Origin of the sequence: Streptomyces sp. NPDC056486, from assembly GCF_042795295.1 — a bacterium.
In the GTDB taxonomy this organism is placed as follows: Bacteria; Actinomycetota; Actinomycetes; order Streptomycetales; family Streptomycetaceae; genus Streptomyces.
The window spans coordinates 113,025-169,650 of sequence record NZ_JBHTSF010000002.1 but is presented as its reverse complement, the minus strand read 5'-3'; the positions used below and the strand labels follow the sequence as shown (position 1 = coordinate 169,650).

At 70.6% G+C, this 56,626-nt stretch carries 50 protein-coding genes and 2 pseudogenes (2 of these 52 only partly in view); 24 read left to right on the top strand and 28 right to left on the bottom strand.

The window, feature by feature from the left end:
- From ACFQ7F_RS02005 to ACFQ7F_RS01980, 6 genes are all read left to right on the top strand, one after another.
- Positions 1-584, top strand: the 3' portion of a protein-coding gene (locus ACFQ7F_RS02005) for an ABC transporter ATP-binding protein (protein WP_383264620.1). 298 nt of this gene lie to the left of the window's left edge; only the last 584 of its 882 coding nucleotides appear in the window; its start codon lies beyond the left edge, outside the window; it ends in the stop codon at positions 582-584.
- A gap of 62 nt (positions 585-646) precedes the next feature.
- Positions 647-2,341, top strand: a complete 1,695-nt coding sequence (locus tag ACFQ7F_RS02000; RefSeq protein ID WP_383264617.1) for an ABC transporter ATP-binding protein — start codon at positions 647-649, stop codon at positions 2,339-2,341.
- Complete coding sequence (locus tag ACFQ7F_RS01995; RefSeq protein ID WP_383264614.1) at positions 2,338-4,221, top strand: ABC transporter ATP-binding protein; 1,884 nt, start codon at positions 2,338-2,340, stop codon at positions 4,219-4,221. The genes ACFQ7F_RS02000 and ACFQ7F_RS01995 overlap by 4 nt, the downstream gene beginning before the upstream one ends.
- Complete coding sequence (locus tag ACFQ7F_RS01990) at positions 4,221-5,306, top strand: iron-siderophore ABC transporter substrate-binding protein (protein WP_383264611.1); 1,086 nt, start codon at positions 4,221-4,223, stop codon at positions 5,304-5,306. Before ACFQ7F_RS01995 ends, ACFQ7F_RS01990 begins: the two co-directional genes overlap by 1 nt.
- A gap of 15 nt (positions 5,307-5,321) precedes the next feature.
- Positions 5,322-5,858 (top strand): NUDIX hydrolase family protein, encoded by a 537-nt coding sequence (locus ACFQ7F_RS01985; RefSeq protein ID WP_383264609.1) that lies wholly within the window; start codon positions 5,322-5,324, stop codon positions 5,856-5,858.
- A gap of 121 nt (positions 5,859-5,979) precedes the next feature.
- Positions 5,980-7,038, top strand: a complete 1,059-nt coding sequence (locus ACFQ7F_RS01980; protein WP_383264607.1) for a YncE family protein — start codon at positions 5,980-5,982, stop codon at positions 7,036-7,038.
- 7 nt (positions 7,039-7,045) lie between these two features.
- Here ACFQ7F_RS01980 and ACFQ7F_RS01975 read toward each other — a convergent pair whose 3' ends face one another.
- The gene (locus ACFQ7F_RS01975) at positions 7,046-8,380 is read right to left on the bottom strand and encodes a YhgE/Pip domain-containing protein (RefSeq protein ID WP_383264604.1); all 1,335 of its coding nucleotides are present in this window, start codon (positions 8,378-8,380) and stop codon (positions 7,046-7,048) included.
- 106 nt (positions 8,381-8,486) lie between these two features.
- Complete coding sequence (locus tag ACFQ7F_RS01970; RefSeq protein WP_383264602.1) at positions 8,487-9,218, bottom strand: FadR/GntR family transcriptional regulator; 732 nt, start codon at positions 9,216-9,218, stop codon at positions 8,487-8,489.
- 224 nt (positions 9,219-9,442) lie between these two features.
- Between ACFQ7F_RS01970 and ACFQ7F_RS01965 the strand changes: the two genes are divergently transcribed.
- From ACFQ7F_RS01965 to ACFQ7F_RS01955, 3 genes are read left to right on the top strand one after another with little or no spacing between them, the layout of a single operon-like run.
- Positions 9,443-10,696 carry an SLC13 family permease gene (locus ACFQ7F_RS01965; protein ID WP_383264600.1) on the top strand — a complete coding sequence of 418 codons (1,254 nt, stop codon included), beginning with the start codon at positions 9,443-9,445 and terminating at the stop codon, positions 10,694-10,696.
- A gap of 56 nt (positions 10,697-10,752) precedes the next feature.
- Positions 10,753-12,204 (top strand): acyl-CoA synthetase, encoded by a 1,452-nt coding sequence (locus tag ACFQ7F_RS01960; RefSeq protein ID WP_383264597.1) that lies wholly within the window; start codon positions 10,753-10,755, stop codon positions 12,202-12,204.
- Positions 12,197-13,594, top strand: a complete 1,398-nt coding sequence (locus ACFQ7F_RS01955) for a carboxyl transferase domain-containing protein (RefSeq protein WP_383264594.1) — start codon at positions 12,197-12,199, stop codon at positions 13,592-13,594. Before ACFQ7F_RS01960 ends, ACFQ7F_RS01955 begins: the two co-directional genes overlap by 8 nt.
- Here the strand turns inward: ACFQ7F_RS01955 and ACFQ7F_RS01950 are convergent.
- Positions 13,561-13,977 carry a hypothetical protein gene (locus ACFQ7F_RS01950; RefSeq protein ID WP_383264592.1) on the bottom strand — a complete coding sequence of 139 codons (417 nt, stop codon included), beginning with the start codon at positions 13,975-13,977 and terminating at the stop codon, positions 13,561-13,563. The two genes, ACFQ7F_RS01955 and ACFQ7F_RS01950, sit on opposite strands and share 34 nt — an antisense overlap.
- A 27-nt stretch (positions 13,978-14,004) precedes the next feature.
- Positions 14,005-14,421 carry an STAS domain-containing protein gene (locus ACFQ7F_RS01945; RefSeq protein WP_383264589.1) on the bottom strand — a complete coding sequence of 139 codons (417 nt, stop codon included), beginning with the start codon at positions 14,419-14,421 and terminating at the stop codon, positions 14,005-14,007.
- Positions 14,422-14,622: 201 nt separating this feature from the next.
- Between ACFQ7F_RS01945 and ACFQ7F_RS01940 the strand changes: the two genes are divergently transcribed.
- The gene (locus ACFQ7F_RS01940) at positions 14,623-15,672 is read left to right on the top strand and encodes an NAD-dependent epimerase/dehydratase family protein (RefSeq protein ID WP_383264586.1); all 1,050 of its coding nucleotides are present in this window, start codon (positions 14,623-14,625) and stop codon (positions 15,670-15,672) included.
- A 33-nt stretch (positions 15,673-15,705) separates the two neighbouring features.
- On the opposite strand, the gene ACFQ7F_RS01935 is transcribed toward ACFQ7F_RS01940, so the two are convergent.
- Both ACFQ7F_RS01935 and ACFQ7F_RS01930 read right to left on the bottom strand, forming a co-directional pair.
- Positions 15,706-16,818, bottom strand: coding sequence for a sensor histidine kinase (locus ACFQ7F_RS01935; RefSeq protein WP_383264584.1), 1,113 nt, complete (start codon positions 16,816-16,818; stop codon positions 15,706-15,708).
- A gap of 5 nt (positions 16,819-16,823) precedes the next feature.
- Entirely contained in the window at positions 16,824-17,579 is a 756-nt protein-coding gene (locus tag ACFQ7F_RS01930; protein ID WP_383264581.1) for a response regulator transcription factor, read from the bottom strand.
- Positions 17,580-17,703: 124 nt separating this feature from the next.
- On the opposite strand from ACFQ7F_RS01930, the gene ACFQ7F_RS01925 reads away from it, so the two are divergent.
- Genes ACFQ7F_RS01925 through ACFQ7F_RS01915 form a run of 3 tightly spaced genes read left to right on the top strand, consistent with a single transcriptional unit; the run spans position 17,704 to position 19,855 of the window.
- Positions 17,704-18,501 carry a glycosyltransferase family 2 protein gene (locus ACFQ7F_RS01925; protein WP_383264578.1) on the top strand — a complete coding sequence of 266 codons (798 nt, stop codon included), beginning with the start codon at positions 17,704-17,706 and terminating at the stop codon, positions 18,499-18,501.
- A complete protein-coding gene (locus ACFQ7F_RS01920; protein WP_383264575.1) occupies positions 18,498-19,166 on the top strand; it encodes a DUF2064 domain-containing protein in 669 nt (222 codons plus the stop codon). Before ACFQ7F_RS01925 ends, ACFQ7F_RS01920 begins: the two co-directional genes overlap by 4 nt.
- A complete protein-coding gene (locus ACFQ7F_RS01915) occupies positions 19,163-19,855 on the top strand; it encodes a class I SAM-dependent methyltransferase (RefSeq protein ID WP_383264572.1) in 693 nt (230 codons plus the stop codon). The genes ACFQ7F_RS01920 and ACFQ7F_RS01915 overlap by 4 nt, the downstream gene beginning before the upstream one ends.
- On the opposite strand, the gene ACFQ7F_RS01910 is transcribed toward ACFQ7F_RS01915, so the two are convergent.
- Both ACFQ7F_RS01910 and ACFQ7F_RS01905 read right to left on the bottom strand, forming a co-directional pair.
- Positions 19,798-20,295: a hypothetical protein gene (locus ACFQ7F_RS01910; RefSeq protein ID WP_383264570.1), complete on the bottom strand. Its 498-nt coding sequence runs from the start codon at positions 20,293-20,295 to the stop codon at positions 19,798-19,800. The genes ACFQ7F_RS01915 and ACFQ7F_RS01910 overlap by 58 nt on opposite strands.
- Positions 20,295-21,566: a molybdopterin-dependent oxidoreductase gene (locus ACFQ7F_RS01905; RefSeq protein ID WP_383264567.1), complete on the bottom strand. Its 1,272-nt coding sequence runs from the start codon at positions 21,564-21,566 to the stop codon at positions 20,295-20,297. The genes ACFQ7F_RS01910 and ACFQ7F_RS01905 overlap by 1 nt, the downstream gene beginning before the upstream one ends.
- 113 nt (positions 21,567-21,679) lie before the next feature.
- Here ACFQ7F_RS01905 and ACFQ7F_RS01900 point away from each other — a divergent pair, with 113 nt between their 5' ends.
- Positions 21,680-23,056 (top strand): hypothetical protein, encoded by a 1,377-nt coding sequence (locus tag ACFQ7F_RS01900; RefSeq protein WP_383264564.1) that lies wholly within the window; start codon positions 21,680-21,682, stop codon positions 23,054-23,056.
- Positions 23,057-23,059: 3 nt separating this feature from the next.
- Here ACFQ7F_RS01900 and ACFQ7F_RS01895 read toward each other — a convergent pair whose 3' ends face one another.
- From ACFQ7F_RS01895 to ACFQ7F_RS01885, 3 genes are all read right to left on the bottom strand, one after another.
- Positions 23,060-23,530 carry an MSMEG_6728 family protein gene (locus tag ACFQ7F_RS01895; RefSeq protein WP_383264561.1) on the bottom strand — a complete coding sequence of 157 codons (471 nt, stop codon included), beginning with the start codon at positions 23,528-23,530 and terminating at the stop codon, positions 23,060-23,062.
- A gap of 52 nt (positions 23,531-23,582) precedes the next feature.
- On the bottom strand, positions 23,583-24,839 hold the full coding sequence (locus ACFQ7F_RS01890; protein ID WP_383264558.1) for a glycosyltransferase family 4 protein: 1,257 nt from the start codon (positions 24,837-24,839) through the stop codon (positions 23,583-23,585).
- A gap of 291 nt (positions 24,840-25,130) precedes the next feature.
- Positions 25,131-26,249 carry an FAD-dependent oxidoreductase gene (locus tag ACFQ7F_RS01885; protein WP_383264555.1) on the bottom strand — a complete coding sequence of 373 codons (1,119 nt, stop codon included), beginning with the start codon at positions 26,247-26,249 and terminating at the stop codon, positions 25,131-25,133.
- A 104-nt stretch (positions 26,250-26,353) separates the two neighbouring features.
- Between ACFQ7F_RS01885 and ACFQ7F_RS01880 the strand changes: the two genes are divergently transcribed.
- From ACFQ7F_RS01880 to ACFQ7F_RS01870, 3 genes are all read left to right on the top strand, one after another.
- On the top strand, positions 26,354-27,034 hold the full coding sequence (locus tag ACFQ7F_RS01880; protein WP_383264552.1) for a TetR/AcrR family transcriptional regulator: 681 nt from the start codon (positions 26,354-26,356) through the stop codon (positions 27,032-27,034).
- Positions 27,035-27,128: 94 nt separating this feature from the next.
- Positions 27,129-28,292, top strand: coding sequence for a hypothetical protein (locus ACFQ7F_RS01875; protein ID WP_383264549.1), 1,164 nt, complete (start codon positions 27,129-27,131; stop codon positions 28,290-28,292).
- Positions 28,292-29,443 carry a hypothetical protein gene (locus ACFQ7F_RS01870; protein ID WP_383264546.1) on the top strand — a complete coding sequence of 384 codons (1,152 nt, stop codon included), beginning with the start codon at positions 28,292-28,294 and terminating at the stop codon, positions 29,441-29,443. Before ACFQ7F_RS01875 ends, ACFQ7F_RS01870 begins: the two co-directional genes overlap by 1 nt.
- A gap of 172 nt (positions 29,444-29,615) precedes the next feature.
- Here the strand turns inward: ACFQ7F_RS01870 and ACFQ7F_RS01865 are convergent, their stop codons facing one another.
- From ACFQ7F_RS01865 to ACFQ7F_RS01825, 9 genes are all read right to left on the bottom strand, one after another.
- A complete protein-coding gene (locus ACFQ7F_RS01865; RefSeq protein ID WP_383264544.1) occupies positions 29,616-31,265 on the bottom strand; it encodes a thiamine pyrophosphate-binding protein in 1,650 nt (549 codons plus the stop codon).
- Positions 31,262-32,098, bottom strand: a complete 837-nt coding sequence (locus ACFQ7F_RS01860) for a cyclase family protein (RefSeq protein ID WP_383264541.1) — start codon at positions 32,096-32,098, stop codon at positions 31,262-31,264. Before ACFQ7F_RS01860 ends, ACFQ7F_RS01865 begins: the two co-directional genes overlap by 4 nt.
- Positions 32,099-32,230: 132 nt before the next feature.
- Entirely contained in the window at positions 32,231-33,037 is an 807-nt protein-coding gene (locus ACFQ7F_RS01855) for an SDR family NAD(P)-dependent oxidoreductase (protein ID WP_383264844.1), read from the bottom strand.
- A 5-nt stretch (positions 33,038-33,042) separates the two neighbouring features.
- The gene (locus ACFQ7F_RS01850) at positions 33,043-34,542 is read right to left on the bottom strand and encodes an aldehyde dehydrogenase family protein (RefSeq protein WP_383264539.1); all 1,500 of its coding nucleotides are present in this window, start codon (positions 34,540-34,542) and stop codon (positions 33,043-33,045) included.
- Positions 34,539-35,432 (bottom strand): ATP-binding cassette domain-containing protein, encoded by an 894-nt coding sequence (locus ACFQ7F_RS01845; protein WP_383264536.1) that lies wholly within the window; start codon positions 35,430-35,432, stop codon positions 34,539-34,541. Before ACFQ7F_RS01845 ends, ACFQ7F_RS01850 begins: the two co-directional genes overlap by 4 nt.
- The gene (locus tag ACFQ7F_RS01840; RefSeq protein WP_383264533.1) at positions 35,425-36,528 is read right to left on the bottom strand and encodes an ABC transporter ATP-binding protein; all 1,104 of its coding nucleotides are present in this window, start codon (positions 36,526-36,528) and stop codon (positions 35,425-35,427) included. Before ACFQ7F_RS01840 ends, ACFQ7F_RS01845 begins: the two co-directional genes overlap by 8 nt.
- Entirely contained in the window at positions 36,525-37,403 is an 879-nt protein-coding gene (locus tag ACFQ7F_RS01835) for an ABC transporter permease (protein WP_383264530.1), read from the bottom strand. Before ACFQ7F_RS01835 ends, ACFQ7F_RS01840 begins: the two co-directional genes overlap by 4 nt.
- Positions 37,403-38,350 carry an ABC transporter permease gene (locus ACFQ7F_RS01830; protein WP_383264527.1) on the bottom strand — a complete coding sequence of 316 codons (948 nt, stop codon included), beginning with the start codon at positions 38,348-38,350 and terminating at the stop codon, positions 37,403-37,405. Before ACFQ7F_RS01830 ends, ACFQ7F_RS01835 begins: the two co-directional genes overlap by 1 nt.
- A gap of 16 nt (positions 38,351-38,366) precedes the next feature.
- Entirely contained in the window at positions 38,367-39,887 is a 1,521-nt protein-coding gene (locus tag ACFQ7F_RS01825) for an ABC transporter substrate-binding protein (protein ID WP_383264524.1), read from the bottom strand.
- A gap of 252 nt (positions 39,888-40,139) precedes the next feature.
- Here ACFQ7F_RS01825 and ACFQ7F_RS01820 point away from each other — a divergent pair, with 252 nt between their 5' ends.
- From ACFQ7F_RS01820 to ACFQ7F_RS01810, 3 genes are all read left to right on the top strand, one after another.
- Complete coding sequence (locus ACFQ7F_RS01820) at positions 40,140-41,603, top strand: amidase (protein WP_383264521.1); 1,464 nt, start codon at positions 40,140-40,142, stop codon at positions 41,601-41,603.
- A complete protein-coding gene (locus tag ACFQ7F_RS01815; protein WP_383264518.1) occupies positions 41,600-42,367 on the top strand; it encodes a FadR/GntR family transcriptional regulator in 768 nt (255 codons plus the stop codon). The genes ACFQ7F_RS01820 and ACFQ7F_RS01815 overlap by 4 nt, the downstream gene beginning before the upstream one ends.
- 98 nt (positions 42,368-42,465) lie before the next feature.
- Positions 42,466-42,978 (top strand): carboxymuconolactone decarboxylase family protein, encoded by a 513-nt coding sequence (locus ACFQ7F_RS01810; protein ID WP_383264516.1) that lies wholly within the window; start codon positions 42,466-42,468, stop codon positions 42,976-42,978.
- 31 nt (positions 42,979-43,009) lie between these two features.
- Here the strand turns inward: ACFQ7F_RS01810 and proP are convergent, their stop codons facing one another.
- Positions 43,010-44,554 carry a glycine betaine/L-proline transporter ProP gene (proP, locus tag ACFQ7F_RS01805; RefSeq protein WP_383264513.1) on the bottom strand — a complete coding sequence of 515 codons (1,545 nt, stop codon included), beginning with the start codon at positions 44,552-44,554 and terminating at the stop codon, positions 43,010-43,012.
- A gap of 221 nt (positions 44,555-44,775) precedes the next feature.
- Positions 44,776-45,729: a LysR family transcriptional regulator gene (locus ACFQ7F_RS01800; protein ID WP_383264510.1), complete on the bottom strand. Its 954-nt coding sequence runs from the start codon at positions 45,727-45,729 to the stop codon at positions 44,776-44,778.
- A 63-nt stretch (positions 45,730-45,792) separates the two neighbouring features.
- On the opposite strand from ACFQ7F_RS01800, the gene ACFQ7F_RS01795 reads away from it, so the two are divergent.
- Positions 45,793-45,951 carry a helix-turn-helix domain-containing protein gene (locus tag ACFQ7F_RS01795; RefSeq protein WP_383264507.1) on the top strand — a complete coding sequence of 53 codons (159 nt, stop codon included), beginning with the start codon at positions 45,793-45,795 and terminating at the stop codon, positions 45,949-45,951.
- An 18-nt stretch (positions 45,952-45,969) separates the two neighbouring features.
- Here the strand turns inward: ACFQ7F_RS01795 and ACFQ7F_RS01790 are convergent, their stop codons facing one another.
- Positions 45,970-46,665, bottom strand: coding sequence for a hypothetical protein (locus ACFQ7F_RS01790; protein WP_383264504.1), 696 nt, complete (start codon positions 46,663-46,665; stop codon positions 45,970-45,972).
- A gap of 201 nt (positions 46,666-46,866) precedes the next feature.
- On the opposite strand from ACFQ7F_RS01790, the gene ACFQ7F_RS01785 reads away from it, so the two are divergent.
- Positions 46,867-48,447, top strand: a complete 1,581-nt coding sequence (locus tag ACFQ7F_RS01785) for a sulfite oxidase (protein WP_383264501.1) — start codon at positions 46,867-46,869, stop codon at positions 48,445-48,447.
- A 295-nt stretch (positions 48,448-48,742) separates the two neighbouring features.
- Positions 48,743-50,065: pseudogene (locus tag ACFQ7F_RS01780) on the top strand (phosphatase PAP2 family protein); the annotation flags it as partial.
- A 43-nt stretch (positions 50,066-50,108) separates the two neighbouring features.
- On the opposite strand, the gene ACFQ7F_RS01775 reads toward ACFQ7F_RS01780, so the two are convergent.
- Entirely contained in the window at positions 50,109-51,098 is a 990-nt protein-coding gene (locus ACFQ7F_RS01775; RefSeq protein ID WP_383264498.1) for an XRE family transcriptional regulator, read from the bottom strand.
- Positions 51,099-51,437: 339 nt separating this feature from the next.
- Between ACFQ7F_RS01775 and ACFQ7F_RS01770 the strand changes: the two genes are divergently transcribed.
- Positions 51,438-52,352 (top strand): hypothetical protein, encoded by a 915-nt coding sequence (locus tag ACFQ7F_RS01770; protein ID WP_383264495.1) that lies wholly within the window; start codon positions 51,438-51,440, stop codon positions 52,350-52,352.
- An 80-nt stretch (positions 52,353-52,432) separates the two neighbouring features.
- Here the strand turns inward: ACFQ7F_RS01770 and ACFQ7F_RS01765 are convergent, their stop codons facing one another.
- From ACFQ7F_RS01765 to ACFQ7F_RS01750, 4 genes and pseudogenes are all read right to left on the bottom strand, one after another.
- Entirely contained in the window at positions 52,433-54,982 is a 2,550-nt protein-coding gene (locus ACFQ7F_RS01765; protein ID WP_383264492.1) for an ABC transporter permease, read from the bottom strand.
- Positions 54,982-55,776 carry an ABC transporter ATP-binding protein gene (locus ACFQ7F_RS01760; protein WP_383264489.1) on the bottom strand — a complete coding sequence of 265 codons (795 nt, stop codon included), beginning with the start codon at positions 55,774-55,776 and terminating at the stop codon, positions 54,982-54,984. The genes ACFQ7F_RS01765 and ACFQ7F_RS01760 overlap by 1 nt, the downstream gene beginning before the upstream one ends.
- A gap of 271 nt (positions 55,777-56,047) precedes the next feature.
- A pseudogene (locus ACFQ7F_RS01755) lies at positions 56,048-56,149 on the bottom strand (daunorubicin/doxorubicin resistance ABC transporter ATP-binding protein DrrA); the annotation flags it as partial.
- Positions 56,150-56,377: 228 nt separating this feature from the next.
- Positions 56,378-56,626, bottom strand: the final stretch of a protein-coding gene (locus ACFQ7F_RS01750; protein ID WP_383264486.1) for a CARDB domain-containing protein. Its footprint extends 2,736 nt past the window's final position; the window shows 249 of its 2,985 coding nt (coding positions 2,737-2,985); its start codon lies off the right edge, out of view; it ends in the stop codon at positions 56,378-56,380.

The window sequence follows — 56,626 nt, the reverse complement described above, 5'->3', positions numbered from 1 at the left end:
GCCGCGAGCTGGCCCAGCGCCTTGGCATCCTGCCGCAGAGCCCGGTCGCGCCGGAGGGCCTCACCGTCATCGACCTGGTCAACCGCGGCCGCTCACCGCACCAGACCTGGTGGCGGCAGTGGTCGAAGTCCGACGAGCGCACCGTCCACGACGCGCTGGCCGCGACCGGCATGAGCGACCTCGCGGACCGTCCCGTCGACGAACTCTCCGGCGGCCAGCGCCAACGCGCCTGGATCGCCATGGCGGTCGCCCAGGGCACTCCCGTACTGCTCCTCGACGAGCCGACGACGTATCTCGACCTGGCGCACCAGATCGACGTGCTCGACCTGATCACCGACCTCAACCGCCGCGAGAACCGCACCGTCGTGATGGTGCTGCACGACCTCAACCAGGCCTGCCGCTACGCCGACCATGTCGTCGCCATGAAGTCGGGGCGGATCGCGGCGGAAGGCACCCCGAGCGAGGTCATCACCGCCGACATCGTGCGGGACGTCTTCGAGCTGCGGTGCCGCATCACACCGGACCCGGTCAGCGGCACGCCCCTGGTCATTCCCATGGGGCGCCACCACGGGGAATCAACTTAGGGTACCCTCACTTAGATTTTCATTACCTGGATCTTCATTGTCCGGCCCTGGAGAGGTGGCGGGTGAGTTCTTCAAGTCCGTCGGGGCGGGACGTCCTGAGAGAGTCCGTACGGGGGCAGCGGCGCGACGTCGCCCGCGGCGCGGTCCTTGGTTCCGGCCACCAGATAGGTGAGGCGCTGGTCCCCGTCCTCATCGGCGTCGCGATCGACCAGGCCGTCACCGACTCCGACACCGGCGCCCTGCTCGTCTGTCTCGGCGTCCTGGCAGTGGGCTATGTGGCGCTCGCGCTGAGCTTCCGCTTCGGCGCGATGGCCGGTGAGCGGGCCGCGGCCCAGGCCGAACACACCTTGCGCATCTCCCTCGTACGACGCGTGCTCGACCCCGGCGGCGGAGCCGAGGACGGCCGGCTGCCCGGAGCCCTCGCCAACATCGCGACCGAGGACGCCAAGCGGGTCGGCGCCGTCAACATGGCGCTCATGGCCGGGATCTCGGCACTGACGGGCATCCTCACCTGTGCCGTCGTCCTGCTGCGCATGTCCCTGACGCTCGGCCTCGTCGTGCTGCTCGGCACACCGGTGCTTCTCTGGCTCGGGCATCTGCTGAGCAAGCCCCTGGAGAGCCGCAGCGAGGCCGAGCAGGAGCGCGCGGCGCACGCGTCGGCCGTCGCCGCCGACCTGGTGACGGGCCTGCGGATACTCAAGGGCATCGGCGGTGAGTCGGCCGCCATCGCCCGCTACCGCACCACGAGCCGCGACTCCCTCGGGGCCACCCTGAAGGCCGCACGCGCGCAGGCCTTCCAGAGCGGCGTGGTGCTCGCCCTCACCGGGTGCCTGATCGCCGCCGTCGCCCTGGTCGGCGGCAGGCTTGCCACCCAGGGCAGCATCAGTCTCGGTGAGTTGGTGTCGGCGGTCGGGCTCGCGCTCTTCCTCCTCGGCCCCCTCGAGGTGCTCGCCTGGGTCAACGCCGAACTCGCCCAGGGCCGGGCATCGGCCACCCGGATCGCGGAGGTCGTCGCCACCCCGCCCACCATCACCGCCGGAGACCGCAGCCTGCCCCAGCCGGTGCGCGGCGCGGTCAAGCTCGACGGCGTACGGCACGGCGGCCTTCGCGGAGTGGACCTGGACATCGCGCCCGGCGAGCTGCTCGGGGTGGTCGCGACCGACCCCGCGCACGCCACCGACCTGCTGCGCTGCCTGGCCCGGCAGACCGATCCCGATGCCGGGAGCGTGCAGCTGGACGGCATAGCACTGCGGGACCTCGACCCGGCCGAGCTGCGCACGGCGATGCTGGTCGCCGCGCACGACGCCGACCTCTTCGAAGGCACCGTCCGCGAGAACGTCACGGCCGCCGCACCCGGCACAGCCGACCCGGAACAGGCGATGGCGGCCGCCGGAGTGGCGCAGGTCGCCCAGACGCTGCCGGACGGCGAGCACACGCCGGTCGGCGAACGCGGCCACTCGCTCTCGGGCGGACAGCGTCAACGCGTCGCCCTCGCGAGGGCGCTGGCCGCCGACCGGCCCGTGCTCGTGGTGCACGATCCGACCACCGCGGTCGACGCGGTGACCGAGGCGCGTATCGCCGCCGGTCTCCGCGAGATCCGCAAGGGCCGCACCACGGTCCTGGTGACCACGAGCCCCGCACTGCTCTCGGTCACCGACCGGGTGGTGCTCCTGGACGAAGGCCGGGTCACCGACACGGCTCCGCACGCCGACCTGATCCAGCGTCATGAGGCCTATTGCACGGCGGTGTTGGCATGAACGAGACCTCTACCGACATGAGCGGGACCTCGTCCGAGCAGTACCCGGAAACCCGCGAACTGCTCCCCACCGCCACCGCGCCCCGCACCCGCGCCGCGGTCCGCGACCTGGTGCGCCCGCACCGCGGCCTGGCGTTCGGCGGCTTCGCGGTGATGATCGCGGCGACCGGCATCGGCCTGCTCGTCCAGCCGATCCTGGGCCGCATCGTGGACCTGGTGGCCGATCAGCACCCGCCGGGACACCTCACGCTCCCGGTCGTCCTGCTGATCCTGGTCGCCCTCGCGCACGGCGGAACCACCGCGCTCGGCCTCTCGCTCGTCTCGCGGCTCGGCGAGACCGTGCTCGCGCAGCTGCGCGAGCGGTTCGTGGAGAAGGCCCTGCGGCTACCCCTTGAACAGGTGGAGAAGGCCGGGGCCGGAGACCTCACCGCCCGGGTGACCCGCGACGTCTCGGTGGTCGGCGAGGCGGTGCGCGACGCCCTGCCCGAACTGGCCCGTTCCCTGCTCGCCATCGTCCTGACCCTTGCCGCGATGGCGGCCCTCGACTGGCGCTTCTTCCTCGCGGCCCTCCTCGCGGTGCCCGTCCAGGCGTCCACCGCCCGCTGGTACGTCCGTCACGCCGTTCCGCTCTACGCCCAGCAGCGCATCGCCACCGGAGCACAGCAGCAGCAGTTGCTCGACACCATCGCCGGCGCGGGCACCGTGCGGGGCTTTCGCATCGAGGAGGAACACACCGAGCGGGTGACCCGGCGTTCGTCGACCGCGGTCCAGTTGAAGATGCGCGGCATACGCCTGGTGCTCGACTTCTACAACCGCCTGCACGTCGCCGAGTACACCGGCCTCGCCGCGGTGCTCGTCACCGGCTTCCTCCTCGTCCGCGCGGACTCCGTGTCCATCGGCACCGCGACCGCAGCCGCGCTCTATTTCCACAGCCTGTTCGCGCCGGTCAACTCCGCACTCGTACTCCTGGACGACGCGCAGTCGGCGACCGCCTCGCTCGCCCGCCTCGTCGGGGTCGCCGACGAGCCGACCCACGAACCGACCCACGAACCGGCGCAGGTACCGGAGAACCCGGACGGGGAACCCGGTGCGGCACCGGACGGCACCGTCACCGTGACCGGCATCGACCACGCGTACATACCCGGCAGGGCCGTCCTGCAGAACGTGGACCTCACGCTCCGGGCCGGGGAACGAGTGGCGCTCGTCGGCCCCAGCGGCGCGGGCAAGACCACCCTCGCCAAGCTCATCGCGGGGGTGCACCGGCCGACGTCGGGCTCCGTGCACCTGAGCGGATCCCGGGCCCGGGGCGAGGGCCTGCCGGTCGCCCTGGTCACCCAGGAGACGCATGTCTTCGCCGGGCCGCTCGCGGACGATCTGCGCCTGGCCCGTGCCGAAGCCACCGACGACGAGCTGCGCACGGCGCTGACCGATGTCGACGCCCTCGACTGGGTCGAGGCCCTGCCCGACGGTCTGGACACCGTCGTGGGCGACGGAGGCCACCGCCTCACTTCCGCACAGGTCCAGCAACTGGCCCTGGCCCGCCTCATGCTGGCCGATCCGCCGGTGGCCGTGCTCGACGAGGCGACGGCCGAGGCCGGCAGCACCGGCGCCCGCCTCCTGGAGAAGGCCGCGAGCCGGGCGATCGAGGGACGCACCGCGCTCGTCGTCGCGCACCGCCTCACCCAGGCCGCGACCGCGGACCGGATCGTCGTCATGGAGGGCGGCCGGATCGTGGAGAGCGGCACCCACGACGAACTGCGCGAAGGATCCGGGCCCTACGCCACCCTCTGGCAGGCCTGGTCCGGCACCCGTACCGCGACCGACAAGCCCCCCACGCACCAGGCAGGACCCGACACCACCACCGTGAAGGACGACGACTGATGCTCGGCTCTCCCAGACGCGCTCCCGGACGTGCTCCCGGCCGCACCCGCCTCGCCACGGCCCTCGCCGCCGCCCTCCTCCTGTTCACCGCCACCGCCTGCGGCTCCAGCGACGACTCCGACACCGGCTCGGAGGGGGCCGCGTCCAAGAACGGCGCCTTCCCGGTGAGCATCGCGCACAAGTACGGCAGCACCACCGTCAAGGCCGAGCCCGAGCGGATCGTCACCGTCGGCCTCACCGACCAGGACGCCGTGCTCGCCCTGGGCAAGGTGCCCGTCGGCACCACCGAGTGGCTCGGCGGCTACAAGGGCGCCGTAGGCCCCTGGGCCGCCGACGCTCTCGGCAGCGCCGAGGCGCCGACCGTCCTGAAGGACACCGGCACAGGACCGCAGACCGAGAAGATCGCCGCGCTCCGCCCGGACCTGATCCTCGCCGTCTACGGAGGTCTGACCAAGGAGCAGTACGCGACCCTGTCGAAGTTCGCCCCGGTGGTGGCCCAGCCGAAGCAGTACAACGACTTCGGGGTTCCGTGGCAGCGGCAGACCGAGACCATCGGCAAGGCGCTCGGCCAGGAGAACAAGGCCAAGAAGCTGGTGACGGGCGTGGAGGCCGACTTCAAGTCCGCGGCCAAGGAGAATCCGGCGTTCGCCGGGTCCAGCGCCGTGATGGCGACCCCGTACGAGGGAATCTTCGCCTTCGGCAGCCAGGACCCCCGCTCCCGGGTCCTCACCGGCCTCGGCTTCACTCTGCCGAGCGACCTGGACAAGGTCATCGGTGACGAGTTCGGCGCCAACATCAGCAAGGAGCGCACCGATCTGCTCGACACCGACGCGATCGTGTGGATCGCCTCCGACCCGGCGAAGGACGAGGCCAAGCTCCACAAGAACGCCCTCTACGCCGACCTCGACGTGGCCAAGGAGGACCGCGAGGTCTACGTCGGGGAGTCGAGCGACTACGGAAACTCCGTCTCTTTCGTGTCGGTCCTCAGCCTGCCGTACATGCTGGATCGCCTGGTGCCCCAACTGGCATCGGCCGTCGACGGCGACACCGCGACGAAGGTGAAGCAGCACGCCGACAGCCAGTGAACGTATGATCAGCCGATGTCTGACACGACCGAAACCACGCCCGGCTGGCTGAACTCCGACGAGCTCGAGGATGCGCGTGCGCGCATGCCGATCCTGTACGTGGAGGCGGTGCCGGTGCGCGTCGACGACAGCGGCGAAGTCACCAGCATCGGACTGCTGTTGGGCATGGGGCGGGACGGAGCGGTCAATCGCTCCCTCGTCTCCGGCCGGGTCCTGCACCACGAGCGGGTCCGGGACGCCCTTCTGCGCCACCTGGAGAAGGACCTCGGCCCGGTGGCACTCCCCCGCGTCCCGGCCTCCCTGCAGCCCTTCACCGTCGCCGAGTACTTCCCGACGCACGGCGTCACTCCGTTCCACGACCCCCGCCAGCACGCGGTGTCCCTCGCCTACATCGTCCCGGTGGCGGGCGACTGCCGTCCCCGGCAGGACGCTCTCGACCTGGTCTGGTTCAGTCCGCAGGAGGCCTTGTCGGCGGGGGTCCAGAACGAGATGCCCGGCGGCCACGGCGTCCTCCTCAAGCAGGCCCTCGCGCATGCCGGTTGCCTGTCCTGAACGCCCGTCGCTTTCCTGAACAGGGGGACCAGGGGACTGACGGATTAGGTAAGGCTCAGCTAAGTTGATCGGCGAGAGTGCCTTCCTCCGAAGGCACATCCGCCAAGGAGATCGACGCAGCATGAGCTCAACCACCCGCCGGACCCGCCGTTCCACCGCGATCGCCGTGTCGCTCGCCGCAGGAAGCGCCCTTGTCCCGACCGGCACCGCGGGCGCCGACACGGCGAGGACCGGCTCGCCCACCGTCACGGCGCCGGTCGGGCAGGGCCTGTACCAGTCCGCGTACTCCGAGCGGAACGACGCGCTCTGGGTCACGTCCTCCGTCGGCCAGCCGCCCGCCACCGTCACCGACTCCCGGCTGCTGCGAGTCGACCCGGACACTCTGAAGGTGGAGAAGGCCTACAAGGCGCCGGTCACGGACGCGGCCACCGGTGCCGTCGAGTCGGTCTACGGAGTGGCCGTCGACGACGAGCACAACACCGTCTGGACGACGAACACCCGCGACAACTCCGTAGCCGTCTACAGCCAGCGCACCGGCAAGCGCCTGGCCACGCTGCCCGGCGTGAACCACTCCCGCGAGATAGTCGTCGACGAGCGGCACGACACGGTGTGGGCGAGCGCCTTCGCCGACGGAGCCCTCGTCGCTTTCGACTCCGCCACGTTCAAGGAGAAGAAGCGCGTCACCGTCCCCGGAACCGGTCCGACGGGCCTCACCCTGAACAAGCGCACCGGCACGGTGTACGCCGCCGACTACCACGGCGACCAGATCATCGAGGTCTCCCCCGGCGCCGGGAGCCCGCGTCTCGTCCCGGCCGGTGAAGGGCCGCTCTCGATCGCCCTCTCCAAGAACGGCCGCACCGCCTACACCGCCGACCAGACCTCGGGCACCGTCACGGTCGTCGACCTGCGCAAGGGTGCGGTCACCCGGTCCGTGGCCACCGGCGGAGGCACCAAGTCCGTCGCCGTCGACCGGCGTTCGGGCCATGTCCTCGCCGTCAACCGCACGACCGCCACCGTCACGATCGTCGACCCGCACAAGGGAGCCGTCGTGAAGTCCGTGACCACCGGCGCGAACCCCAATCACGTGCAGGTGGCCCAAGGACACGCGTACGTGGTCGACAAGTCGGCATCCGGGCCCGCGGGCGAAGACCTGCTCACCCGCGTACGGCTCGGCCGCTGACGCACGTTCAGGGTGAGGGCTGCGGGGTCATGCGGTGCAGCCCCTTGCGGTCGTAGTAGCGGGTCATCGCGAACCCGAAGGCCACGGCCACCAGGCTGCCGACCGCGATCATGATCCAGGCGCGGCCGAGTCCGGCGTCGCCGCGGGCGTCGAAGAAGAGGATGGCGCGGACGCCGCCGCTGAGCTGGCGCATGGGCTCGAAGATGCCCAGGAAGCGGTAGAAGCCGGGGACCGCCTCCAGCGGGATGGTGGCCCCGGAGGAGGGCAGGCCAAGGACGATGAAGACGAACATGGAGACGAGCTGGCCGATCCCGCCGAAGGCCGCGTTGATGGCCTGGACCCCCAGGCCGACCGCGAGGCTCGCGCAGTAGGAGAAGATCCACAGCAGCGGCAGGTGGGTGGCGTCCATGCCCAGGATCGTGATGGTGGCCAGCATGATCAGGGTGGTGGTCAGGACTGTGATACCTGCGGTCATGGCCATCTTCAGGAGCAGTGTCTGGGTGCGGCTGATCGGCACGGTCGGGCGGCGGGTGTGCCAGGGGCCGATCTCACTGTCGGCGTAGCCGAGGGCCGTGTCGACGCCCATGCCGATGAGGTTGGCGCCGAGGAACCCGGCCAGGACGAGCAGCAGGGTGTAGTAGAAGGCGCTCAGGCCCAAGCCGCTGTTCTCGCCGATGGGGTGGCCGACCTGGGTGGTGATGCCGACGGGGTCGGCCAGGAGCAGGCCCGCGGTGGAGCCCGCCTTCTTGTCGGCGCCCGCCGCCTTCAGCTGCTCGCCGATGGCCTGCGACGACTGCTGTGCGGCCGCTGTGGTGATCTTGCTCGCCAGGGAGGAACCGAGGCTGCCCATACCGGGGTTGGTGAGCACCGTCATCGTCGGCCGCTCCGTCGCGCGCGTGGTGGTGAGCGCGGCGACGGAGTCACTGAAGTTCGCGGGGATGAGCAGGGCGCCGTAGATCTTGCCGGAGTCCAGCTCGTCCTGGGCCTCGGCCCGCGTCAACTGGCGCCAGTCGGCCTTGTCGCTCGATGTGTCGGAGAGGACGGTCCGCGCGACCTGCGTCCCCAGGTTCTGCTTCTGCCCGGGCGGGGGCTCTCCCTGGTCCGCGTTGACGACGGCGAGGGGCAGGTCGCGCAGGTCGCGGTTCGGACTGATGATGCCGCCCATGTAGAGCAGGGAGAGCAGCAGGGCGAGCAGCCCGGTCAGAACGGTGGGCACCAGCCACAACTTGGGACGGCGCAGGAGCACGGAGGCGCGGGCCTTGGTGCCTGTGTGACGGGGAGCGTCGTGACGAGGGGCGTCGTGACGGGGGTCGTCGTGACGGGGAGCGTTGTCGTCATCCATGGTGCCCAGCTTCGGGGCCGCGTGCGACGCCCGGCACGAACAACACGTTCAGGAGCGAAGGAAAGGGCAAATAGGGCCTGTTTCCGTTGGGAAGTTACCGCGGGTATTACGCCTCGGTGTGGTCCGGGGTGCTCGCCTCGTCGTCCGGGTTCCAGTCGAGGAGGCGCACTTTGGCGACCGTCCGCACATGCCTGCGCATCGCGGCCGCCGCCGCCCGGCCACGGCCGGCCTCGATCGCGTCAAGGATCGCGTGATGCTGGGCGAGGGAACGTGCGGGGCGCCGCACCTGGCGCAGTGACTCGTTGCGGCTCTCGGTGATCTGCTCGGCGATGGAGTTCATGAACTCGGCGAGCAGCACGCTGTGCGCGGCCCCGGTCACGGCGGCGTGGAAGAGCCGGTCGCCCTCGACGCCGTGCTCACCCGCCTCGATCTCCCGCGCCATCGTGTCGAGGGCGCCCCGCATCGCCCGCAGGTCCTCGTCCGTACGCCGCTCGGCGGCCAGTTCGGCGAGCTTGGTCTCCAGGGCCTCGCGCGCCTCGAGTACGTCGGGCAGCCGCCGCTTGCGCTCCACGAGCCGCTCCACGGGCTCGGCGTCCAGGCTGTCCTTGACCAGATAAGTGCCGCCGCCGTGCCGCACCTCGACCAGACCCTGCACTTCGAGTACGACGATGGCCTGCTTGACGGAGGCGCGGGACACGCCGAGGCGCTGGGCCAGTTCACGCTCGGGGGGCAACCGGTCACCGGAGTGCAGGCCGCCTTCGCCCACGTAGGCACGGAGCCGGTCGAGCACCTGCTCGTACAGCCTCGTCCTGCCCATGGGGCGCAGCGCGTCAGACATCCCAACCCCCCATTTCGGTCCCCATGCCGAATTTCGGTCCCCTTGCCGATGGGTCCGCAGCCTAACAGCGGCCGACCCAGTGGACGAGTGGCCAAGTGGTCCAGCCAATTTCCGTCCGATCCCTTGACGGCCGAAACCGATACCCCGACGCTGAGTTCCGCCAACGGCCAAATTGGCTCAGCCACTTGGCCACTGAGGGACGGCCCCAGGGACGGGAGCCCACGATGTCCGCCGAACTCATCTCCATCCTCGTACTCGTGGTGGTCTTCGTGATCGCCACCACCCGCTCCATCAACATGGGCGCGCTCGCCTTCGCCGCCGCCTTCGCGGTCGGCGAGCTGGCCGCCGATCTCGACGCGGACGGGATCTTCGCCGGTTTCCCCGGCGATCTCTTCGTCGTCCTGGTCGGCGTGACCTATCTGTTCGCGATCGCGCGCGCCAACGGCACCACGGACTGGCTGGTCCACGCGTCCATCCGCCTTGTACGCGGGCGGATCGCGCTGATCCCCTGGGTGATGTTCGTGATCACCGGCGCGCTCACCGCCATCGGCGCGGTCAGTCCGGCCGCCGTGGCGATCGTCGCGCCGATCGCCCTGAGCTTCGCCGCCCGGTACGGAATCAGCCCTCTCCTGATGGGCGCCATGGTGGTGCACGGGGCCCAGGGCGGCGGCTTCTCGCCCATCAGCATCTACGGCTCCATCGTCAACGGCATCGTGGAGCGCGAGAACCTGCCGGGCAACGAGATCGCGCTCTTCCTCGCCTCGCTCGTCGTCAATCTCCTCATCGCCGGGGTCGTCTTCGTCCTCTTCGGCGGGCTGAAGCTGGGCGGTCGCGACATGGACGACGAGTCCAAGTCGGCCGCGCGCGAGGATGGTTCGGGGCTCGATCCGGCCAAGATCGCCACCCTCGCCGCGCTTGTCGCCCTCGTCGTCGCCGTACTCGGTTTCGACCTCGACGCCGGTCTGAGCGCCATCACCCTGGCCGTGATCCTGAGCGCGTTCTGGCCCGACTCGAGCCGCAAGGCCGTCGGCGAGATCGCCTGGTCGAGCGTGCTCCTCATCTGCGGTGTGCTCACCTACGTCGGCGTACTGGAGGAGATGGGCACCATCGACTGGGCCGGTGAGGGCGTGTCCGACATCGGCGTACCGCTCCTGGCCGCTCTGCTGCTCTGCTACATCGGAGCGATCGTCTCCGCGTTCGCCTCCTCCGTCGGGATCATGGGCGCCCTGATTCCGCTCGCCGTGCCGTTCCTCGCCCAGGGCGAGATCGGCGCGATCGGCATGATCGCGGCGCTCTCCGTCTCCGCCACCGTCGTGGACGTCAGCCCCTTCTCGACCAATGGCGCGCTGGTGCTCGCAGCCGCCCCGGACGTCGACCGGGAGCGCTTCTTCCGGCAGCTGATGGTGTACGGGGGGATCGTGGTGGCGGTGGTACCCGCTGCGGTGTGGCTCGCCCTCGTGGTGCCAGGATTCGGATAGGACGAACCTCCATGGCCCTCGAAGGACCATCGACGACAACCAAGGAGATACGCAGCGTGAGTTCTGCCCATCCGCCCCTCTTCCCGACCCTCGTCGCGGGCCCCGACCTGCCCGCCCTGCGTTTCGGCGAGCGCTCGCTGACGTACGCCGAACTCGCCGCGACGGCCGGTTCGCTCGCCGCCTCGATCGGCTCGGCGCGCCGGGTCGCGCTGTGGGCGACACCGACTCTCGAAACCGCCGTCGGTGTGGTGGCCGCGCTGCTCGCCGGTGTGCCCGTGGTGCCGCTGAACCCAAAGATCGGCGAGCGCGAGCTGGGGCACATCGTGGCGGACAGCGCCCCCACGGTGGTGCTCGCGGCGCCGGGTGACGAACTCCCCGTACCTCTGCGGGCGTTGGAGCGTACGGACATCACGCTCACCGGCCCCGCGACGGCGTCGGAGCTGCCCGCCGAACCCGGACCCGAATCCCCCGCCCTGGTCGTCTACACCTCGGGCACCACAGGCCCTCCCAAGGGCGCGGTGCTGCCCCGCCGGGCCCTCACCGCCACCCTGGACGCGCTTGAGGACGCCTGGCAGTGGACGTCCGACGACGTCCTTGTGCACGGACTTCCGCTGTTCCATGTGCACGGTCTCATCCTCGGCATCCTGGGGCCGCTGCGCCGGGGCGGTTCGGTACGGCACCTGGGCCGGTTCTCCATCGAGGGGGTGCAGCGCGAACTGGCTGACGGGGCGACGATGCTGTTCGGCGTGCCCACCATGTACCACCGCATCGCGGAGGCGCTGCCAACCGACCCGGGTCTGGCCAAGGCCCTGTCCGGCGCGCGGCTCCTGGTCTCCGGCTCTGCCGCGCTGCCCGTGCACGACCACGAGCGGATCGCTGCGGCGACGGGACGCCGGGTGGTCGAGCGGTACGGCATGACGGAGACGCTGATGAACACGAGCGTGCGGGCCGACGGCGAACCGCGCGCCGGAACCGTCGGGGTGCCGTTGGGCGGTGTGGAGTTGCGGCTCGTGGACGAGTCGGGCGCCGAGACCTCGGACCCGCTGGAGGTCGGCGAGATCGAGGTGCGCGGCCCGAATCTGTTCACCGAGTATCTGAACCGGCCGGACGCCACCGCCGCGGCCTTCACCGCCGACGGCTGGTTCCGTACCGGCGACATGGCGCTGCGCGACGACGACGGCTATGTGCGCATCGTCGGCCGCAAGGCCACCGACCTCATCAAGAGCGGCGGCTACAAGATCGGCGCGGGCGAGATCGAGAACGCCCTGCTCGAGTACCCGGGCGTACGCGAGGCCGCCGTGACCGGCGAACCGGACGACGACCTGGGCGAGCGCATCGTCGCCTGGATCGTGCCGAGCGACCCGGAGCAGCCCCCGGCGGAAAAGGACTTGGCGGACCATGTGGCCGCCCAGCTCGCCCCGCACAAGCGTCCTCGGATCGTGCGCTATCTTCCGGAGCTCCCCCGCAACGACATGGGGAAGATCATGAAGCGATCCCTTCATGGCTGAGTCCACGCCCGGCGGTCAGGCGGCCGTTCGCCTGACCGCCCGCGCGGCCGTCGCCGCCGTGGCCGATCAGGACAGTTTCCGTGAACTACCCGCACCTGAGGGGGAGTTCATCGACGCGACGGCAGGGCAGGACGGCCCGATCGACTGGGAGGGGTACGCCGAGTCCCGCGCCCGTGCCGAGGAACGTACCGGCGAACGCGAGTCGGTGGTCTGCGGCACCGCCACCGCGGGCGGCACCCGAGCAGTGATCATCTCCTTCGAGTTCGGCTTCCTGGGCGGCTCCCTCGGCGAACGCACGGGCGACCGCATCGAGGCCGCACACCGCCACGCCCGTACCCACCGGCTGCCCGTCGTCTCACTGATCGCGACGGGGGGCAGCCGTATGCAGGAGGGCATGCGGGCCCTGGTCCAACTGCAGCGCGTGGCGCGGCAGTCCGCGCTCACCGGCGCGGCGGGCCTCCCCCGGATCGCGGTCCTTCGCGATCCGACCACGGGCGGCGGCTGGGCCACCCTGGGGGCAGGCGCCGACCTGATCCTGGCCCTGCCCGGCAGCCAGGTCGGCTTCGCCGGGTCCCGGGTGCGTCCCGCGGACACTGATCCGGCGGCGTACACCGCCGAGGCCCAGTTGGCGGCCGGGGCGATCGATGAGGTCGTGCACCCCGAGGAACTGCGCGAAGCGCTGTCCCTGCGCCTCGGGCTGCTGTCCGCTCCCGCTCCGGGTGCGGCCGAACCCCCCGGTTCACTCGGTCGCACCGACCTGCCTGCCACCGGCTGGGAGGCCGTGCGTCGCGCCCGCTCCCCCGAACGCCCGCGCGCCGCGGCCTACTTGGACGCCTACTTCACCGATCGCGCACCCCTGCGCGGCGACCGGTGCGGGGGCGTGGACCCGGGCATGCTCTGCGGCTTCGGGTCGCGCGCTGGGCGGACGGTGGCCTACGCGGCGCAGGGCGGGACAGCGACGACACCCGCCGGGTACCGCACCGCGGCCCGGCTCGTCCGGCTCGCGGGGCGGCTCGGCATTCCCGTCCTTACGCTCGTCGACACCCCGGGGGCGGCGAACGGAGCGGAGGCCGAACGGGCGGGCGCGGGCGCGGCGATCGCGGACCTGTTCGCCGCCGTCGCCACCGCGTCGGTGCCGGTCACCTCGCTGGTCATCGGCGAGGGCGGCTCCGGCGGCGCACTCGCCCTCGCGGCAGCCGACAACCTCTGGGTGACACCGGACAGTTACTTCTCGGTGATCGCCCCGGAGCCGGCCGCGGCGATCCTCAAACGGGGGCACGAGGAGATCCGGTCGACGGCCGAGCAGCTGCGCCTTCGCCCGCAGGACCTGGTCGAACTCGGCCTGGCCAGAGGCATTCAGGGCCCGGGGTCCATCTCCTCGACGACCTGAGCGGCCATGCGCAGACAGATCTCGGGGAGTTCCGGGGCGCTTCGGATCCAGTCCTCGGTGTCGATACCGGCGACGACGCCCGCCGTCCACAAGGTGGCGAGGAGACGGGTCGCCAGGTCACGCTCCGCGCCCCTGGCCTCGGGAGCCGCACGGCGGACGGCGACGATCGCCCGCTCGATCAGGGACGGCTCGAGCAGCCAGCGTATTCCCGCTCCCGCCTCCACGAGGAAGCCGGAATAGATCGCCATGAAGATGTGCGCGGTGTCGGTCTCCTGCTCCAGACCGACCCGTGCCTGCTCGGTGAACTGGGTAATCAGACCCAGGTGGTCGCCCAGATGACTCGACGGGGTCCCTCGGCTTCGCCGGCGTTCGCCATTGGTCATGTCCGCACCGTCCGTCCGCCCCTGGCGTCAGGATGTCCTGCCTATCTCCGGCCGGCCCCGGCCTTCGCCTTCGCCTCGGCCGGAGATCTTGCCACCGGCCAGCGCCTGCTCCACGGTGTCGTGGATCGCCAGCACGTCGTTCAGACCCACGATGCGCAGCACCGCGCGAACCACTCTGCGCGAGGCCACCAACCTGAGCGGAACCCCGCCCGCGTCCACCCGCTGCCGGAAGTCCTCAAGGACGGCCACCCCGGCCATGGTCAGAAACGGGGCCGCCGCCCAGTCCACGACCACCGCCGACACTCCGTCCCGCGAGGCGCGGTCAAGGAGGGCCCGGCACACCGCACGCAACTCCCACCGGAGCGGTTCGGCATTGCCGATGTCGACTTCCGGGGGCATCTGTACAACCAGACACCCCTGCCTGACGGATGTGTGAAGCGCCATCCGGACCACCCCCATACGGCGTCTCGACTTCAGAAGGGGTCATTTCGAGGCACAGCAGCAGTATGCCAATCCGGCCTCCGGAGTTCAGCCCACTCGGCCCAACGCTGCACGATGCATCCACCGCCGCGCGGTTCTTACGGACCCGTGACGAAGCCCCGTCGGTGATCGTCACCCCGCGTCGGCACGCCTAGCGTGGGCGGCATGCGCGTACTTGTCACCGGCGGCGCCGGGTTCATCGGATCGCACGTGGTCGAAGCCCTCTCGGAGCGTGGGCACGAAGTGGCGGTGTTCGACGCCCTGCTGCCCTCCGCCCATGCCGAACCGCCTCGGCCGCACGAAGGTCAGCGGTGGACCGTCGCCGATGTCCGGGACCGGGACGCGGTGCGGGACGCGCTGCGCGGGGTGGACGCGGTCTGCCATCAGGCGGCGATGGTGGGGCTCGGCAAGGACTTCGCGGACGCCCCGGAGTACGTCGGCTGCAACGACCTGGGCACGGCCGTCCTGCTCGCCGAGATGGCCGGTGCCGGGGTGCGGGATCTGGTGCTCGCCGGGTCGATGGTGGTGTACGGGGAGGGGCGGTACGAGTGTGCGCGGCACGGGGTCGTCCGGCCGGGTCCGCGCGCGGCGGCCGATCTGGACGCCGGGCGCTTCGAGCCGCTCTGCCCGGACTGCGGAGCCGAGTTGACCCCTGGCCTGGTGGGCGAGGACGCGCCCGCCGATCCGCGCAATGTGTACGCGTCGACCAAGCTGGCGCAGGAACATCTGGCCGCCGCGTGGGCCCGGGCGAGCGGTGGCCGCGCGGTGTCGTTGCGCTACCACAACGTGTACGGCCCCGGCATGCCCCGCGACACCCCGTACGCCGGTGTGGCCTCGTTCTTCCGTTCCTCGCTCGAGCGGGGCGAGGCACCTCAGGTCTTCGAGGACGGCCGTCAGCGGCGGGACTTCGTGCACGTACGCGATGTGGCGGCGGCCAATGTGATGGCGCTCGAGGCGGTGGGCGAGCGGGAGGCGGGGGCGTTCACGGCGTACAACACCGGCAGCGGTGAGCCGCACACCGTCGGGGAGATGGCGGGCGAGCTTGCGCGGGCGTTCGGCGGTCCGGTCCCGGCGGTGACCGGTGAGTACCGGCTCGGGGACGTACGGCATGTCACGGCGGACTCGGGGCGGCTGCGGTCGGACCTTGGGTGGCGTGCGGATGTGGGCTTCGCCGAGGGGATGGCGTCCTTCGCGAAGGCGCCGCTGCGCGGGTAGCCCCGCTGAAGGTTTCGCGACGGATGACGGGGGCTACGACCGTGCCGCCGGGAGCGTGACCTCGAAGCAGCAGCCGCCCGCCACATTGCGTACGGCCGCCCTGCCGTGGTGCGCCTCGACGATGCCGCGCACGATCGCGAGGCCGAGGCCCGCGCCCGCCGGGGGTGTGCGGGACTGACTGCCGCGCCAGCCGGTGTCGAAGACGCGGGACAGATCCTCCTCGGGGATGCCGCCGCAGCCGTCGGTCACGGAAAGGACCACGCCGTCCGGGGAGCGCGACGCCGCCACCGCGACGGTTCCGTCGGCCGGTGTACGGCGGATCGCGTTGATCAGGAGATTGCCAAGGACGCGGCTCATCTCCTTGCTGTCGACCTCGACAGGGACGGCCTCGACGCTGTCGCCGACGAGACGCACCCGGTACTCGCGGGCGAGGGGATCGACGCCCGCGAGCGCGTCGCCCACCAGGTCGTAGACGGAGATGCGGGACATCGACAGAGCCAGCGCCCCCGCGTGGATACGGGAGAGTTCGAAGAGGTCTCCGACCATGGAGTTGAGGCGTTCGACCTCGGTGCGGATCTGGCGCAGATAGCGGTCGGGGTCGGCCGCCACGCCGTCCTCGAGCGCCTCGGACATGGCCCGCAGTCCGGCCAGCGGGGTGCGCAGGTCGTGGGAGATCCAGGCGACCAGTTCGCGCCGGGAGCTTTCCAGGGCCCGCTCGCGCTCGCGGGACTCGGCGAGTTTGGCACTGGTCGACTGCAACTCCCTGGTCAGTGCGGCCAGTTCGGCGCTCACGGGTTCGGGCGGGGCGGCGAAGCTGCCGCCGTCACCGAAGGAACGGGCCGCCAGGGTCAGGGCATTGCTGCGGGCGACCACCCAGCGGCCCAGCAGCAGCGCGGTGGCGAGCGAGACCACGGCGGCCATCGCCACCACGATGGTCACCACGGTCAGGTCGTGCGGCGACAGGAACATCTCCCAGGCCACCGCGAGTGTCCCCGCCAGCATCGCGAGCACCGCGACGGCCGCCACGACGGTCATCGACACCACGAGGGAGCGGTGCCTCAGCAGGCGCAGCGTCAGAGCGCCGAGGAGTCCGGCGCTCGCGGCACCCAGGAAGGCGAAGAGGGCGATGACCAGGATGTCCTTCATGAGGGTCAGCCTTCCGCTCGGGGTGGTACGTCCAGGCGGTATCCCAGACCCCACACCGTCTGGATCAGCCGCGGTCTTGCCGGGTCGTCCTCGACCTTGCCGCGGAGCCTGCGGATGTGGACGGTGACCGTGGACAGGTCACCGAACTCCCAGCCCCACACTTCCCGCATCAGCTCCTCACGGCCGAACGCCTGCCCCGGGTGGCGAAGCAGGAAGGCGAGAAGGTCGAACTCGCGCAGGGTGAGGGCGAGTTCGTCCCCGCCTTTCGTCGCGCGGCGCGCCGCCGGGTCCACCCACAGGCCTGCGGCCCGCAGCGTGGCGACGGCCTCGGGAGCGCGGGCGGCGCGGCTGCGGCGCAGCACCGATTCCACCCGCAGGACCAGTTCGCGCGGGCTGAAGGGCTTGGTGACGTAGTCGTCGGCCCCTATCTCCAGGCCCAGGATCCGGTCATCCTCATCGCCACGGGCGGTGAGCATGATGACGGGCACAGGGCCCGTGACGCGCAGGCGGCGGCACACCTCGAGACCGTCCATGCCGGGCAGCATCAGATCGAGGACGACCAGGTCGGGCCGGAACACCCCGGCGCGCTCCAGGGCCCCGGGGCCGTCCCCGGCGCGGTCGACCGTGTAGCCGCCGCGCTCCAGGTAGCCCGCGACGACCTCGGCGACGGTCGGATCGTCATCCACGACGAGCACCCGGGGCGCGGGTGCGGTCGGCGTGGCGGCCCCGGTGGGAGCGCGGTCCTGCGGTGGTGGCTGCATACCGCCAGCGTCGCACCTGCCGCACGGAGACCGGCCGGTCAGGCGTGCTCCCGGTTGCCGACGTCCCCGTTTCGTAAGAACCTCAAGTCCAATATGTCCGGTTCGGATTCATAGGGTGAGTCACATGACCCCCTCCCCCTCCGTAGAACCCGAGGCGCACGACGGGCCCGGTGCGCACGACCCGCACACCGTTCGGGTCGATGTCGTCCTGCCCTGTCTCGACGAAGCCGCCGCGCTGCCCTGGGTCCTTGAACGCGTTCCCGACGACTGGCGGGCCGTCGTCGTCGACAACGGCTCCACCGACGGTTCGCCGGACATCGCCCGCGCTCTGGGCGCCACCGTCGTGCATGAGCCGCGGCGCGGCTTCGGGGCCGCCTGCCACGCGGGCCTCACGGCCTCCGACGCGGACATCGTGTGCTTCTGCGACTGCGACGCCTCCCTGGATCCGGGGCTCCTTCGGACCTTCGTACGCAGGGTGACGGACGGCGAAGCCGATCTGGTCGTCGGACGGCGTCGGCCCCAGGGACGCGGCGCCTGGCCGCCGCACGCGCGCGCGGGCAACCTGGCCCTTGCCCGGATGCTGCGGCGGCGTACCGGCGTACGCCTGCACGATCTGGGTCCGATGCGGGCGGCGCGGCGCGAGGCGCTGCTCGGGCTCGGCCTGACCGACCGGCGCAGCGGATACCCGCTGCAGATGGTCGTGCGCGCGGCCGACGCCGGCTGGCGGATCGAGGAGCGGGACGTGCCGTATCTGCCGCGCGCCGGGAAGTCGAAGGTCACGGGGACGTGGCTCGGGACGTGGCATGCGGTGCGCGACATGCGGGCCGTGCTCGCGGAGCCACCGCGGGCAGTCCCCGTCGGCTCCGTGGGCCCTGTCGATCCTGTCGGCCCCACGGGGCGGGCGTCGGGCGGTGCCGCGTGACCGCGTACGGGTCGACGACCCTGCTCGTCATCGCCAAGGAGCCCCTGCCCGGACGGGTGAAGACCCGCCTCACTCCGCCCTACTCCCCCGAGGAGGCCGCCGATCTTGCCGCGGCCTCGCTGGCCGACACCCTCGGCTCCGTCCTGGCGGCGCCCGCCCGCCGACGCGTGCTGGTGCTCGACGGGCAGCCTGGCCCCTGGCTGCCTTCCGGCATCGAGGTGGTGCCCCAGTGCGCGGGCGGTCTGGACGAACGGCTCGCCGCCGCGTTCGCCGGCTGCTCGGGGCCGACCCTTCTGGTCGGCATGGACACCCCCCAGATCACCCCCGGCCTGCTCGCCCCCGCGCTCGGCCCCGACGCCTGGCAGGACTGCGACGCCTGGTTCGGCCCCGCCGTCGACGGCGGCTTCTGGGCGCTGGGCCTTGCCGAGCCCGATCCGGAGCTGCTGCGCGGCGTCCCCATGTCGAGGCCCGACACCGGCGCCCTGCAACGCGCCCGGCTCACCGGCGCCGGGCTGAGGGTGCGCGAGCTGCCCCGGCTGCGTGACGTCGACACGGCCGACGACGCGGGGAAGGTCGCAGGGGCCGCGCCGGACAGCCGATTCGCCGCCGCGCTCGCCCGCCTCGCGACGGCAGCCGGGCACGCGGGCGCGGGCGGCGGCCGATGAGCACCGCGCTGCCGGACACGGCCCTCCGCGGGACCGGCCGAGCGGCTACCCCTTGGCGTGCGGATCCGTACACCAACGCCCTGCGCAACGGCCACGGCCCCTTGTTCCTGCGCCGCAGTGACGGCTGGCTGCTGCCCCTGGACGTCGAACGCTGGTGTGCGAGTGCCGACGCGGCGGACCTCTCCGCGTTGCGCCGCTGCGAGGGCAGTGTCCTCGACATCGGCTGCGGCCCGGGCCGCCTGGTCGCCGGGGCCGCGGAGCGAGGCCACCGCGTCCTGGGGGTCGACGTCAGCCAGGCGGCCGTCGACCACACGGTCCGGCTCGGTGGCGCCGCGCTGCTCCGCTCCGTCTTCGACGCGCTTCCGGGCGAGGGCCGCTGGGGGACCGCCCTGCTCATCGACGGCAATGTGGGGATCGGCGGCGACCCCACCGCACTGCTCAAGCGCGTTGCCCAACTCCTCTCACCTGCCGGCCTGTTGATCGCCGAAACCGTCCATCTGGATGTCGACGAACGCGTGGAGGTGCACGTCGACGACGGGCACGGCGCGCCGGGCGAGCTGTTCCCCTGGGCCCGTCTCGGCACCCCCGCCCTGCTGCGTCATGCCCGTCCGCTCGGCTGGCACCCGGCCGATCAGTGGACCGCCGACGGCCGTTCCTTCCTGGCGCTGCGCCGCGCGCGCCACGCCTGAAGCACCCGGCACAGAGCGGCTCCGGCGAAGAGCGCGGCCGTGACGATCAGCCAGCGGGCGAGGAAGACACCTGCCGGGAGCCCGGTGGCGGACTCGTAACGCCCCACCTGCCCGGTGACGAGCGGGAACCACACAAGGAGCAGCAGCCCGGACAGGAAAGCCGGTACGCGCACGAAGTTGATCCACCCCGCGCTCCACCCCTCGCGGGCACGCCGCCCCGCGGCGGCCCGCAGCGCCCGGTCGACGAGTGCGTACGCGGGCACGAACAGCAGATCGTGCACCAGCGCGGCACCGACGAACCAGACGGCGATCATCAGCCGATCGCCGTCCAGGAGGCGCACCCCCGCGTACCCGGCGAGCGTGAACGAGGCGAGCAGCACGAGGAGTTGCAGCGGCCCCTCGCCGTACCACCGCCGCAATCGGCGTGTCGGACCGGTCATCACAGCTCCCCGAAGGTCAGACGGGACACCCACTTGGTGTTGAGCACGCCGGGCGCGGCCGGGACGATGATCCGTGCCGGGTAGCCGTGGTCCGGCGACAGGTCCTGGTCGTTCACGTACAGCGCGAGGAGAGACCGCGGGTCGCGGACCTGGTTGTCGCGCAACGCGGCCTTGCGGAAGGCCCCGTGCCGCTGCAAGGACTCCACAAGCACACCCGGCGGGTCCTCGTCGAACCCGGCAAGCGCGGCGAGGTCACGCAGCCGCACGCCGCGCCACCGCTGATCCGACGTCGACCAGCCCTCGACGCAGGCAATGGGCAACGCGGCATTGTGCAGCGGGAGTTGGAGCAGGTCGCTCCGGGACAGGCTGACATCGTGCCGTGGTCCGCTGACTACCAGCCGCCACAGCTCGCCCGTGTCCCGCGGCTCGACGCCCACCTTCGCGGCCGTCTTGTTGATCTGAAAGCCGTTCGGTCCGTTCCCCGGATCGCCGCCGCCGTGCGGCGCGAACAGCGCGGTGCGGCGCAGGGGTCCGTCCACCGTCTGCCCCGCCGTCGTCACGAACAGCAGGGCGGAACCCGCGCCGACCATGCCGAGCGCTCCCCGCCGCGACAGGGTCGGCTCCGCGGCGCGGGGCGCCACGAGTCCCCCTTCGTCGGCCGGCTCGGGACGCGGATCACGCAGCCGTGCGCGCCATCCCGGTTCCCGCAGAACGCGTACGGCCTGGGGCAGGCGCAGCACGACATGGGCGAGGAACGCGGCGACGAACACCCAGGCGCCGTAGAAGTGCAGTGGATAGAACGAGCCGGGAAAGAGGTACTCCAGCTGAACGTTGAGGACACCGGTGATGAACTCGAAGAGGGCGCCGCCGACGAGCAGGAGCAGTGAGACCCGCTCCAGGGCGTGCCCGATCGACCGCGCCGGAGGCAGCGTGAAGAGCTTCGGGATCACCGACCACAGCTTCGCGAGAAGGACCGGGATCAGCGTGATGCCGACCGTGACGTGCAGGCCCTGGTTGAGGCGGTAGAGCCAGTGCGGGTCGGTCGGCCAGGCGAAGAGATAGAAGCCGAGGAGGCCCTTGTCGGGTGTCTTGTCGTTGACGGGTGACAGGTTCGGGTTGTACGCGGCGTACGACAGCAGGCCGGTCACGAACAGCACAGTGACACCGGCCAGCAGAACGACGCCGAGCACCGAGGTGAGCCAGGGTCCGCGCAGCGGGCTGCGCCAGAAACCGGGGTCGGCAGGAGAGGTCACACGTGGTGCGGGGGGCATGAATCGACCGTATGCCGGACCGGGTCCGCCGACGGGCTCACGACTCATGACGAAACGCTGACGTCGTCCCGCGGAGCCCCGTCAACCGCTCCACCTGCGCCTACCGTGCAGACGTGAGCACCACAGAGCGCACCGGGACCGCCGGGAGCACCGGCCGCAACCGTGACCTGGCCGCGGCCGGCATCGCGGCGCTACTCGTCGCCGCGGCCGTCGTCGTCGGCACCTCGATCGAGCACGCGGACGGCACACTGCACCTCAACTGGCCGCCCCTGTACGCCCGATGGGACCCGCACATCGGACCGGGCACGCCCGCCGCGCTCGCGGTCGCCGTCGCGGTGATCGCGTACGCCCCCGCCCTCACCGCCCGTCTCTCCTGGCGGCCCCTGCTCCTCACCGCCTGGGCCGCCTCCATGGCCTGGATCTGGTCGCTCACACTGATCGACGGCTTCCACCGGGGCGTGACACAGCGGCTCACCACCAAGTACGAATACCTCCAGGTCATCGACCGCTTCGAGGACATCCCGGCGACCTTGCGGGACTTCACCCGGCACATTCTGATCGACTCCCCCGACCACTGGCCCGCCCATACGGCGGGCCATCCGCCGGGTGCCACCCTCACGTTCGTCCTCCTCGACCGCGTCGGCCTGGGCGGGGGTGCCTGGGCCGGGGCCTTCTGCATCACCGTGGGCAGCACCGCCGTGGTGGCCGTCCTGATCACCCTGCGCACGCTGGCCGACGAGGCGACCGCTCGCCGGGCTGCGCCCTTCCTCGTCCTCGCACCGGCCGCGATCTGGGTCGGCGCCTCCGCGGACGGCTACTTCGCCGCCGTCACGGCCTGGACGATCGCGCTGCTCGCGCTCGCGGCGACGCGCGCGGTCCGCTCCCCCGCCGCCGCGGCCCTCGGATCGGGCCTGCTGTTCGGCTTCGTCTGCTACCTCTCGTACGGCCTGGTCCTCTTCGCCCTCGTCGCCGCCGCCGTCCCGCTGATCACGCGCACCCCGCGCCCGCTCCCGCTCCTGCTCGCCGGGGCAGCCGTCACCCCGCTCGCCTTCACCCTCGCGGGCTTCAGCTGGTGGGAGGCGTACCACCTGCTCGTCGAGCGCTACTACCAAGGGGCGGGCGGCATCAGACCGTACGGCTACTTCGTGTGGGCCAACCTCGCCTGCACGGTGCTGGTCATCGGCCTCGCGACGGTGGCGGCCCTGCGCAGGGCCGCGGCCGACGCCCCCGGCACGATCAGCCGTCTGCGCACCGGCCGAACCACACCCGCCGACCGTCTGACCACCCTCGTCCTGACGGCCCTCCTCGCCCTCCTTGCCGCCGACCTCTCCGGAATGAGCAAGGCGGAAACGGAACGCATCTGGCTGCCGTTCGCCACGTTCCTCCTTGCGGCCACGGCACTCCTTCCGACGGCGGGCAGGCGCTACTGGCTCACCGCACAGGCCGTACTCGCGCTCGCGATCAACCACTTGCTGTTCACCGGGTGGTGAGCCCTACGCAGCGCTCCGGTCGGAGGGCGGCCAGACGTAGGGCAGGTCGTCGGGGACGTCAGGGAAGAACGGGGTGTAGAACTCCGGCGCCTTGCGCACCAGTGCCGACCGGTGGCTGCGGTGGAAGGCGGGGTCCCCCAGCCAGGGTGGCAGCTCACCGGCGACGGCGAGCTGCTCCTGCGCACGGACATCGGCGCCGGGACGGTGCCGGGTGAAGTCGGTGACGAGCGTGGTGGCACAGGTGTCGGCGCGCCCCTCCGCCACCCACATCGCGCACACGTCGAGGCCGTAGCGGACCAGCGCCTCCTCGTAGCCGATCCACATGCGCACCGCGGGATGGTTCCGCCATCCGTAGCCGGGCACGGTCAGGCCGCGCAGCACCTGAAGGGCCTCGACGCGCTGCTTGCCCAGACGTGCCTGGTCCAGGACCGCGGCGGATCGCGTGAAGTCGGAGTACGGGAGAAAGGTCTGCACGCAGAATGCCTACCGCGGGCGGTCCGTTCCCAGACGGGCGGTACGGGTGGACTCAGCCGACGGTGGCCGGCGTGCGGTCGGGGCGACGGCGGATTCTCTCGACGCGGCGGACAAGGCCCCGGGCGCGGGCGGCCAGACGTGCCCGGGTTCGCTGCCAGGCCCGCCGGTGACGGGTCGCGGCCAGTTCGGTGAGCAGGAGTTCGTAGCGGCGCACGATGCGTTCGGCGTCGAAGCGGTGGGCGCTCTCCACGGCTGCCACGCCCAGGGCCCGGCGGCGCGGCCCGTCGTCGATCAGTTCCAGGAGGACGTCGGCCAGGGCCTTGGCGTCTCCGGGGGGTACGAGGCGTCCGTCGATCCCGTCCCGGATGATCTCGGCGGGGCCCAGGGGGCAGTCGGTGCTGACCACCGCCACGCCGCAGCGCATCGCTTCGACCAGGGTCATGCCGAAGGATTCGGCGTCGGAGGCGGAGGCGACGATCGACGCCCGGGCGAATTCCGCCTCGATCGGAGCCATCGGCCCCATCAGCGCGACGTGCTCGCCCAGGCCCCGGCTGTGGATGAGCTCCTGAAGGGGTTCCTTCTCCTTGCCACCGCCGTAGATACGCAGGAGCCAGTCGGGACGCTTGGGAGCAACGTCGGCGAATGCCTCGATGAGCAGGTCGAACCGTTTGCCGCGGACCAGACGCCCGGCCGCGGCCACGACCTTGGCCGTGTGGTCGGCGGGGACGACGGCCGGGTCGGGAACGATGTTGGGGATGGACAGGACGCGGACGCCCGGCAGCGTCAACCGTGCGCGATAGGTCGCCGCGTCGGCCTCGGTGGTGGTGACCACGGCGTCGAGTGTGCGGTAGTGACGGGCGAGTACCCGGCGCAGCGTCTTGCTGTGCGCGTCGTGCCGCAGATGCTCCTGAGCGATGCGCAGGGCGCGGCGCGGCGCGAAGAGAGCCAGGTAGACGTTGAGTCCTGGCCGCGTACCGATGATCACGTCGGCGTCGCAGGCCGCCAGGTAGTCGCGCGCCCGCAGGTCGTGCAGCCGGGTGTACTGGTGGTGGCGCCGGTCGGCCACGGGGAAGTCGCAGGCTGGTTCGGCGTATGCCGGGTGCTGTTCGTCGGTTCTGCCGACCCGGGTGTCGACCAGCGGCACAAGCCTCACCCGCGGGTCCACGGTGAAGCGCGGCGTCTCCCGGTGCCGCATCAGCGAGGCGATCTCGACGTCGTGGACGTCCGCGAGCGCCGACGCGAGGTTGAGCGTGGTGCGGATGGTGCCGCCGATGGCATAGGCGTTGTGCAGCAGGAACGCGATCTTCATGCCGGAACTTTCCCCCGTCGGCGGCGCCCGGCGGACCACTGGCGACGGCGACACGCTGACGGAGAGGGTAAAGGTATTCCGGCTGCCTGCTCACTGACCGTCTGCTTGCTCACTGACCGTCTGCTTGCTGCGACTCCACCGCCCTCCCCGGCATCAGGACGGCAAGGGTGCTGCGCGCTTCGCACCGCAGCGTCCGGCGCCGCCCCGTTCGGCCCGCCCAACTCACGACCCTGGACGGGCGTTGATGCGTTTCCTCACCACCGTGCCCATGCCTTCAACCGTCCACCAGGGTTACTCACCTCCGGTGAACATGTCGATCAGGCTGTGCGGTGCGCCGTCGCCGAAGAGGAGATCGAAGAGTTCGACGCCGTCGACGGCGGCCGCGGCGCTGCGGGGGAACAGCGCCTGCTCGTACGCGGTGAGCGCGGTCTCGACGTCGTCGGGGTGCTCGGCGAGCGCCTTGCCGAGTTGGGCGCCGTCGTACATGGCCAGGTTGGCGCCTTCTCCGTTCGGGGCGGAGAGGTGGGCGGCGTCGCCGAGCAGGGTCACCCCGGGCACGCGGTCCCACCGGTGCTCGACGGGCAGGGCATGGAGGGTGCGCAGTACGGGTGCGGTCTCACCGTCGGTGATGAGTGCGGTGAGTTCCGGCGCCCAGCCGTCGAACTCCTGCGCGATCCGCGCGGCGGCCGCGGCTGAATCGGTGAAATCGATGTCGGCGAACCACTCCTGCGGCTTGGAGAGCGCCACATAGGTGTGGAGGGTTCCGCCGCTCTCCCGGTGGGCCTGGATCCCCTTACCCGGCGCGAGCGCGAACAGCGACCCGCCGCCGACCGCCTTCGCGGTGGCCGGGTGCCGGATGTCGCCGTCGAACAGGTAGGTCTCGACGAACGATCTGCCGATGTACTCGGGTTTCGCGTCGGAGAGCAGCGGCCGGACCCGCGACCACGCACCGTCGGCGCCTACCAGCAGGCCCGTGTCGACCGTGGCACCGTCGGCGAAGGTCACCTCGTGGCGACCCCCGCCGATGGCACGGACCCCGCTGACCTTGTGGCCCCACCGGACGGTGCCGTCGGGCAGCGATTCGAGCAGGATCCGTCGCAGCTCACCGCGCAGCACCTCGGGACGCCCCCGTTCTCTGTCGTCGTCGAACAGGACGGCCCCGTCCGACGCCAGGACCCGTGTCGCCTCGCGGCCCTCCAGGACTAGGCCGCGGAACTCGTCCATCAGGTCTGCCTCCCGGAGCGCGGGCTGGCCGTTGTCCTCGTGGATGTCGAGCATCCCGCCCTGCGCCCGGGCCGTCGCAGAGGCCTCCGCCTCGTAGACCGTGGCCGGGATGCCGTGGACGTGCAGGACGCGGGCGAGCGTGAGGCCGCCGAGCCCGGCGCCGATGATCGTCACTGGGGTGTTCATGGTGGCGGCTCCTTCTCTCTGGAATGCTGTTCCAATCAGACTGGAGCGACGTTCCAGAGATGTCAAGCTGGAACATTGTTCCAGGCCTGTGTCAGGATGTGCGCATGGCAACCAGGACACGTCGCACAGAGCGACGGGAGGAACCGCTCTCCCGTGAGCGCATCGTCGAGGCGGCGATCGGGCTTCTCGACACGGCGGGCGAGCGCGGGCTCACGTTCCGCGCCCTTGCCGAGCACCTCGCCACCGGGCCCGGCGCGATCTACTGGCACGTCACGGGCAAGGAGGAACTGCTCGGCGCCGCCACCGAAGCCGTCGTCGGCACCATGACCGCGGGCACCGCCGGTGCAACGCCGCAGGAGGAGATCCGTACCCTCGCGCTCGGCGTGTTCGACGCGATCGAGACCCATCCGTGGATCGGCACTCAACTCGCCCGCGCCCCGGGCAAGTCACCGATGCTGCGGGTCTTCGAACACCTCGGACGTCAGGTCCAGGCGCTCGGAGTACCCCACACCGCGCAGTTCACCGCCGTGTCCGCGCTGCTGAACTACGTACTCGGAGTGGCCGGACAGAACGCGGCGAACGCCCGCGCCCACCAGGCACACCAGCCGGACACGGGCCGGGCCGAGTTCCTCGACACCGCCGCGACCGCGTGGGCGGACCTCGACCCCGCCGAGTACGCGTTCACCCGAGGCGTCGCGGATCAACTGCGCGATCACGACGACCGGGAGGAGTTCCTCGCCGGGATCGACCTCATCCTCACCGGAATCACCGCCCGCTATCAGTAGATGTTGGCCTCCACCGCAGGACCGTCGCCCCGCGTGCCGTCAACTGGATACGATCAACGGCCACATCGGGCGAGGCGGAGAAGAGGAAGCAGCGGTGACGGGGGAAAGTCGGGCGGGGCGGTTCGGCCGCGCCCGCGCATTCGGACGCGGGCTCATACGCACACGGCGCCGGGCCGTGACGTCGGGCGCCGTGATGGTCGTTCTGGTGGCGGGGGTCGGAACCTGGGCGTTCCAGGGCCCCTTGGCCTCCAAGGACCACTACTGCTGGGGCGCCTGGGAACAGGACAGCGGGCCCGACATTCTGGGCGACGCGGCCTTCACGGGCGACGACGCACGCAGTCGTACGTCCAAGGAGGCGCCGCCGACATCGGGGAAGCCGACGGGGTCGTGCACCCTGGCCGTGCGCTCGAGCCGCGTCTACTCCGGCGACGAGCTCGTCCAGGACACCACCGTCACGGTCAAGTACGGCAGAGCGCCCAAGGACGCCGGTACCCGTCTGACGTGGCTGAGCGACCACCTCGGCAACGGCGCGATGCCACTGCCCGACGGGCTGCCCGGCGCCGTCGCCGGGGCTCGCGGCCTCCTTGTGCTGCCGAAGCGGTGCGACACCCGCGACGGCCGCCCCACCGCGGTCACCCTCGACGCGCAGGAGCGGCCGGAGCCCGACGATGTGATCACGCGGTCCCCCGACCTCGGCGGCTCGCGCATGGTGACCGAACTCCTGGTGAAGGCCGCCAACAAGGGCATGGAGAAGGCGGGTTGTGCCCCGGCGGAGCCGTTGCGCACCACCTCCCCCGTGCTCACGCTGCCGGAGAAGAGTGAGACCTTCTACTCCGATCCGGCGTGCCGCATCAACGGCCTCGACCTCGATCTGGATGAGGAACTGGAGCGGCAAGCCCGCTATCAGGTCGGTGCGGTCACCGCAGACGTGCAGTCCTGCTCGGTACGGACCGGGCGCGCGGACGTGCAGTTCCTCGACGCTCTGATGGTCGCTCACCCCCGGATCGACGCGCTCCTCAAGGACCTGGCGGGCGACAAGGCACCCGCGCGGGGCTGGCGGGGCAAGGGGGTCCTTGCGTCGGACCATCAGCTCGTACGGGCCCGGTGCGCGGGGCGTCCGACGACGTTCCTGATGCTGGGCGCACCGGCGTACGCGGCCAAGGGGCACTTCGCCGCATTCACCGACGCCGTGTCGCAGCGGCTGGGATGCGCGGCTGTCGCGCCCGCCGCGTCCGCCGGAACCGAGGGAGAGCACTGATGACCGAGACGGACGGGACGGGCGAGACAGACGGGACCACGGCTGCCGCGCCCCCGGAGCCGCCCCGCCCCTGGTGGCACTGGCGGCGCCTCACGCGCGGGCGGCTGCGGCCCGCCGTCGCCGCCGCTGTCGCCGGGGCGCTGATCGGCGGGGCCGGGGTGGCCTGGCAGGCGCAGGCGGGCCCCTTCGAGGACAAGTCGGCGTGCTGGGGCATGTTGAGCGGGGACGACGTGGCGGACCTGTTCGCCGGCAAGCGGGACATCGGGGCGTCGGACGTGCCCATCACCTCGGACAGCATCTTCTCCGAAGGTCCTTCCGGGGTGTGCCGCCTGAAGTCGCCGCGCGGCCGACGGGTCACCGCCCAGGTCCATCAGCTCGACACCCGGTTCGGCGGCTCGGGCGACAAGTGGGCCGACGAGTACCTGTCCGCGCGGATGGCTCCGCTGGGCGGCGGACTCCTGGGCATGGCGTCGGACACGCGCGCGTGGCTTGCGGTTCCGGAGGGCTGCATCGGCAGGCAGTCGGACGGCGACGGCCCGATGGTGATCGACATGGAGGCGGGCTGGACCAATTACGACGACGAGGTCGACGCCGGTGAACGCGCCCGGCTCACCGGCGCCGTGGTCCGGCTCGTCAACGGCTACATGGCCGAGCAGGGGTGCGAGGGCGAGGTGAAGGACCCGGCGGACAAGCTGCCCGCGCCCACCCGCTCCAAGGGCGAGGGGCCCGACGCGTTCTGCGGCGTCAAGGGGCTGCGCCTGGAGGGCACGCGGGAGGCCGACAAGTTCAATCCGCCGGTGGTGACGGCGGGCGCAGGTCCCGTACGGACCTGCGACCGCGATGTCCTCTTCGGCCACCCCCGGCTGCGGCTCATGACGGTCGAGGACCCGCGCCTCGCCGCGCTCTACGCAGGCCTGAGGTACAAGGGCGGCCCCAAGATCAAGGCTGTGGGCGGCGCCCGGGGGACGGGCTTCCTGCGGGAGGACTTCGGCCTCTTCCAGGCCGAGTGCCAGACCGGCGACGTCACCTTCCTCATCCGGGCCGACGGCACGGAACGCGCCGCCGACATCCGTACGCTCCTGCCCCGCTATGTGGCCAAGGAGGCGGACCGTATCGGCTGCGGACCCCTTCGGATCAAGCTGCCCGCATGACATCGGTTCCGGCTTTCGCCCGAGTCAGCGCCCACAGCACGAGCCCGAGGCAGCTGAACACGGCTCCCAGCGCGCAGACGGCGCCCCAGCCGGCTGCCCGCGTCCGGGGGCAGCGCGCCGGGTACGCATCCGAAGGGCTGAGCCAGGGACCTCTTGAGTGTCGACAGACTTCTCAGTGTCCGCGGAACGCCTCCTCGAGCCACCACGCGCCGTGCTCCCGCACCACTTTGGCGTCGACGAGCAGCGGCGCCGTCCGCGGGCCCGCGACCCAGTCCTGTACGGCCTTCAGGTCGGCGGGCGTGCGTACGGTCACGGCCTCGAAGCCGTAGCCGCGAGCCACGGCGGCGATGTCGGTGGGCGGGAACTCGACTGTGCCGAGCGGGAATCCGTGCGGACCGAAGTGATGCACCTCCGCTCCGTAGGCCTCGTCGTTGTAGACCACGATCACCATGGGCAGTCCGATCCTGCGCACCGTGTCTAGTTCGACGGCGCTCATCAACGTCCCACCGTCGCCTAGCGCGGCCACCGCGAGCCGGTCCGGGCGGGCCAGGGCCGCGCCGATCGTGGTGGCGAGGCCGAGGCCGATGGACTGGAAGGCCTGTGTGAAGCAGAGGCCCTGTTCGTCGGGGACGGAGAGGTACATCGTCGGGTAGCCCATGAAGTTGCCCGAGTCGACGCCGATCACCCGCCGCGCGGGAAGGATGTCGTCGAGGGCGATGCTGAGCGTGCGCGGGTCGATGCGGTCGCGGGTGCCGGTGTCGTCGTACGGGATGTCGCGCCAGCGCAGTCGCGTGGCCAGGGCGTCGGCGGTATCGGGGGTGCGGTAGCCGCCGGCGCCGTCGTCCCCCAGCGCGGTGTGCGTCCTCTCCGCCGTCAGGAGCACGTCGCCGGTGATCCCGAGGTGGACGGGGCGGTGCGCGCCGAGCGCCGTGGGTTCGTCGTCGACCTGGACCAGGGTCGTGTCCGGGCCGATCAGCCGACCGTGCCGCGTCGTCCACATGGTCAGCGAACAGCCCAACGCCACGATCACGTCGGCGCCTTGGATCAACTCGGCGGCGAGCGGCGAGGAGAACCCGCCCGCCACATCGAGCGACCACGGATTGCCTTGAAACAGGCCGCGGGCCACCGCCGATGTCGCGAGCAGCGCACCGCAGCGCTCGGCGAGCGCCTCCACCGCCCGGCGGCAGTCGGGGCCGCGCGCACCGCGTCCGGCGACGAGGACCGGGCGCTCGGCGTGCACGAGGATCTGGGCGAGGGCCGCGATGTCGTCGTCGGCGGGTTCGACGGCCGGGCGCGGAGGCGGAGGTACGACGGCGGCCAGGGCTCGGTCCGGGTCCGCGACGTCCAGTGCCTGTACGTCGAGCGGGAGGTTGAGCACGACCGTGCACCGCTCATGGGCGGCCCGGTGCACGGCGGCAGACGCCTGCGCGACGGCATCGGCCGCCGACGTCACGCGCTCGCTGCGAGCACCGACCGCCTGCACCAACGCGGCTTGATCGACACGAAAGTTGGAGCGCGGGTCTGTGGCCTCCGCCGCGAGAACGACGAGCGGTGTACGGCTCTTGGCCGCCTCGCCGATCCCGGTGAGGGCATTCGTGAGCCCGCACCCCTGGTGCACGCTGACCACCGCCACCTCGCCCCGCACCCGGGCGTACGCGTCCGCCATGGTGGCCGCGCCGCCCTCGTGGCGCGCCGCGACGAACCGCGCCCCGGCCGCCACCATCGCGTTGGTGGCATGGAAGTTGCCGGAGCCCACCACGCCGAAGACCTGGCCGACCCCGGCCGCGACCAGGGCCCGCCCGACCGCTTCGGCGACCTTCACGACTGCCGCCCCGCCCGTTCGACGAGGGCGAGCACCCGCGCCGGCGACCCGGAGCCCGAGACGATGGGCAGCGGCCCCGCGATCACGACGGCCCCGGTCGGCGGCAGCTCCGCCAGGTTCTGGAGCTGCGTCAGGCCGTACTTGCCGCTGCCCATGAGGTACGAGTGGCAGGGGAACGCGGGCTCGAACGCGGGCGCCCGGCCCGCGTCGGTGCCCACCGTCTCCACTCCGAGCCCGGCCACCGGCGACTCCTCTGCCACCCAGCGGGCGCACGCGGCGGACAGGCCGGGCGTGTGCGGTCCGTTCTCGTCGGCGTTGAGGAACGGCTCCTGCGCGTACGACCTGCTGTCCCACCCGGTCCGCACCAGGAGCCACCCGCCGTCGGGCAGCGCCCCGTGCCGGTTCTGCCAGGCCTGTATGTGTTCCACCTCGACGAGGAAGTCGGGGTCCTTGGCGACCTCGTCGCTGACGTCGAGCACCACCGCGGGCGCCACCAGCTGGTGGGCGGGCACCGAGGCGACGTCCGCGAGGTCCTTGCCGGTGACCCAGTGGTTGGGGGCGTCGAAGTGGGTGCCGGTGTGCTCGCCGGTGCGGAAGTTGTTCCAGTACCAGGCGGGCCCCCGCTCGTCGTAGCGGCTGATCTCCTCCAGTTCGAATACCTTGGTCTGCCCGTACTCGGGGGGCAGTTCGAGGACGGGCGTGGTGGACGACAACGGCGCGGTGAGGTCGACGACTTCGATCGCGCCACCACGCAACCCGGCCACCAGGGCGGCGAGAACGGACGGTGACGAGGAACCCGATGCTGCTGCGGATGCTGACGTCTGTTCGGACATGTCTGCATCCTGAAGGCAGTGGCAGGGTCGCACAATGGCCCGGCACGTGGTCGGCGGCGCGGGGCTCCTGCACTGCGCCGGACGAGGAGAGAACGGAGCCCTTCGAGCGGAGCGACTGAACCGCGTCGCCTTTTAGTTGGGCGGTGTGTACCGTCCGTCGATCGCCGTCCAGCCTCCGTCCACGAAGAGCTGGCTCCCCGTGACGAACGAGGAGGCGTCCGACGCGAGGTAGACGACGGCGCCTGCCAGCTCGTCGGGCCGGGACCAGCGGCCCAGGGCGCTCTTGTTCGCGTAGGCATCGGACCACTCCGGCACAGCCCTGATCTGTTCGGTCAGGGGTGTCGCCACGACGCCCGGCGCGACGGTGTTCACCCGCACGCCCGAGGGGCCGAGCTCGGCCGCCGCCGTCCGGGCCAGCTGTACGAGGCCCGCCTTCGTGGCCGCGTACACGCCCTGTCCCGGTTCCACGGACACCGCGCGGATCGAGCTGAAACCGATGATGCTGCCGCTGCCGCGTTCGGCCATGCCCCGGCCGAACGCCCGGATCAGGTCGAAGGAGGCGCGCAGATTGAGCGACACGACCCGGTCGAACTCCTGCGAGGTGTAGTCGAGCAGACGCTTGCGGACGTTCGTCGCGGCGGTGAAGACCAGGACATCGACGGGGCCGAGCTCATCGGCGGCGCGCTCGACCGCTTCGCCGTCGAGCACGTCGAGGGTGTACGCCGTCATCCCCGGCCCCATCGACACCGATTCCTCGGCCGCCTTCAGATCACGGTCGGCGCACACCACCGTCGCGCCGTGCGCGGCCAGCGCCAGGGCGCTCTCCCTGCCGATGCCACTGCCCCCGCCCACCACGACCGCCTTGCGGCCATCGAGCCTGAACAGGCGGGAGTACGCGTCCACCGCGTGGGTGCGGTCGTTGGCTTCCTCGGCTTCCATGGTGCTCACGGCTCCTTCGTGGTGGTGGTCGGGCGGATCACGGCCATGCGCGTGACAGTGAGTTCGTCGATCGCGAACCTCGGTCCTTCGCGCCCGGTCCCGGAGTCCTTCACACCGCCGTACGGCATGACGTCGGAACGGAAGCCGGGGACCTCGTTGACGACCACACCGCCCACCTCCAGGCGCTCTACGGCGGCGAACGCGGTGTCCAGGGAATTGGTGTAGACGCTGGCGTGCAGTCCGTAGCGTGAGTCGTTGACCAGGTCGAACGCCGTCTCCACATCGGGGACGGACCGGACAGCGACGACGGGGCCGAAGACTTCCTCCTCCCATACGGGCAGGGAGCGGTCCGCGTCGAGGAGGACCGTGGGCTCGATCACGCCGTTCGTGACGCCGCCGCCGGCCACGAGTACGGCGCCCGCCTTCACCGCCTCCTCCACCCACGTCCGTACACGCTCGGTCGAGCGCTCGTCGATGAGGGCGGAGACCCGGGTCGCCGGATCGCGCGGATCTCCCACCACCACCTCGGCCACGCGCCGCGTCAGGCGGCCGACGAACTCCTCGCGCACGGCGTCCACCACGATGACGCGCTGCACGCTGATGCAGGCCTGCCCGGACGCGTAGTACCCGCCGCGTACGACGGCGTCGGCGGCCGCGTCCAGGTCGGCGTCGCCGGCCACCACCAGGGCGGCGTTGGAGCCGAGTTCGAGCAGCACCTTGGTGGGGGCCGCGTCCCGGGCGATGCGGTGGCCGACAGCGGCGGAGCCGGTGAAGGAGACCGCACCGACACGGCGGTCGGTGGTGAGCACGGCGCCCACCTCGGGACCGCCGGTGACCAGCTGCACCGCTGCCTGCGGCGCCCCGCCGTCCCTCAGTGCCTCGCGGAGCAGGTGGACAAGCCACAGCGTGGCCAGCGGCGTCTGCGGGGCCGGCTTGGCGATGACCGGGCAGCCTGCGGCCAGCGACGGGGCGATCTTGTGCGCGGCGAGCAGGAGCGGGTAGTTGAAGCCGCTGATGCCGACCACGACGCCGATCGGCCTGCGCGTCCAGAAGCCGATCAGGCCCTCGCCCGACGGCAACAGGTCGAGCGGCACCGTCTCACCGTGCAGTCGGGCCACTTCCTCGGCGGCCGTCTGCAGCGTCAGCAGGGTGCGGTCCACCTCCACCCGGCAGTCGACCAGCGGTTTTCCGGTCTCCAGGACGAGCAGCCGCTCGAAGTCCGCGCGGCGGGCGGCGACGGCGTCGTGCGTCGCGAGCAGCGCCGCCCTGCGCGTGTGCGAGGGGAGTCGGCCGACCCGCTCGCGGACCGCGACGGCCTCGTCGATGGCGCGGCGGGCGAGGGCGGTGTCGCCGACGGGCGCCCGTGCGATGACCGTCCCGTCGTAGGGGAAGCGCACGCCCTCGACGGCGGGCGTTGCCGTCCAGGTGTCGCCGATGGGCAGGCCCTCGGGGAACTCCGTCGTCAACGGGCCTTCTGCGACGGTCGGTTCAAGGTCAGCAGTCACGCTCGGTACTCCTGGTACTCCTGGTTGAGATCGGCCGCCGTCACGCCGGACAGTGCCTTGTCCAGCGTGGGCACGGCGGCGATCAGCCGGCGGGTGTAGGGGTGTCGGGGGTCTTCGTAGACCTGCTCCGTGGTCCCGGTCTCGACGATCTGTCCACCGTGCATGACGGCGACCCGGTCGCACACATGACGGATGACGGAGAGGTCGTGGGAGACGAAGACGAGGGTGAGGTTCAGCTCGTCGACGAGGTCGGCGATGAGGTTGAGCACCTGGGCGCGGACGGACACGTCCAGGGCGCTGACCGGCTCGTCGGCCACGATGATCTTCGGGCGGGGGGCGAGGGCGCGGGCGATCGAGATGCGCTGGCGCTGGCCGCCGGAGAACTGGTGCGGGTACCGCTGAGCGGCGTCGGCCTGCAGGCCGACGGCCTCGAGGAGCTCGGCCACTCTCTCCTTACGGTTCCGGTGCCCCTGCGCGACGAGCGGCTCGGCCACGATGTCACCCACCCGCATCCGCGGGTCGAGCGAACTCATCGGGTCCTGGAAGACGAGTTGCAGCCGCTCTCGGACGAACCGGAGCTGCCGCTCGCGGAGCCGGCTGATGTCTCGCCCGTCGATCTCGACGCTGCCGCTGGTGGGCCGGTCGAGCCCGGCCACGATCCGCAGCAGCGTCGACTTGCCGCATCCCGACTCCCCCACGATGCCGAACCGTTGGCCCTGCGGCACCGAGAAGCTGACGCCGCGCAGGGCGTGCACCGGCGGGGCCGGGCTGCGCAGCGAAGTGCGCGGCCGGTGGTAGTCGCGGGTGACGTCCCGGACGCGGATGGCGTCGACTGTCCCGTCCTGCGCTCCGGCTCCGGCTCCGGGGGTGCTGGTCTGCTGCTCAGTCACGGCCGGTCTCCTGCTTCTGGGGTGTGTCCGCGGCGTTCCGGGGTGTGCCCCCGGCCTTCTGGGGAGTACCCGCGGCGCGAGCGCCGTCCGCCGCCACCGGGTGGAAGCAGGCGTATCCGGAGTCCGGTCCTGTCGAGGTCCATTCCGGACGGGTCGCACACCGCTCGGTCGCCGAGGTGCACCGGTTGCGGAACACGCATCCGGCGGGGAACTGCCCCGCCGGCGGAACCTGCCCGCCGATCGTGGCGAGGCGGCCGCGTTCGTCGACGACCGTCAGGTCCGATGCGCCGATCAGGCCCTGGGTGTAGCGGTGCCGGGGGCGGGTGAACACCTCCCGGACGGAACCGGATTCGACGACCCGTCCGCCGTACATGACCATGACCCGTTCGCAGGCGGTGGCCACCACGGCCAGGTCGTGGGTGATGAAGAGCAGGGCGGAGCCACGGTCCTGCACGCCGCGCACGATCAGGTCGAGCACGCGTGCCTGCACGGTGACGTCGAGCGCGGTGGTGGGTTCGTCGCAGACCAGCAGGGCGGGGTTGTTCGCCAGGGCGATGGCCAGCACGATCCGCTGCCGCTGGCCGCCGGAGAACTGGTGCGGGTAGGCCCGTGCGGCGGCTGCCGGATCGGGGAGTCCGACCTGGTCGAGGAGTTCCACGGCGGCGGCCCTGGCGGACGCGCGGTCGGTCGTGGTCCGGTGGATGAGGAGGACCTCGGCGATCTGCCGTCCGACCCGCATCGTGGGATTCAGGGCGGTCATGGGCTCCTGGAAGACCATGGCGATCTCCTTGCCCCGTACGCGGGACATCCGCGCCTCGTCGGCGCCCACCAGGTCCTGGTCGACTCCGGCCAGCCGCACCGAGCCGGTGGCCCGGAGCCCTTCCGGGAGCAGACCCATGAGGCTGAGCGCGGTCAGCGACTTGCCGGAGCCCGATTCGCCGATCAGGCCGACCCGTTCACCGGATCTGATGGTGAAGCCAACGCCTTCCACGAGCGTACGGTCGCCCGCCGTCACGTCGAGCCCGGACACGGTCAGGACGTCGTCGGGCCCGGCAGCCGATTCCACGTCGGGTGCGGTATCGGGTGCGGCAGTCATCGGCGGTCCTCCACCTTGGGGTCGAAACGGTCGCGCAGGCCGTCGCCGAGCAGATTGAATCCGAGCACCGCCACCGCGATCGCGACGCCGGGGAAGACGGCGAGCCGGGGTGCGGACGACAGCAGCTCCTGGCTCTCCTGCAGCATCCGGCCCCAGGACGGTGTGGGCGGCGGGGTGCCGAATCCCAGGAAGGACAGCGCGGCCTCGGCAAGCACGGCGATGGCGAAGCCGACCGACGCCTGCACGATGACGAGGCTGCTGACGTTGGGCAGGACGTGCCGCAGGGCGATCGCGAACGGCCTGCGGCCCGCCGAGCGCGCGGCCATCACGTACTCCGTCCCCATCACCTGCAGAGTGCCGCCGCGGATCAGCCGGGCGAAACCGGGGATGGACGCGATGCCGATGGCGACCATCGCGACCGTCGTCCCGGCGCCATACACCGCGGCGAACATGATGGCAAGCAGGAGCGCGGGGAAGGCGAGGATCAAGTCGTTGCCGCGCATGAGCAGTTCGCCGAACCAGCGTGGTCCCATCCCGGCGAGGATGCCGAGCGGCACGCCGACCACCGCGGCGACCCCGACCGCCACCAGGCCGACGAACAGCGTCGTCCGCGAACCGATCAGGATCTGGCTGAAGACGTCACGTCCGAACTTGTCCGTGCCGAACCAGTACTCCAGGGACGGCTCCTGCAACCGCACCGCGGGGTTCACCAGCGTCGGGTCGTGCGGCGTCCACACGAAGGACAGCAGCGCCATGCCGATGACGACCGTGACGACGATCCCGCCCACGAGGAGGCTGCCCGGCACCGGTCGGCGCCGACGTCGGGCACCGGGTGTCGTCGGCCCTGTGCCCCCTTGCGTCTCCATTGCACTCATCACGCACGCACCCTGAGTCGGGGGTCGATCAGCAGATAGACCAGGTCCACCAGGAAGTTCACGAGCAGCACCGCCACCGCGATGATCATGACGACGTCCTGCACCACGACCAGATCCCGGTTGGCGACGCTGTCGAGGAGCAGGCTTCCGAGACCGGGGATCACGAAGACCCGCTCGATGACGACGGCGCCCACAAGGAGCGTCGCGAGCTGCAACGCCAGCACGGTGACCACCGGCACCGACGCGTTCCGCAGCCCGTGCCGCACCAGCGCCTGCATCGGACGGAGTCCCTTGGCGCGTGCGGTCCGCAGATAGTCCTCGCGCAGGACGTCGAGCACGGAGCTGCGGACGTAGCGGGTGAGCACCGCGGCCTGCACGATGCCGAGGGAGAGCGCCGGCATCAGCAACTGTTTGAGGAAGAGCACCGGATCCTCCACCGGTGGCGTCCAGCCGTTGGCCGGCAGCCACCCGAGCCCCACCGCGAACACGGTGATCATGAGGATGCCCGCGAGGAACGCCGGTACGGCCACGCCGATCTGGGACAGCGCCGAGAGCACGAGCCCGGACGGCCTGCGGTGCCGCACCGCCATCAGCGTGCCCAGGGGAACCGCCAGGATGCAGGCGACCACCATCCCCGTCCCGACGAGCCACAGGGTGACGAGCAGGCGGTCGGCGAGCTGTGGGCCGATCGGCGTGTGGGAGATGTAGGAGTCGCCCAGGTCGAAGGTGACAAGGCCGTGCATCCAGCTGAAGTACTGGTCGACAAGGGGGCGGTCGAGGCCGAACTGCTCACGCAGCTGGGCCACCGCCGAATCGGAGGCGCTGACGCCCAGGGCGACCCGGGCGGGGTCCCCCGGCAGCACCGCCATGAACGCGAACACCACGACGGAGCTCACGAACAGGCTCGCCAGGAGGATCGTGATGCGCTGCACCAGACGGACGATCATCGGTTCGGGCCGCCTTTCACGACCGGCCCAGGCCGGTGAGGTCCAGGGATTCGGTGACGCTGTTCACCGGCAGACCGGTGATGTCCGCGTCGGCGACCGTCAGATTCGGCAGCAGGAACAGCCAGTCGGCCGCGGCGTCCTCGGACAGCATCCGGGCGGCCTTGCGCACCGTGCCGACCTGCTCCTTCTCGCTGCCCAGGTCCGCCTTCTCCAACAGCCTGCGGAACTCCGGGTTGTCGTAGCGGGTGTAGTAGTTCTTGTCGCCGAACACCGTGCGCATGTCCCGGGGTTCGACGTGGGACATGATCGTCATGTCGTAGTCGGCATTCTTGAGCACCGTCGTCAGCCAGGCGGCGGGGAACTCCAGCTGGTCAAGTGCGACCTTGAACCCGGCCTGTTCGAGCTGACTCTTGACGACGGTCCCGCACGCGGTGGCGTAGGGCAGTGTCGGGATCCGCAGCCGCAGTGTCCGGCCGGCCTCGCCGGACTCCTTCAGGAGCTTCTTCGCCTTGTCGCGGTCGTACGGATACAGGTCGGTGAGGTCCTGGTACCACGGGTCGGTCGGCGGGACCATGCTGCCGATGGGCTTGCCCCGCCCCGCCCAGCAGGTGTCCACCAGTGCCTTGTGGTCGATGGCGTGACGGACGGCCTGCCGGGCCTTCTTGCTCCGCAGGGGACCCGAACCGTTGTTGAGCGTCAGCAGCACCTCGCCGTTGGTCGAGCCCTCGATGACCTGGTACTTGGGGTTGTTCTCGAACCGGTAGAGCGAGTCCGGCGACTGCATCACGCCGATCACGTCGATGGTGCCCGTGAGCAGCGCGTTGTTCATCGCCGTGGGGTCCTTGAAGTACTTGAGGGTGACGGATCCGAAGTGCGGTGCGCTCCCCCAGTAGTCGTCCCGGCGGGCCAGCGTGATCGAGTCGCCGCGGTTCCACTTCCTGACCTCGTACGGCCCGGTTCCGACCGGATCGGTGGCGAGCTTGTCCACCCCGGTCCGGCTGAACATCGCGCCGATGCGCGTGGTCATCCGGTACAGCCAGTCGTTGCTCGGCTTCTTCAGCGTGACCTTCAGCTCGCCGGGTGACACCGCCTTCACCGTGTCGACGACACTCATCGGAGCTTTGAGCGCCACCGTCCACTTGGCGGCGACGCGCTCGATGGAGAACTTGGCGTCCTCGGCCGTGAACGGTGCGCCGTTGCTGAACTTCGCGTCCTTCACCAGCTGGAACGTGTACGTCCTGCGGTCCTTCGACAGGCTCCACGACCTGGCGAGAGAGGGCTTTATCTCGCCCTTCTGGTCCAGCTTCACCAGGTTCTCGTAGACGTTGTAGAGCAACGCCTGGGGAATCGCCGCGCCGTCGGTCTTCGTGAAGTCGAGGTTGGCCGGTTCGGCGGTGAGGCCGATCGTCACGGCGTCGCCGGGCCCGTCGGCGCTGTGGCCGCCCGCTGTGGACCCGGCCGAGCAGGCCGCCATCAGACAGCAGATCAGCAGGACCCCGGCCATCCGGATGCGCCGCGCACGTCGCGTGCGGCTCATGAGACCTCCACAGCGGCCCGGAGCGCGGGCACGGTCGCCGCGACGACGTCCGGGCCGATGCCGTCACCCGGAACGACGGTAAGCAGCACAACCTTGTTCGCCTGCGTCATGCACGAAACCTTCCGCCGTAACTGGCCTGACCAGTAAGCTCGCTTGACAGGTACCGTGACGACTGATGCCGACCTTGTCAATGGCTTGGTCAATGGCCGGGATGCCGGGAGTCGCGAAGAGCGCGAGCTGAGGAGGGTGCGAGTGTTCACCGAAAAGAGCTTGGCCACCATGTCGGCCGTCGAGATGGTGGCCGGATTCGCCGATCGCACGGTGTCTCCGGTCGAGGTCCACGACGCCGTGCAGTCGGTGATCGAGGCGCGCGAGAGTGTGCTCAACGCGTTCTGGGTGCGGGACCCGGCCGAGTCCCGCAAAGCGGCCCTGGCCAGCGAGGCCCGTTGGGCGACAGGGGAACCGCTCGGTCCTGTCGACGGAGTACCGCTGACGCTGAAGGAGAACATCGCGCGCAGGGGCGTCCCCATGCCCGCGGGCAACGCGGGGGTCGAGCCGGTCGTCCCCGAGCGGGACGCGCCCATCACCGAGCGGGTCCTGGAATCCGGCGGGGTGATCCTCGGGTCGACCGTCATGCCGGACTGGGGGATGCTCTCCTCCGGCGTCTCCAGCAGACACGGCATCACCCGCAGCCCCTGGAACGCCGGTTGGACCACAGGCGGTTCGAGCTCCGGCGCGGGGGCGGCGGCCGCCGCGGGATACGGCCCGCTGCACGTCGGCACGGACATCGGCGGATCGATCCGGCTGCCGGGCACCTGGCTGGGCATCGCCACCCTCAAGCCCAGCAGTGGCCGCATCCCCCTGGACACCCCGTATCTGGGCCGCGCCGCAGGCCCCATGGCGCGCACCGTCGCCGACACGGCCCTCTTCATGCGCGTCCTGAGCCGCCCCGACCCACGCGACTGGACGAGCCTGCCCCCTCAGGACATCGACTGGTCGGCACTCGACGGCGACGTGCGCGGTCTGCGGGTCGGGCTGCACCTGGACGCCGGCTGCGGAGCACCCCGCGACCCGGAGGTCCTCGCCGCGGTGCACGGTGCCGCAGAGCTCTTCGAGGCGGCGGGAACCGTCGTGGAGCCCGTCGAGCCGTTCATGAGCCAGGATCTCCTGGACGACCTGGACCTCTTCTGGCGCGTGCGTTCATGGAACGACTTCCGCCGGCTGGCCCCGGAAGCCGCGCTGCGCGTCCACCCCTACATCATCCAGTGGTGCCAGGAGGGCGCGGACATACCCGGCACGCGCGTGCTCCACTGCTACCAGCAGACCATGCAGATCCAGGCCCGCACCGTCGCGGCGACACTCCCGTACGACGTGGTGCTCTCACCGGTGGCCCCGGTGGCGGCGTTCCCCGCCGAGCAGCCGATGCCGTTCATGGGACGCGGACAGACCATGTCCCACATCGGCTTCACCGCGCCGTACAACATGTCAGGGCAGCCCGCCGCGACCGTCAACTGCGGTTTCACAGCGGACCGACGGCCCATCGGGGTGCAGATCTCGGGCCGCCGGTTCGACGATCTCGGCGTCCTGAAAGCGGCAGCGTGGTACGAACAGAACCGGCCGGCCGAGGCGTTCCCGCACTGGCCGGACACCACCACCGCGACCCCCTCCGCGAAGAACGTGGCAGGGACCACCACGCCGAAGGGGGAGCATCCGTGAGTGACGGGGCACAGTTCCAGCAGGTCTCGCCGGTGCGGCTCTACCAGCGCATCGTCGAGCAGATCGAGCAGGCCATCGCCTCCGGTGACCTCAAGCCCGGTCACCGGCTGCCCAGCGAGCGCGAGTTGGTGGTCCAGTTCGGTGCGAGCCGGCCAACTGTGCGGGAGGCTCTGCGTGTTCTGGAGAGCAATGGCCTCGTCCGCTCACGCCCCGGGGATCCGAACGGGCCGGAGATCCTGCCCTTCTCGACGGCCGGCCTGGCCAAGGAGATGACCCGCCTCGTCCGCTTCGACAACGTGTCGATGGCCGAGTTGATCTCCTTCCGCATGATCCTCGACGGCTCGGCGAGCCAACTGGCCGCCCGGCTGCGGTCGGACGAGGAGCTGTCCGCCATGGAGGAGACACTCACCGGCATGTCGGACGCGATCAAGACCGGGTACGAGGAGTTCAGCAAGGCGGACGTCGCCTTCCACGAGGTGGTGGCCCGGGCGAGCCGCAACGCCCTGATCGAGGTCTCCAACCAGGTCGTCCGCGGCGCGGTCCTCTCCCTGATCTCCGACAAGGTCGCCAACGCCCGCGACCGCAGGGCGCTCATGCGCAAGTCGCTCGGCCACCACCAGGAAGTGCTCGAAGCGATCCGCGCACGCGACGGCCGGGCAGCGGCCCACATCTCGCGCCGCACCCTGTACGACTACTACGCGGGATACGTCCCCGAGGGCGAGCGGGGCCGGCTCCTTGCGCTCGTGGACGACGAGGCGGCCTGAGCCGTCCTGTGGGAGCCGGACTCCCGCCCCGCGCAGGCCCACTGTCCCTCCCGAACTTGCCGAACTCGAACTTCCCGAACTTCCCGAACGGAGCCGACATGGAGTATCCGGATCTCTCCACACTGCCCGTGGAACTACAGGACGCCGTGACGGCCAACGGGTCGCTCAACGTCTTCCGGATGATGATGCACTCGCCGGCCCTGGCGCCGGGCCTGCTGACGCTCGGGGAGTCGATTCTGCAGCGGAACTCGCTGCCGGACACGTTGCGCGAACTGGTCATCGTGCGGGTCGGCCGTGTCTACGGAGCGGCCTACGAGGTCCATCACCACGAGAGGATCGCTCGTCTCGTCGGCCTCGGAGAGGAGGCACTCGCCGCCGCCGAGACCGGTGCGGCCGAAGAGCTCACCGGCCCCGAATCCGCCGTCCTGGCCGCCACGGACCGGCTGCTCGCCCGGCACACCCTCGATGAGGCCGCGCGTGAGGAGTTGCTGGCGTTCCTGACGGTGAACCAGCTCGCGGACCTCGTCATCACCGTGGGCTTCTACCAGCTCATCTGCGACTTCCTCAACACCTTCGAGGTGACGGTCGAGGACCGCACCCCGCCCGTCTGAGGCGCCGGTCGGCCCACTCCGGCCTCACCCGTCAGTCCCCCCGCTTACGGGCCTTCGTGGATTCGTTCCGGCCCCCGCGAGGGTGCCACAGCCGCAGCCACACGTCTCGGGCGTGGCGCCCGGCCTCCGTGCGGCTGCGCGCCACGATCTCGCGGGCCTCGTCGTCCGTCTCGACCATGGGTCCTGAGCCGCGCAGCGGTCGCCCTGCTGTCTCGTGCAGGAAGAACGTCGAGACCAGGCCGATCACTCCGGCCACCATCAAATAGAAGGCGGGCACCAGGGTGTTGCCGGTCTTGTCCACCAGGAAGGAGGCGAGCAACGGAGTGGTGCCGCCGAAGAGGGAGACGGAGATGTTGTAGGCGATCGACAGCGCGCCGTACCGCAGGCGGGTGGGGAACAGGGCGGGCAGTGTTGCCGCGGCCGTGCCCGCGAAGCAGACCAGAAGCAGACCGAGGATGGCGCAGCCGAACGCGGGCAGGAGGATGCCACCCTCCCTGATCAGCAGGAACGCCGGAATGGCGAGCGCGATCAGCGCGATGCTGCCGCCCATGAACATCGGGCGTCTGCCCCACCGGTCGGAGCTGCGGCCCACCACGGTGATGGCGAGAGCGACCAGCAGCATGGTGCCGAGCACGAGCAACTGAGCCGTCGTGTCGCTTTCACCCAAGGTCGCCGTCATGAACGTGGGCAGATACGACGTCACCATGTAGTTCGTGACGTTGTAGAGCAGCACAAGCCCCATGCAGATCAGCAAGGCCTGCCAGTGATGGGTGAAGATCTCCTTGAGCCGCCCCTTGCCCGACTGACGGGCTTGCTCGATGGGGTCGTCATCGCCGTCCTCGGCGCCCTCCCCCCGCTCCGCCGCGGCGGAAGCGGTCTCCGCCTGGAAGGCGGGCGTCTCCTCCAGCTTCAGCCGCATGTACAGGCCGATCAGCCCGAGCGGACCCGCGATGAAGAAGGGGATGCGCCAGCCCCAGCTCTCCAGGCCGTCCGACCCCAGCGTCAGCGTCAGGACCGTCACCAGGCCCGAGCCCAGGGAGTAGCCCACGAAGGTGCCGAAGTCGAGCCAGCTGCCGAGGAAGCCGCGCCGCTGGTCGGGGGCGTACTCGGCGATGTAGGTGGTGGCACCGGCGTACTCGCCGCCCGTGGAGAAGCCCTGGACGAGGCGGCACACGAGCAGCAGCAGCGGGGCGGCGAAACCGATCGAGGCGTACGACGGCAGCAGGCCGACGGCGAAGGTGCTCGCAGCCATCATGATCATGGTTACGGCGAGCACTTTCTGCCGTCCGATGCGGTCGCCCAACGGTCCGAAGACGAGACCGCCCAACGGGCGAACGAGAAAAGCCGCGGCGAAGGTGGCAAAGGTGGCGACGACCTGGGCCCCGGGCGAACTGGACGGAAAGAAGACCTTTCCGATCGTGCCCGCCAAATAGGCGTAGACGCCGAAGTCGAACCACTCCATGGTGTTCCCGAGCGCGGCAGCCGTCACCGCTCGCCGCACCTTCGGGCGATCCGAGACCATCACGTCATCGGCGCTGAGTGCCTTCTTGCGTCGGCGCAGCAATGTACGCGCCATGCGGTCGGTCGCCGCACGTGATGTGCGCGTCGATTCCGTTTCCGGCTCGCGGGGCCGTCGGGGTGTTCTGTGCGGAAGGCCTTTCACCATGAAGCTTTTCTCCCCTTGCCTGAGAAAAAGCTGTGTCGCCGCAAAATTAGGCTGATCAAGAGCGACCGGCAAATTGTCCGCCCGCCATTCGGTGAGGCCGCCTTTTCGGTGAGCCGCCGGATGCCGGCGCCTTAACCCGGCGTTTCGGCGTCGGAGCGAGGCACTGCCCAGGAGGGGAGCCAAGCCGGTTCGGGGCGCGCCGTCAGGCTTCCGAGGTGTTTGATGACCGCCCGGAGCCCCGGGTGCGGATCCGGCCTGGAGAAGATGAGCGAGAGCGGGTAGACGAGCGTCGGATTCGCGATCGGGATGCGGCGGATGTCGTGGTTCGTGGGCCAGATGTACCGGTCGCGCGTGCCTACGAGCGTGGCCACGTCCGCGGAGTCGGCGAGGGTGTCGAGGAGCACTTCGTTGCCGAAGTTCGGGCCCGCGGCGTCGATGCGGAGGTCGAAGTCGGTGGCGAGCTGATCGTAGAACTCCGACCATTCGCTTCGCGGCGCGATGCCCGGCACCCAGATCCGGTGGCGGCGCAGCTGGGCCGGCGTCAGTGTTCGTGCGGCGGCGAGCGGATGTCTCGGGCCGACGAGGAGTTCCAGCGGGGAGTCGAACGCGTGGATCATCTGTACGTCGCGCGGCAGCGTTGCCGGGTCGGTGATCGTGCGGAACGAGGCATCGACGTCGCCCGCCTGGACGGCGGCGACCGCCACCCGTGGGTCATTGACCCTGAGGGTCACCACATCGAGGTCGGTCCCGGGATGCGACCGCCAATAGTCGTGCAGGACCACGGCCTGTGCTGATCGCAGGCCGAGCACGTCGATCCGCAGGGCCCGCGAGCCCGGTCCGATCGCGGTGACGGCGCGATCGACACCCGCGATGATCTTCCGGGCGTGCGGGAGGAAGGCTTGGCCGTCGAGTGTCAGCTCGACCCCTCGGGCGGTACGGGTGAACAACCGGACGTCGAGTCCGCGCTCGAGCGTCGCGATCCGCTTCGACACGGCCTGTTGCGTCACGCCGAGCTCATCGGCCGCGTGTCGCAGCTGCCCGAGCTCGGCCGCGCGGACGAACGATCGCACCGCCTCCGTATCCATTGATCCAGCCTATGCGTGCCCAACCGATCGTTGTGGCTGCCCGGGGAGGCGGTTGAGCTTCGCGTGCACCACGCACTACTGCTGCTCGCCGGCGAGGTCTCGGTGATCAACACGGCGACCGCCTGCGGATGGGTGAACCCGAGCGCCTTCATCGACGCGTTCACCACACTTGTCGGACAGACACCCGGCCAGTACCAGCGCTCGCTTCGGCAAGGCGCATAGCCGACGGGAAAAGGGCGATCAGCCGCTGACCGTACGCAGAAAGTGATCTGCGTCCTCCGGCTCGCCAAGGCGGCCCATCTCCAGCCAGGAGCCGTCGGCGAAGCAGAGCCGGAAGGTGGCGTACCCGCGCGGCTGGCCCGCCTCGCCCTCGATACGTGCCTGGTCGAGGGCGAACTCCGTGACGGCCCTGAAGTCGTCGGCCTTGGTCGGCGACAGCCTGCGTCGAGGGGACGCGGCCACGCAGATACGGTCGCGGGTCAGCATGACCAGACGCTTGGGGCTGGGCGAATGCCCGTACCAGCGCAACAGCAGCTGGCCCGCGGTCAGATTCCAGTCACCGTCGAAGACACCGTTGGCGGGGTCCTGCCCGCGCTCGCCCTCAGGGGCGCGGCCACGGCCGGAGCCCTGGGCGTCAGGTGCGGTCGGCGACGGTGCGGTCCGCTGGGCGCGGCTGCGCCGCCCCGGCGAGAGCAACTGGTCCAGTTTGCGGCCGAGCAGGTCGATCAGGATCACCGGCACGACCACGAAGCAGAACACCACGGCCCCCACGTACACCAACCAGTGGTGACGCGATTTCAGTCGCCCCTTGCCCGCGGCACGATGAACGTCCTTGGGTGGTACGGGAATTGGCCTGTGGATCTCACACCAGACCAGGGCCACCGGATCCTCACCCAGAATCTTCCGCGCCCGCCGCCGCACCTGCCGCTTCGCCATGCCGAAGATTCTAGTACCGCCCCCTGATACCGCCCCTGGCACCGCCCCGCAGCAGCCCGGCGAGCTGCAAGGAGTGACGGACCAATCCGTGCCCGGTCCCCGCTCCGGATCACGGGTGTGAGTGAAGAAGCGAGAGAAGAAGCGAGAACAGCAAGAACATCGCGGCACACGGGCAGGTGGCGGCTTGTCGGGCTCGGCTCCTTGAGCGGTCTGCTGGCCGGCTGCTCCGCCCTGGCCACGGCCGAGCTCGTGTCCGTCGCGGTGCGCCCGGAGTCCAGTCCGGTGATCGCGGTGGGCGGGGCGGCGATCGACCGCACGCCGGCCGCGGTGAAGGACTGGGCGATCCGGCAGTTCGGGACGGACGACAAGCTCGTCCTGCAACTGGGCATCCTCGCCGTCCTGACTCTCCTCGCGCTGGTGCTCGGAGCGCTGGCCGCCCGCTACCGGCGCATCGGCTCCGCCGGGATCCTCTTGTTCGGCGTGCTCGGGGCCTTCGCCGCGACGAGCCGACCCGACTCCACAAGCGTCACGGACGCACTGCCGTCGGTGGCCGGCGCCGCGGTGGGAGCGGGACTCCTCTACTACCTCGTCGGGCTCCTGCGGTCACCGAAGGCCCCTGCGAACACCGATCCGGCTCACGAGGCTCACGAGGCTCACGAGGCTCACGAGGCTCACGCTGAGGAGACGGGATGGGACCGGCGGGGGTTCATCGTCGCCGCAACGGCCGCGGCAGCAGCCTCCACGGGGGTCGGCCTCCTCGGCCGCTCCCTGAACGGTGCTCAGGGACAGAACGCCGTCGCCTCCCGCCATCAGGTCAGGCTGCCCGCCCCGGCCTCGGCCGCCTCGCCCACCCCCAAGGGCGCAGCGCTGCGGATCAAGGACGTCAGCCCGTTCATGACGCCCAGTCAGGACTTCTACCGCGTCGACACCGCGCTGGTGGTACCCAAAGTCGACGCGACCTCATGGAGGTTGCGGATCCACGGCAAGGGCGTCACCCGCGAGATGACCGTGACCTTCGCGGACCTGCTGCGCATGCCGCTGATCGAGCGGAACATCACGCTGGCCTGCGTCTCGAACGAGGTGGGCGGCCCGTACGTGGGCAACGCCCGGTGGATCGGCGTGCGCCTGGCCGACCTCCTCGCACGGTGCGGCGTGAAGCCGCCGTCGAAGGGCGGTCCCGCGGACCAGTTGGTCGCGCGGTCCGTGGACGGAATGACCATCGGCAGCCCGGTCGAGGACGTCATGGACGGCCGCGACGCGATGCTCGCCCTCGGGATGAACGGCGAACCGCTGCCCTTCGCGCACGGGTTCCCGGTGCGCATGGTGGTCCCCGGCCTCTACGGCTTCGTATCCGCCTGCAAGTGGATCCAGGACATCGAACTCACCACGTTCGACGACTACGACCCCTACTGGGTGAAGCGGGACTGGGCACGCAAGGCACCGATCAAGACCCAGTCCCGGATCGACACCCCCAAACCGTTCGCCCGCCCCAAGGCCGGCGGCACCATGATGGTCGCGGGAGTCGCCTGGGCCCAGCATCGCGGCATCGACAAGGTCGAGGTGCGCGTGGACGACGGCCCCTGGCAGCAGGCCGACCTGGCCGCCGAGGACACCCGGGACACCTGGCGCCAGTGGTCCTTTCCCTGGAAGGCCACCTCGGGCGGCCACACCCTGACGGTCCGGGCCACCGACCGGACGGGCGAAACGCAGACCCAGAAGCGGACCCGCACCATCCCCGACGGGTCCAGTGGCTGGCATTCGGTGGTGGTCACCGCGGATTGACCGATCTCAACGTGTACACCATCGACGCCGTCCTGATGCCGAAGAAGTGACAGGTCCGGACGAAACTGGTGCGCCCCCCTCAGGCGAGCCTGTAGGGGCTGATGGGGCGACCGGCGAAGCGACCCGCACTCCTCCGGTGGCATGATCGACCTAGTAACGAGGGCCCCATCACCCTTCCTTCAGCGGAAAACACGCCATACGGCTCGAAGGGGCATCTATCTAAACATCACCTACCAAATCGGTCAGACAATTGATATCCACTGCTTCGCGGGTGCTTTCACGAATAGACCGCAAGATCAATTTCGCCGCGTGGCGCCGACCACGGGTCATCCTGTGGACCACGGCGTGCGTGGTGGCCCTCGGATTCCTCATCGCCCTGGAGATCACCGCGCGCCACTACGGAGGCGTACCGGGGCCGATCACCAATCAGGCGCGAGAGGTGCTCTTCCCGCCCAAACCGGGTCCGCTCTACGGCGGTCTGATGTTGATGATGGTGGTGCTCACCTGGCGGCAACGGTTCATCGCGGCCGGTGCCGCGATCGGCATCGACATCGTCTTCGTACTGGTGCGGTGGGCGGTCGACGCCGAAGTTCCCGAAGGCCAGTTCTTCGGCAACGGCGCCCTGTGGGCGATGTTGGGCTGTGCGGTCTTCGCGATCACGCGCCGCACCGGCCAGGAACGCGTCCTGCTCCTCAAGGGCGTCGGCCTGGGCCTGCTCCTTGTGGCCGGCCGCAAGACCGGCGACACCTGGCTGCTCATCACGTCGAAGACCCGCCCGACCGTGCTCGACCCCTACGTGGCCATCGCCGATCACGCGCTGGGCAACCCGTCCTGGCTCGCGGGCCGGATACTCAAGGCCAGCGGCCCGGTCAGCACCCACATCCTCGACCTGGTCTACGCCCAACTCGCCGTGGCCGCGATCGTCGTCGCCCTGTACCAACTGCGCAACGTGGCAGCCGAGGGCCGCTTTCCGCGCCACCACCTCGTGCGCACCTTCCTGCTGATCGGCCTCCTCGGGCCTGCCATCTACATGATCTTCCCGGTGGTCGGCCCGATCTTCGCCTACGGCCCCGGCACCTCCGGCACCGGCGGCGTGCAGTGGGCGGTGGCCAACCTGTGGCCGAACACCCCGCCACCGATCAGCGCCCCGCACCCCGTGCCGTACGACGGGATCACCCCGCGCAACTGCGTGCCGAGCCTGCACACGGCGTGGGCCACCGCGATCTTCATCCACTCCCGCAAGGGCCCACGACTTCTGCGCTACGCGGGGACGTTCTGGCTCATCGCCACGCTCAGCGCGACGCTGGGCTTCGGCTACCACTACGGCGTGGACCTCATCGTCGGCGTGGTGTTCGCGCTCACGGTCGAGGCGGCCCTGCGCTCGTTCGACCGCGGCTGGGACCGGCAAGGCGTTCAGCTGGTCGCCCACGGCACAGCGGTCTTCGCCGCGCTCCTGGTCTCGTACCGCTATCTGCCGATGGAAATGGCCCGGCATCCTGAGGTGTTCGGACCGCTTCTCCTGCTGGCGATGGCCTCAGTGATCTACGGCTACGTACGGACCACCAGACAGTGGGAACCGAAAGCCGCACCAGTCATCCAAGCGAAACCACAACCCGACTGGTCTGAGTCGTGCTGCGTCGAGCGCCCGCCGGTGAGGACCGTCAGCCCGCCCGGACGAGGAACTGCTGGTCTGCCGCGCCGGTACACCGTTCTTCGACCGCTTCGGCTCCCGCTGCGGTGTCGTTGTCGGCGATGCCGATGCACTTGCTGCTGTCGGTCGGGCGCAGTCGGACCTTGCCGGTGCCTTCGGCCGGGGTGTCCTCGGCTCGGGTGGCTTCAGCTGTAGCGGCTTCGACACGGAACAGAGTGCCCTGACCACAGTCGTTCCGGGGCTCGAGCATGCCCTTGACCGGGCCGGTGCGCATGATCGTCAGGCAGCCTTTCCCTTCCTCGGGATGATGCCACTGGATGCGGTAGAGGCCCTCACCCGCCGGTTGAAGGTAAGTGCGCGGCACGGTGGCCCGGGAACAGGGGAGCTGGACAGCGACGGCGCTGCCGTAATCACCGCCCCGGTCACGGCCGTCGGTCAGACAAAGGTCCGGCGTACTGACAGGGCGGATGGTCACCCAGCCGCCGCCGAGAGACCGGGAAGTGGGAGCAGCAGCCGGTGCGCCCGGATCACCGGAACTGCCGGGGAGCAACTCCCAGGCGACCAGAGCGAGCAGCGGGACCGCGAGCGAGACCGCGAGTACGACTGTGCGGCCCCTGGCCCAGCGTGGCCGCCAGCCCGTCGACTCCGTGGTCTGCGGCTGTTTCTCGGGCTCCAGGCCGGACTCCGGGCCGGACTCCGTGGCGGGCACGGAAGAAGCCGTATCCGCCGCGATCCGGTCTCTGGCATCCAGCCAGACCCCGACCCTCTGCCCGTCCCCGCAGGCGCGGACGAACGCGGCCAGCACATCGGGCCTGGGCAGGCTCGGCCGTCGCAGGATGTCGGCCAGCGTGCTGCGCGCCAGCACGTCGCCGCTTCGGGCGGCCCGCTCCTCCAATTCGCGATACGTCAGCCCCGAACGCTCCTTGAGCTGCCGCATCAACTGGATGAACCCAGCAGCATCTCGGGCCTCGGACGGCGACAACTCCCCTGGATTCCTCACGAACATCATCTTGCATCTGCAGGCACACCAGGGGTAACGACGGATCTAGCCGTGTCCTCGCTGTCCGGGACGTAATCCGGACAAGGTTCTGACCAGGCCGGACAGCCCCCTTGCAGACCGGACAGCCGTTTGATGTTGCCTCGGCCTGCCGACCGGCGGCAGTCTCTGTAGTGCCGGGTCGGCCCACCTGTCACTTCAGTGGAGCGGGACGGGCCCATGCGCCGTCGTGATCAACGAGGGGGGATCACGACGGCGTAAAGGGTCACCCGAGTCCGATGAGCTACCGCCCTGTTGCCGGATGTGGGGGGATCCGGGGAGGCAGTAGGCGAGAATCGGGAGGTGCCGGAGTACCACTCGATCACCGCGTTGGACAGGATCCTCGACGACCTGCCCGTCGGCGAGGCCCGCCGCCGTCAACTCGGCATGGTCCGCGGCGAACTGCTGCGGGCCCTGTCGCGTGACGCACTGCCCGTCGGCGCCCGTCGCTCGCTGCGCCGACTCCTCGAACAAGACGCCATCGGCCCCTACCTCCGCATCGCGGAATCCGGCGCCCTGCGAGCGCGACTGGTGAAGGGCGCGCGCCCGCCCACCTCACAGCCGACCAACGAAGCCCGAAAGCACTGCGTGGACGTGCTGCGCGAGGCGATCGGCCTGCCCGGACTGCGCCTCGGCGGCGGCGCACTGCCGCTGCACCCCACACCGGAGTTCGGCGACCTGGCAGCCCTGCGCAACCACCTCGACAAGAACCTCGCCGGCTACCTGTCACCAGGCCAGACCCGCCTGACCGCAGTACTCGCCCTCATCCTCGACACAGCCACGCGCTCCGGCGAACTGGTCGCCCTGCGCCTGGCCCACCTCGCCCCGGACAACCGCGCGCTGTACGTCGAACGGCGCCCCCAGCACGGCAGCAGCCAGCCTGCGCAAGGTGACTGGTTCGCACTGTCACCGCTGAGCCGGGCCGCACTCGACCGATGGCTGCCGCTGCGCCGGGACCTGGTCGAACGGGCCCACGGCACCACGAAATTGTGGGTGAGCCTGCGCCCCAACCACACCGGACTGCTCGACGACGACGGCCAGGCCACACTCCGCCCGGCCGGGCTCCCCCTCGAAGAGAACGGCCTGATCACCAGCTACCGCCGCGGCCGCGCCCACTACGACCTCACCGCCCTGCTCCCGCCGAAGCCGGAACAGCTGCGCCGAGCCGTCATCGCCGAGACCCCGCCCACCGCCGCAACGGCCGCGGCCCGCCCCTGAGTCGGTAGGCCGCGGGGCTTGTTATTAGTAGGGGGCAGCGGACCGCCGCCGTGCCGCACGGGTGGCCCGGCCGTCCGTGGTCATGGGGCGACGGCCGCCTCCACAGGCCTTGCCCGCAGCGCGACCAGCGTCGGGAGCAGGATCGTCACGAACGTCAGCGCCACCGCGGTCGCGACGATGGCTGGGTAGATCCACCCGGGGCCGCCGGGCAGTACCGACCCGTCCAGGGCCTTGCCGAACGGGAGCAGTGACCCGGCGGCGACCAGGGTGCCGAGCACGATCCCGACCAGCGCCGTCACCAACGCCTCGACCGACATCATCCACATCACCTGGCCGCGGGTCGTGCCGATCAGCCGTTGCAGCGCGAACTCGTTGCGCCGCTCGGCGGTCGCCACGATCAGCGAGTTGATCAGCGCGATCACCGCATAGCCGACCACCACTGCGGCAAGCAGGAAGCTCGCCACCCGGCCGGTCTCATCGCTCGTGGCATGCGCCGCGGTCGCTTCCGCGCGGTCGAAGACGCCGACGCCGGGCACATCACCCGCCGCTTTCTGCACCGCCGCCGTCAGTTCCGCGTGCGAGACTCCCGGCTTCGACTTGATGAGGATCTGCGACAGTTCGCCGTTCGTGGTGCGGGGCAGCAGTTCGGCCGCGGGCACCATCGCGTATTCGAAGCCGCGCGGCGGGTCGAACAACCCGACGACCTTCATCATGGTCGCCTCTCCGTTGCCCCAGCGCAGCCGCACCCTGTCGCCGACGTCCTTGCCGTTCTTGGTGGGCAGCACGATGCTGTTGCCGGTCAGGTTCGCGTAGTCGCCGTGCACCGCCGGGTGCGCGATCGTCTGCCGCGCGCCGGACGCCGTGACCCCCTGCACGTCGAGCCGTGACGGCCGGACCCGGCTCTTCACCATCTTGTCGTTGTCGTCCTCGCCCGGGCCGAGCACGGCCTCCAGACGCGCCGCGCCGGAGACCGAAGCGGACGCGCCGGCGACCTGCGGCAGGTCGGAGAGCGTATCCACGAGCGACGGCGGGAGAGCACCGCTCTGCGAACTGACCACGGCGTCCGCCTTCAGGCCCTCGGCGAACATCCGGCTGCCGGCATCGTCCTGACTGGTCTGCAGATAGATCAGCGCCGTGGCAAGACCGGTCGCCAGCATGATCGGGGTGACCGCCGAGGCGAGCCGGACCTTGCGCACGGACGCGTTCAGCATCGCGAGGCGCCCCGAAAGACCGGTCATCCAGCCGACCGGCCGCAGTGCGGCCGTCAGCCAGCGGCACAGGCCAGGAGAGACCAGGGCGATCCCCACCGCCCACAGCATCGCGGCGGGCGCTGATGTGCTCGCCGCGATCGGCCCGGTCATCACCGTCGCCGTCACGAGTGCGAGCGCGGACGCACCGCCCAGGAACAAGAACGCCAGGATCATCCGGATCGGGCTGATCCAGCGGGTCTGCAGCGTCGCCTCGGCCATCGCCTCGGTCGGCCGGACCTTCGACACCCGGCGGGATGCGATGAACGCGGCGGCGAGGCCCGCGACAAGGGTCACACCGAAGCCCACAAGGCGCGGGAGGAACCCCTGCCTGAAGACCATCTCGCCCGGGATCAAGTCCTGTTCGACCAGGATGTCGTACATGACGTGACCGAACGCGGCCCCGGGTGCGAGCGAAAGGCCGGCCGCGAGCAGCGCGATCACGGCCGTTTCCGCCATCACCATGCGGCGCAACTGCCCCGGTGTGACACCGATCGTGCGCTGCAGCGCCATCTCCCGGCGCCGCTGCTGCACCAGCATGCCCACGGTGCTGCCGACCACGAAGACCGCCACCATGGTGGCCAGGCCGCCGAACGCGCCCGCGAGCGGGATCAGGTTCTGCCGGCCGCTGATCGCGTCAGGGAACTCGGCAAGTCCCCGCTCGTCGCCGCGCAGCACCTTGGCACCGCGGTCCGCGACCACGCCACCGACCGCGTCGGCGAGCTTCGCCGGGTCGGTGCCGGGGGCGGCCAGCACCCCGATGTCGTCGATCTTTCCGGGCCGGTCGTACAGCTGAGCGGCCTCGTCGTCGGAGAACAGCAGCACGGGCTGGTCGGTGACCCGGCTCTCGGCGATTCCGCTGACCCGGAAGTCGTGCGGGATGCCACGCACCGACGCCTTGAGCTTCGCACCCGGCCGCACGCCCAGCTTCTTCGCGGTGGTGCTGTCCACCACGACGTCGCCGGAGCCGGTCGGTTTGCCGCCCGCGGTCAGCTTGTACGGCGAAAGCACCGCGCTGGACCAGCCGTGCCCCGTCGCGTCGGCCGGTCGGCCGGCCAGCGAATTGACCGGCACCGACACGTCCGACACGGCCTTGGCCACACCGGGCGCCTTGGCCACGGCGTCCACCAGGTCCTCGTCGAGCAGGACCCGCTCGGACATCGGATCGGTCGCCGTACCGATCGCGTGACCGGGATAGTCCTGGCTGCCGGTCACCACCACGGGCGCCGCGGCCAGCCGCTCGGCCTTGACGTCGGCGCGGATGCCGGTCTCCAGCAGACCGCCACAGCTCTGCACGACGACACCGCCGACGAACAGCGCGATCAGCGTCGCGAGGAACCCGCCCTTGCGATAGCGCAGGGACTTGAGCGCGAGTCGCAGCATCAGCGCACCCGTTCCGAGGGCGCGGACCGCCGCGCCCGGGCCCACGCACCGAGTTGGGTCATCTGGGCGGCCACCTGCTCGACCGAGGGCCGATCCAGCTCGGCGCTCACCTGACCGTCCACCAGGAACACCACACGGTCGGCATGCGATGCGACCACCGGGTCGTGCGTCACGACCACCGCGGTCTGCTCGCCGGTGTCCACGGCCTGGCGCAGCAGCCCCAGGATCTCCAGTGCCGTCTGTGTGTCGAGGGCGCCTGTCGGCTCGTCCCCGAACAGCAGCGCCGGCTGGGTGACCAGGGCGCGAGCGATCGCCACTCGCTGCTGCTGTCCACCGGAGAGCTCTCCGGGGCGGTGCTTGCGACGGGACGTCAGGCCGGTGCGCTCGATCACGTCGTCGACCAGTCTGCGGTTGGGCCGCTTGCCGGCCAGCTTCAGCGGCAGCGTCACGTTGTCCACCACATTCAGCGCCGGCAGCAGATTGAAGCTCTGGAAGACGAACCCGATCCGGTTCCTGCGCAGCTTGGTCAGCGCGCGCTCCTTCATCTGCGTCAGATCCTGGCCCTCCAGAAGGACGCTGCCGGACGTCGGCCGGTCCAAGAGCGCGGCACAGTGCAGAAAGGTGCTCTTGCCGGAGCCGGACGGGCCCATCACGGCGGTGAACGTATGCCGCTGAAAGCCCATCGTCACTCCGGCAAGCGCCTCCACACTGTTGCGCGTCCGGCCATACACCTTGCGGACGTCCTGTAACCGCAGCAGCTCGCCCGTGTCCGGCCCCTCGTCTTCCGAACGCATGAAGATCTCCTAGATCTCAAGTAATTCCATCAGTTCGAGCCGGCCGAAGGAGCCGTCCAGGAGCGATGGAGCTGGAAAACGCTGTAGCTGAAGCACAGTTGATTTGTCTTTCCGAAACGCTGCTCGAATGCGCTGAAGTGTTCGGCGGCGAATACGGAGATCTGACGGATACGCACGTCGCAGCCCAAAATCGCGGGCGAGAGGACGGTAGCGAAGCTCTGCCACCCCGGAACATGGGGCTAGCCCTACCTTTGATCCGGTGGACAACCGCCGTTCGCAGTTCGTCGACCGCCGCGTACTGCCCGGCAAGACCGATCCGCCTGCGCACCCGCGCGGGCTCGCGGACCACGTCGAACCCGGCCACCTCGGCTCGTCGCCGCGGTCGCCGCGCAGGCCAATTTCGGCGACCTGGCCGCGCAACGCCTAAAGGATCGCGGATACGTGCGCATGCCCCAGGAAAGCAATGATGCAGATGACCTGGTTTGTGGGCCGGAAACATGCGGCAGGCCGAGGGGCTTGTTATTAGTGGTCCGTGAAGTGTGGCCGCCCGCACCCGCTGAGCGGGCACGGGCGGCTTACTGTCAAACCCGGAACCGGCCGGCTACCGGGCGGTGAACGCCCGGACGGAGGACTTCTTGGCGCCCCCTCCGTTGATCACGAACTGCGATCCGGGCTCTTTGAGGATGTCGCCGTCGCGCGAGCCGCTGATCGTCACGTCGGTGAGCGTCGCACTGCCGCGTGCGCCGCCCATGGCGAGGATGCCGGAGCCGTTGTTGGACTTGGAGATCGTCACGTCGGAGATCTTCACGTCCGGCATGGCACCGCCACCCGTCTTGAACTGGATGCCGTC

Excerpts from the sequence above, each read along its gene's own strand:
- ACFQ7F_RS01965 (WP_383264600.1), top strand. The coding sequence starts at position 9,443 with ATGTCCGCCGAACTCATCTCCATCCTCGTACTCGTGGTGGTCTTCGTG.
- ACFQ7F_RS01790 (WP_383264504.1), bottom strand. The coding sequence starts at position 46,665 with ATGGCGAAGCGGCAGGTGCGGCGGCGGGCGCGGAAGATTCTGGGTGAG.
- ACFQ7F_RS01890 (WP_383264558.1), bottom strand. The coding sequence starts at position 24,839 with ATGAAGATCGCGTTCCTGCTGCACAACGCCTATGCCATCGGCGGCACC.
- ACFQ7F_RS01990 (WP_383264611.1), top strand. The coding sequence starts at position 4,221 with ATGCTCGGCTCTCCCAGACGCGCTCCCGGACGTGCTCCCGGCCGCACC.
- ACFQ7F_RS01860 (WP_383264541.1), bottom strand. The coding sequence starts at position 32,098 with ATGTCCGAACAGACGTCAGCATCCGCAGCAGCATCGGGTTCCTCGTCA.
- ACFQ7F_RS01935 (WP_383264584.1), bottom strand. The coding sequence starts at position 16,818 with ATGAAGGACATCCTGGTCATCGCCCTCTTCGCCTTCCTGGGTGCCGCG.
- ACFQ7F_RS01825 (WP_383264524.1), bottom strand. The coding sequence starts at position 39,887 with ATGAGCCGCACGCGACGTGCGCGGCGCATCCGGATGGCCGGGGTCCTG.
- ACFQ7F_RS01950 (WP_383264592.1), bottom strand. The coding sequence starts at position 13,977 with ATGACCAATGGCGAACGCCGGCGAAGCCGAGGGACCCCGTCGAGTCAT.
- ACFQ7F_RS01985 (WP_383264609.1), top strand. The coding sequence starts at position 5,322 with ATGTCTGACACGACCGAAACCACGCCCGGCTGGCTGAACTCCGACGAG.
- ACFQ7F_RS01955 (WP_383264594.1), top strand. The coding sequence starts at position 12,197 with ATGGCTGAGTCCACGCCCGGCGGTCAGGCGGCCGTTCGCCTGACCGCC.
- ACFQ7F_RS01910 (WP_383264570.1), bottom strand. The coding sequence starts at position 20,295 with ATGACCGGTCCGACACGCCGATTGCGGCGGTGGTACGGCGAGGGGCCG.
- ACFQ7F_RS01945 (WP_383264589.1), bottom strand. The coding sequence starts at position 14,421 with ATGGCGCTTCACACATCCGTCAGGCAGGGGTGTCTGGTTGTACAGATG.
- ACFQ7F_RS01885 (WP_383264555.1), bottom strand. The coding sequence starts at position 26,249 with ATGAACACCCCAGTGACGATCATCGGCGCCGGGCTCGGCGGCCTCACG.
- ACFQ7F_RS01940 (WP_383264586.1), top strand. The coding sequence starts at position 14,623 with ATGCGCGTACTTGTCACCGGCGGCGCCGGGTTCATCGGATCGCACGTG.
- ACFQ7F_RS01975 (WP_383264604.1), bottom strand. The coding sequence starts at position 8,380 with ATGGATGACGACAACGCTCCCCGTCACGACGACCCCCGTCACGACGCC.
- ACFQ7F_RS01915 (WP_383264572.1), top strand. The coding sequence starts at position 19,163 with ATGAGCACCGCGCTGCCGGACACGGCCCTCCGCGGGACCGGCCGAGCG.
- ACFQ7F_RS01980 (WP_383264607.1), top strand. The coding sequence starts at position 5,980 with ATGAGCTCAACCACCCGCCGGACCCGCCGTTCCACCGCGATCGCCGTG.
- ACFQ7F_RS01765 (WP_383264492.1), bottom strand. The coding sequence starts at position 54,982 with ATGCTGCGACTCGCGCTCAAGTCCCTGCGCTATCGCAAGGGCGGGTTC.
- ACFQ7F_RS01880 (WP_383264552.1), top strand. The coding sequence starts at position 26,354 with ATGGCAACCAGGACACGTCGCACAGAGCGACGGGAGGAACCGCTCTCC.
- ACFQ7F_RS01995 (WP_383264614.1), top strand. The coding sequence starts at position 2,338 with ATGAACGAGACCTCTACCGACATGAGCGGGACCTCGTCCGAGCAGTAC.
- ACFQ7F_RS01840 (WP_383264533.1), bottom strand. The coding sequence starts at position 36,528 with ATGACTGCCGCACCCGATACCGCACCCGACGTGGAATCGGCTGCCGGG.
- ACFQ7F_RS01925 (WP_383264578.1), top strand. The coding sequence starts at position 17,704 with ATGACCCCCTCCCCCTCCGTAGAACCCGAGGCGCACGACGGGCCCGGT.
- ACFQ7F_RS01870 (WP_383264546.1), top strand. The coding sequence starts at position 28,292 with ATGACCGAGACGGACGGGACGGGCGAGACAGACGGGACCACGGCTGCC.
- ACFQ7F_RS01830 (WP_383264527.1), bottom strand. The coding sequence starts at position 38,350 with ATGATCGTCCGTCTGGTGCAGCGCATCACGATCCTCCTGGCGAGCCTG.
- ACFQ7F_RS01970 (WP_383264602.1), bottom strand. The coding sequence starts at position 9,218 with ATGTCTGACGCGCTGCGCCCCATGGGCAGGACGAGGCTGTACGAGCAG.
- proP (WP_383264513.1), bottom strand. The coding sequence starts at position 44,554 with ATGGCGCGTACATTGCTGCGCCGACGCAAGAAGGCACTCAGCGCCGAT.
- ACFQ7F_RS01930 (WP_383264581.1), bottom strand. The coding sequence starts at position 17,579 with ATGCAGCCACCACCGCAGGACCGCGCTCCCACCGGGGCCGCCACGCCG.
- ACFQ7F_RS01760 (WP_383264489.1), bottom strand. The coding sequence starts at position 55,776 with ATGCGTTCGGAAGACGAGGGGCCGGACACGGGCGAGCTGCTGCGGTTA.
- ACFQ7F_RS01855 (WP_383264844.1), bottom strand. The coding sequence starts at position 33,037 with ATGGAAGCCGAGGAAGCCAACGACCGCACCCACGCGGTGGACGCGTAC.
- ACFQ7F_RS01905 (WP_383264567.1), bottom strand. The coding sequence starts at position 21,566 with ATGCCCCCCGCACCACGTGTGACCTCTCCTGCCGACCCCGGTTTCTGG.
- ACFQ7F_RS01800 (WP_383264510.1), bottom strand. The coding sequence starts at position 45,729 with ATGGATACGGAGGCGGTGCGATCGTTCGTCCGCGCGGCCGAGCTCGGG.
- ACFQ7F_RS01835 (WP_383264530.1), bottom strand. The coding sequence starts at position 37,403 with ATGAGTGCAATGGAGACGCAAGGGGGCACAGGGCCGACGACACCCGGT.
- ACFQ7F_RS01810 (WP_383264516.1), top strand. The coding sequence starts at position 42,466 with ATGGAGTATCCGGATCTCTCCACACTGCCCGTGGAACTACAGGACGCC.